Annotated in this window: 41 protein-coding genes, 2 tRNA genes and 1 other annotated feature (1 of these 44 running past the window's edge); of the genes, 23 read left to right on the top strand and 20 right to left on the bottom strand. The window is 62.9% G+C overall.

The window, feature by feature from the left end:
- Window positions 1-794, bottom strand: partial view of a complex I NDUFA9 subunit family protein gene (locus JI743_RS06975; RefSeq protein ID WP_201927423.1) — the 5' portion only. Its footprint begins 142 nt before the window's first position; 794 of the gene's 936 nt are visible here — the first part of the coding sequence; its start codon is at window positions 792-794; its stop codon lies off the left edge, out of view.
- A gap of 197 nt (window positions 795-991) precedes the next feature.
- Here JI743_RS06975 and JI743_RS06970 point away from each other — a divergent pair.
- Window positions 992-1,078 (top strand) — tRNA-Leu (locus tag JI743_RS06970).
- A gap of 103 nt (window positions 1,079-1,181) precedes the next feature.
- Here JI743_RS06970 and JI743_RS06965 read toward each other — a convergent pair.
- The 4 genes from JI743_RS06965 to JI743_RS06950 form a co-directional block, all read right to left on the bottom strand.
- Window positions 1,182-1,257, bottom strand: a tRNA-Thr gene (locus tag JI743_RS06965).
- A 90-nt stretch (window positions 1,258-1,347) separates the two neighbouring features.
- Complete coding sequence (locus JI743_RS06960; RefSeq protein WP_201927420.1) at window positions 1,348-2,937, bottom strand: acyl-CoA dehydrogenase family protein; 1,590 nt, start codon at window positions 2,935-2,937, stop codon at window positions 1,348-1,350.
- A gap of 2 nt (window positions 2,938-2,939) precedes the next feature.
- Window positions 2,940-4,154 (bottom strand): acetyl-CoA C-acetyltransferase, encoded by a 1,215-nt coding sequence (locus JI743_RS06955; protein WP_201927419.1) that lies wholly within the window; start codon window positions 4,152-4,154, stop codon window positions 2,940-2,942.
- Between the two features lie 29 nt (window positions 4,155-4,183).
- Window positions 4,184-5,338 carry an acyl-CoA dehydrogenase family protein gene (locus JI743_RS06950; protein ID WP_438870688.1) on the bottom strand — a complete coding sequence of 385 codons (1,155 nt, stop codon included), beginning with the start codon at window positions 5,336-5,338 and terminating at the stop codon, window positions 4,184-4,186.
- 112 nt (window positions 5,339-5,450) lie between these two features.
- Between JI743_RS06950 and JI743_RS06945 the strand changes: the two genes are divergently transcribed.
- Window positions 5,451-6,179 (top strand): helix-turn-helix domain-containing protein, encoded by a 729-nt coding sequence (locus JI743_RS06945; protein WP_201927415.1) that lies wholly within the window; start codon window positions 5,451-5,453, stop codon window positions 6,177-6,179.
- 15 nt (window positions 6,180-6,194) lie between these two features.
- On the opposite strand, the gene JI743_RS06940 is transcribed toward JI743_RS06945, so the two are convergent.
- Together JI743_RS06940 and JI743_RS06935 are read right to left on the bottom strand one after the other, a co-directional pair.
- Window positions 6,195-7,562: a class I SAM-dependent methyltransferase gene (locus JI743_RS06940; protein WP_201927413.1), complete on the bottom strand. Its 1,368-nt coding sequence runs from the start codon at window positions 7,560-7,562 to the stop codon at window positions 6,195-6,197.
- A gap of 21 nt (window positions 7,563-7,583) precedes the next feature.
- A complete protein-coding gene (locus JI743_RS06935) occupies window positions 7,584-7,790 on the bottom strand; it encodes a hypothetical protein (RefSeq protein ID WP_201927411.1) in 207 nt (68 codons plus the stop codon).
- Between the two features lie 221 nt (window positions 7,791-8,011).
- On the opposite strand from JI743_RS06935, the gene JI743_RS06930 reads away from it, so the two are divergent.
- The 4 genes from JI743_RS06930 to JI743_RS06915 are packed head-to-tail and all read left to right on the top strand — an operon-like array spanning window position 8,012 to window position 14,279.
- Window positions 8,012-9,250 carry an NHLP bacteriocin system secretion protein gene (locus JI743_RS06930; protein ID WP_201927409.1) on the top strand — a complete coding sequence of 413 codons (1,239 nt, stop codon included), beginning with the start codon at window positions 8,012-8,014 and terminating at the stop codon, window positions 9,248-9,250.
- A gap of 4 nt (window positions 9,251-9,254) precedes the next feature.
- A complete protein-coding gene (locus JI743_RS06925; protein WP_201927407.1) occupies window positions 9,255-11,393 on the top strand; it encodes an NHLP family bacteriocin export ABC transporter peptidase/permease/ATPase subunit in 2,139 nt (712 codons plus the stop codon).
- A complete protein-coding gene (locus JI743_RS06920; RefSeq protein ID WP_201927404.1) occupies window positions 11,390-13,771 on the top strand; it encodes an ATP-binding cassette domain-containing protein in 2,382 nt (793 codons plus the stop codon). The genes JI743_RS06925 and JI743_RS06920 overlap by 4 nt, the downstream gene beginning before the upstream one ends.
- 1 nt (window position 13,772) lies before the next feature.
- Window positions 13,773-14,279 (top strand): cyclic nucleotide-binding domain-containing protein, encoded by a 507-nt coding sequence (locus JI743_RS06915; RefSeq protein WP_201927402.1) that lies wholly within the window; start codon window positions 13,773-13,775, stop codon window positions 14,277-14,279.
- Window positions 14,280-14,296: 17 nt separating this feature from the next.
- Here the strand turns inward: JI743_RS06915 and JI743_RS06910 are convergent, their stop codons facing one another.
- On the bottom strand, window positions 14,297-15,148 hold the full coding sequence (locus tag JI743_RS06910; RefSeq protein ID WP_201927400.1) for a universal stress protein: 852 nt from the start codon (window positions 15,146-15,148) through the stop codon (window positions 14,297-14,299).
- 13 nt (window positions 15,149-15,161) lie between these two features.
- Window positions 15,162-16,646: a SulP family inorganic anion transporter gene (locus JI743_RS06905; RefSeq protein ID WP_201927398.1), complete on the bottom strand. Its 1,485-nt coding sequence runs from the start codon at window positions 16,644-16,646 to the stop codon at window positions 15,162-15,164.
- Between the two features lie 84 nt (window positions 16,647-16,730).
- Window positions 16,731-16,783 (bottom strand) — a sequence feature (sul1 is cis-regulatory element that is thought to sense ions involved in sulfur or methionine metabolism; They are found in Alphaproteobacteria).
- Window positions 16,784-16,939: 156 nt separating this feature from the next.
- On the opposite strand from JI743_RS06905, the gene JI743_RS06900 reads away from it, so the two are divergent.
- A complete protein-coding gene (locus tag JI743_RS06900) occupies window positions 16,940-18,091 on the top strand; it encodes an acyl-CoA dehydrogenase family protein (protein WP_201927396.1) in 1,152 nt (383 codons plus the stop codon).
- Window positions 18,092-18,109: 18 nt separating this feature from the next.
- Here the strand turns inward: JI743_RS06900 and JI743_RS06895 are convergent, their stop codons facing one another.
- The 4 genes from JI743_RS06895 to JI743_RS06880 all read right to left on the bottom strand — a co-directional run bounded on the left by JI743_RS06895 (window position 18,110) and on the right by JI743_RS06880 (window position 23,512).
- Window positions 18,110-18,967, bottom strand: a complete 858-nt coding sequence (locus tag JI743_RS06895; RefSeq protein ID WP_201927394.1) for an HTD2 family dehydratase — start codon at window positions 18,965-18,967, stop codon at window positions 18,110-18,112.
- Complete coding sequence (locus JI743_RS06890) at window positions 18,964-20,178, bottom strand: CoA transferase (protein WP_201927392.1); 1,215 nt, start codon at window positions 20,176-20,178, stop codon at window positions 18,964-18,966. Before JI743_RS06890 ends, JI743_RS06895 begins: the two co-directional genes overlap by 4 nt.
- 191 nt (window positions 20,179-20,369) lie before the next feature.
- The gene (locus JI743_RS06885) at window positions 20,370-21,707 is read right to left on the bottom strand and encodes a sigma-54-dependent transcriptional regulator (RefSeq protein ID WP_201927390.1); all 1,338 of its coding nucleotides are present in this window, start codon (window positions 21,705-21,707) and stop codon (window positions 20,370-20,372) included.
- Window positions 21,704-23,512 (bottom strand): sensor histidine kinase, encoded by a 1,809-nt coding sequence (locus tag JI743_RS06880; RefSeq protein ID WP_201927388.1) that lies wholly within the window; start codon window positions 23,510-23,512, stop codon window positions 21,704-21,706. The genes JI743_RS06885 and JI743_RS06880 overlap by 4 nt, the downstream gene beginning before the upstream one ends.
- Before the next feature lie 220 nt (window positions 23,513-23,732).
- Here JI743_RS06880 and JI743_RS06875 point away from each other — a divergent pair, with 220 nt between their 5' ends.
- From JI743_RS06875 to JI743_RS06865, 3 genes are read left to right on the top strand one after another with little or no spacing between them, the layout of a single operon-like run.
- Window positions 23,733-25,091, top strand: coding sequence for a dicarboxylate/amino acid:cation symporter (locus tag JI743_RS06875; protein ID WP_438870680.1), 1,359 nt, complete (start codon window positions 23,733-23,735; stop codon window positions 25,089-25,091).
- Between the two features lie 37 nt (window positions 25,092-25,128).
- The gene (locus JI743_RS06870; protein WP_201927386.1) at window positions 25,129-28,257 is read left to right on the top strand and encodes a TonB-dependent receptor domain-containing protein; all 3,129 of its coding nucleotides are present in this window, start codon (window positions 25,129-25,131) and stop codon (window positions 28,255-28,257) included.
- The gene (locus tag JI743_RS06865) at window positions 28,257-29,249 is read left to right on the top strand and encodes an alpha/beta hydrolase family protein (protein WP_201927384.1); all 993 of its coding nucleotides are present in this window, start codon (window positions 28,257-28,259) and stop codon (window positions 29,247-29,249) included. Before JI743_RS06870 ends, JI743_RS06865 begins: the two co-directional genes overlap by 1 nt.
- Before the next feature lie 707 nt (window positions 29,250-29,956).
- Here the strand turns inward: JI743_RS06865 and JI743_RS06860 are convergent.
- From JI743_RS06860 to JI743_RS06850, 3 genes are read right to left on the bottom strand one after another with little or no spacing between them, the layout of a single operon-like run.
- Window positions 29,957-30,751, bottom strand: coding sequence for a DeoR/GlpR family DNA-binding transcription regulator (locus JI743_RS06860; RefSeq protein WP_201927382.1), 795 nt, complete (start codon window positions 30,749-30,751; stop codon window positions 29,957-29,959).
- A gap of 45 nt (window positions 30,752-30,796) precedes the next feature.
- Window positions 30,797-32,140: a sugar isomerase gene (locus JI743_RS06855; RefSeq protein ID WP_227340447.1), complete on the bottom strand. Its 1,344-nt coding sequence runs from the start codon at window positions 32,138-32,140 to the stop codon at window positions 30,797-30,799.
- Window positions 32,109-34,220 (bottom strand): bifunctional rhamnulose-1-phosphate aldolase/short-chain dehydrogenase, encoded by a 2,112-nt coding sequence (locus tag JI743_RS06850; RefSeq protein WP_201927380.1) that lies wholly within the window; start codon window positions 34,218-34,220, stop codon window positions 32,109-32,111. Before JI743_RS06850 ends, JI743_RS06855 begins: the two co-directional genes overlap by 32 nt.
- 134 nt (window positions 34,221-34,354) lie before the next feature.
- On the opposite strand from JI743_RS06850, the gene JI743_RS06845 reads away from it, so the two are divergent.
- The 3 genes from JI743_RS06845 to rhaT are packed head-to-tail and all read left to right on the top strand — an operon-like array spanning window position 34,355 to window position 38,006.
- Window positions 34,355-35,773 (top strand): FGGY-family carbohydrate kinase, encoded by a 1,419-nt coding sequence (locus JI743_RS06845; RefSeq protein WP_201927378.1) that lies wholly within the window; start codon window positions 34,355-34,357, stop codon window positions 35,771-35,773.
- Window positions 35,773-36,936: an L-lactate dehydrogenase gene (locus tag JI743_RS06840; RefSeq protein WP_390881121.1), complete on the top strand. Its 1,164-nt coding sequence runs from the start codon at window positions 35,773-35,775 to the stop codon at window positions 36,934-36,936. Before JI743_RS06845 ends, JI743_RS06840 begins: the two co-directional genes overlap by 1 nt.
- Window positions 36,933-38,006, top strand: coding sequence for an L-rhamnose/proton symporter RhaT (rhaT, locus tag JI743_RS06835; protein WP_201927375.1), 1,074 nt, complete (start codon window positions 36,933-36,935; stop codon window positions 38,004-38,006). Before JI743_RS06840 ends, rhaT begins: the two co-directional genes overlap by 4 nt.
- A 7-nt stretch (window positions 38,007-38,013) precedes the next feature.
- Here rhaT and JI743_RS06830 read toward each other — a convergent pair whose 3' ends face one another.
- Window positions 38,014-38,889 carry a LysR family transcriptional regulator gene (locus tag JI743_RS06830; protein WP_201927374.1) on the bottom strand — a complete coding sequence of 292 codons (876 nt, stop codon included), beginning with the start codon at window positions 38,887-38,889 and terminating at the stop codon, window positions 38,014-38,016.
- A gap of 48 nt (window positions 38,890-38,937) precedes the next feature.
- Here JI743_RS06830 and JI743_RS06825 point away from each other — a divergent pair, with 48 nt between their 5' ends.
- The 3 genes from JI743_RS06825 to JI743_RS06815 all read left to right on the top strand — a co-directional run bounded on the left by JI743_RS06825 (window position 38,938) and on the right by JI743_RS06815 (window position 45,569).
- Complete coding sequence (locus JI743_RS06825) at window positions 38,938-39,921, top strand: MBL fold metallo-hydrolase (RefSeq protein WP_201927373.1); 984 nt, start codon at window positions 38,938-38,940, stop codon at window positions 39,919-39,921.
- 191 nt (window positions 39,922-40,112) lie between these two features.
- Complete coding sequence (locus tag JI743_RS06820) at window positions 40,113-42,245, top strand: TonB-dependent receptor (RefSeq protein WP_201927372.1); 2,133 nt, start codon at window positions 40,113-40,115, stop codon at window positions 42,243-42,245.
- Window positions 42,246-42,248: 3 nt separating this feature from the next.
- The gene (locus JI743_RS06815; protein ID WP_227340450.1) at window positions 42,249-45,569 is read left to right on the top strand and encodes a glycosyl hydrolase; all 3,321 of its coding nucleotides are present in this window, start codon (window positions 42,249-42,251) and stop codon (window positions 45,567-45,569) included.
- Between the two features lie 8 nt (window positions 45,570-45,577).
- Here JI743_RS06815 and JI743_RS06810 read toward each other — a convergent pair whose 3' ends face one another.
- Together JI743_RS06810 and JI743_RS06805 are read right to left on the bottom strand one after the other, a co-directional pair.
- Window positions 45,578-46,582 carry a GntR family transcriptional regulator gene (locus tag JI743_RS06810; RefSeq protein ID WP_201927370.1) on the bottom strand — a complete coding sequence of 335 codons (1,005 nt, stop codon included), beginning with the start codon at window positions 46,580-46,582 and terminating at the stop codon, window positions 45,578-45,580.
- The gene (locus JI743_RS06805; RefSeq protein ID WP_201927368.1) at window positions 46,566-47,735 is read right to left on the bottom strand and encodes an enolase C-terminal domain-like protein; all 1,170 of its coding nucleotides are present in this window, start codon (window positions 47,733-47,735) and stop codon (window positions 46,566-46,568) included. The genes JI743_RS06810 and JI743_RS06805 overlap by 17 nt, the downstream gene beginning before the upstream one ends.
- A gap of 205 nt (window positions 47,736-47,940) precedes the next feature.
- On the opposite strand from JI743_RS06805, the gene JI743_RS06800 reads away from it, so the two are divergent.
- Genes JI743_RS06800 through JI743_RS06770 form a run of 7 tightly spaced genes read left to right on the top strand, consistent with a single transcriptional unit; the run spans window position 47,941 to window position 54,915 of the window.
- Window positions 47,941-48,894 carry a substrate-binding domain-containing protein gene (locus JI743_RS06800; RefSeq protein WP_201927366.1) on the top strand — a complete coding sequence of 318 codons (954 nt, stop codon included), beginning with the start codon at window positions 47,941-47,943 and terminating at the stop codon, window positions 48,892-48,894.
- 29 nt (window positions 48,895-48,923) lie between these two features.
- Complete coding sequence (locus tag JI743_RS06795; RefSeq protein WP_201927365.1) at window positions 48,924-49,898, top strand: ABC transporter permease; 975 nt, start codon at window positions 48,924-48,926, stop codon at window positions 49,896-49,898.
- A 2-nt stretch (window positions 49,899-49,900) separates the two neighbouring features.
- The gene (locus JI743_RS06790; RefSeq protein ID WP_201927364.1) at window positions 49,901-50,662 is read left to right on the top strand and encodes an ATP-binding cassette domain-containing protein; all 762 of its coding nucleotides are present in this window, start codon (window positions 49,901-49,903) and stop codon (window positions 50,660-50,662) included.
- A gap of 17 nt (window positions 50,663-50,679) precedes the next feature.
- Window positions 50,680-51,519, top strand: coding sequence for an amidohydrolase family protein (locus JI743_RS06785; RefSeq protein WP_201927363.1), 840 nt, complete (start codon window positions 50,680-50,682; stop codon window positions 51,517-51,519).
- Entirely contained in the window at window positions 51,516-52,502 is a 987-nt protein-coding gene (locus tag JI743_RS06780; RefSeq protein WP_201927362.1) for a Gfo/Idh/MocA family protein, read from the top strand. The genes JI743_RS06785 and JI743_RS06780 overlap by 4 nt, the downstream gene beginning before the upstream one ends.
- A gap of 16 nt (window positions 52,503-52,518) precedes the next feature.
- Complete coding sequence (locus JI743_RS06775; RefSeq protein ID WP_201927361.1) at window positions 52,519-53,451, top strand: dihydrodipicolinate synthase family protein; 933 nt, start codon at window positions 52,519-52,521, stop codon at window positions 53,449-53,451.
- A gap of 21 nt (window positions 53,452-53,472) precedes the next feature.
- Window positions 53,473-54,915 carry an aldehyde dehydrogenase family protein gene (locus JI743_RS06770; protein ID WP_201927360.1) on the top strand — a complete coding sequence of 481 codons (1,443 nt, stop codon included), beginning with the start codon at window positions 53,473-53,475 and terminating at the stop codon, window positions 54,913-54,915.
- 57 nt (window positions 54,916-54,972) lie between these two features.
- On the opposite strand, the gene JI743_RS06765 is transcribed toward JI743_RS06770, so the two are convergent.
- Window positions 54,973-57,084: a DUF2961 domain-containing protein gene (locus JI743_RS06765; RefSeq protein ID WP_201927359.1), complete on the bottom strand. Its 2,112-nt coding sequence runs from the start codon at window positions 57,082-57,084 to the stop codon at window positions 54,973-54,975.
- Window positions 57,085-57,671 lie beyond the last annotated feature (587 nt).

The following is a 57,671-nucleotide window of genomic DNA, read 5'->3' as shown; positions in this document are numbered from 1 at the left end:
ATCAGCCACTGGTCCTTGGTGATCGGCGCGCCCGGCAGCCAGCCGACCGTCGATGCGAGCGCCGAGGCGACGGCATCGGGCACCTCTACGAAGAGCCGCTGGCGCCCCGTCGCGTCGGCAATCCAGCGCAAGAGTTCTATCATCGACATCTGTTGCGGCCCGCCGAGCTCGAAAATCTTGCCCGCAGCGCCAGCGCCGAGCGCCGCGACCACGGCGTCGGCGACGTCACCGACATAGACCGGCTGGAATTTCGTGTTCGGCGCGATCACGGGGACGACCGGGGCAAAGCGGATCATGGTCGCGAAGCGGTTGATGAACTGATCCTCGCGGCCGAAGATGATCGACGGACGCAGGATCGCGGCAGCGCGAAATTCGTTCCGTACCGCCTTTTCGCCTTCGCCCTTGCTGCGGCCATAGGCAGAAGCGCTGTCGGGATCGGCGCCGATTGCCGAGACATGGACGAGTGCGCGGACGCCAGCGGCCTTGGCTGCCGCTGCGACATGCCCCGCGCCGCTGGCCTGTACCGCCTGCATATCGTCGAACGCGCCGACGAGGTTTATCACCGCGTCGCAGCCCGAGACCGCGCGCGCAATGCTCGCCGCATCGCGCACGTCGGCGGCGACGAACTGCGTCTGGCCGAGCCCGCCGAGCGGCTTCAGGAAGGTCGCGCGGCGCGGTTCGCGTTCGGCAATGCGGACGCGCGCGCCACGCGCGAGCAGCCGTTGCACGACATAGCGGCCCAGAAAGCCGCTCCCGCCCAGCACCGTGATCAATTGCCCATCCAGATTGTGCATCGCTTCAGCCTGTCGTTGATTCTCGCGCCCGCGGGCGCCACGCTCGCGCCCCCCATGCCGCGAAGCGGCGGTCCGGGCAAGGGGGAGCGGGCGGTGGCCAACGCAAATCCGCGCGCTCCCAATTAATTTCGCCGCATCGGCGCGGTCGCGGTTGACAAGCGCCGCGCCCCGCCGCTAAGCGCCCGCTCCTACCCCGTGCCCAGATGGCGGAATTGGTAGACGCACCAGCTTCAGGTGCTGGCGATCGCAAGGTCGTGGAGGTTCGAGTCCTCTTCTGGGCACCATTTTCCCCATTTTAAAGGATCACTCGCGCGCCGGGTGCAATGCGCTCGGTCGTCGCACGATTCGCATGCGGTCGGACTGTTTACAGCTGTCGTATAGGGGAAATGGTGCCGCTTACAGGACTCGAACCTGTGGCCCCATCATTACGAATGATGTGCTCTACCAACTGAGCTAAAGCGGCAACGAGGGGCGCCACTAGCAGCGCGGTGGCGCGATGACAAGCGCCCATGCGCATTTGGTGATGGGGCAACGCGAGGCAGCCTCTCGCCCGTCAATTGCGCCTTTCAACCAGCCCGCGCGCGATAACCTGCGCCTGGATTTCGGCGGCCCCCTCGAAGATGTTCAGGATGCGCGCGTCGCAGAGGATGCGGCTGATCTCATACTCGAGCGCATAGCCGTTGCCGCCGTGAATTTGCAGCGCGGCGTCGGCGTTCGCCCAGGCAGCGCGCGCGGCGAAAAGCTTTGCCATCCCCGCTTCGATATCGCAGCGCTTGCCGCCGTCCTTGGCGCGCGCCGCCGCATAGCTGAGTTCGCGCGCCATGACGAAATCGATGAGGCTCATCGCGATCTTGTCCGACACGCGCGGGAAAGCCATTATCGGACGGCCGAACTGTCTGCGGCCCAACGCATAATCCAGCCCCAGTTCGATCGCGCGCCGCGCGACGCCGACTGCGCGCGCTGCGGTCTGGATGCGCGCGCCCTCGAAAGTGCGCATCAACTGTTTGAAGCCTTGCCCTTCCACGCCGCCGAGGAGCGCGTCGGCGGGGGCCGCCATCGCGTCGAATTGGAGCGCATATTCGCGCATCCCGCGATAGCCGAGGACCTCGATCTCGCTTCCGCTCATGCCCGCGGCGGGAAAGGGGGTGGCTTCGGCCCCGCGCGGCTTGGGGACGAGCAACATCGACAGGCCCGCATAGCCCTTTGCATCGGGCAATGTCCGCGCAAGCAAGGTCATCAGGTCCGATCGCGCGGCGTGGGTGATCCATGTCTTGGCACCATCGATGATCCAGCCGTCGTCCGTGCGCCGCGCGCGCGTCTGAAGCGCGCCGAGGTCGGACCCGACATCGGGCTCGGTGAACACCGCGGTCGGCAGGATGTCGCCGCTTGCGATCTTTGGCAGCCACGCGGCCTTTTGTGCGTCGGTGCCGCCCATCGCGATCAGCTCGCCTGCGATCTCGGAGCGCGTGCCGAGCGATCCCGCGCCTATCCAGCCGCGCGACAATTCCTCGGTGACGACGCACATGACGAGCTTGCCGAGGCCGAGCCCGCCATATTCGTCGGGAATGCACACGCCAAAGGTGCCGAGTTCGGCCATCGCTTCGACCGTCGCGTCGGGAATCAGGGCGTTGGCGAGATGCCAGCGATGCGCGTGCGGGATGATCTCGGCTTCGGTGAAGCGGCGGAACTGTCCACGGATTGCGTCGAGGTCGCTGGCATGAAGCGTCTCGCTCGGCCACTGGCCATCGGCGAGTGCGGCGGCAATCTCGGCGCGCGTCGTGGTGTGATCGGCGACGAGCAGGTCTGCGCAGGCATCGCCGAGCGCGCGCGCGGCTGTACTGATCCCCAGATCGGCGGGGCGGACGATTTCGTTCTGCCCCATCGGCAGGCCGCCGACGAGCTGTGCGACGCTTTCGGCAAAGGCGAGCGAGGCGAGCTTGGTGTCGAGCGGATTCGTGTCATTGCCAGCGTCGAGCCAGTCGAGCACCGCTTCGAGCGCCGCCACCGTCGTTGCAATCCACGCGAATCCGTGCGCGGCGCGCTGGTCTTCATCGATGGGGCGATGCGCGAGACGTTCGACGAGCGCGGCCTTGGCCGCGTCGCTATAGGTCGTCGCGGCGGCGAGGGCGTGGCGCAGCGCCATTGTCACACGGCGCGCTCGAAGATCGCGGCGATGCCCTGTCCGCCGCCGATGCACATGGTTTCGAGGCCAAAGCGCCCCTCGCGCCGCACCAGCTCGCGCGTCAGATTGGCAAGGATGCGCCCGCCGGTCGCGCCGATCGGATGGCCGAGCGAGATGCCCGATCCGTTGACATTGAGCATGTCGAGGCGGCTGTCGTCGTCGGACCAGCCCCATCCCTTGAGCACCGCGAGTACCTGCGGCGCAAAGGCTTCGTTGAGTTCGACGAGGTCGATGTCGTCCCAACCGAGGCCATTCTTTGCGAACAGCCGTTCGACAGCGGGCACCGGGCCGATCCCCATGCGCGCGGGATCGCAGCCCGCCGCCGCGGCGCTGTGATACCAGGCGATGGGTTCGAGGCCGAGTTCGTCGAGCTTGTCCTCGGCAACGACGAGGCACGCGGCAGCGGCGTCATTCTGCTGGCTCGCATTGCCGGCGGTGACGACGCCGCCCTCCAGCGGCTTGAGCCTGCCAAGCGATTCCAAGCTCGCGTCGGCGCGATAGCCTTCGTCATGGTCGAAGATAATGGGGTCGCCCTTGCGCTGCGGGACGCTGACGGGCACCAGTTCGTCGTCGAACAGCCCCTTCTTCCACGCCGCCGCGGCGCGCTGGTGGCTGCGTACCGCATAAGCATCGGCCGCCTCGCGCGTGATGCCATAATCCTTTGCCAGATTCTCGGCGGTCTCGATCATCCCCGAAATGACCCCGAAGCGTTCGATCGGCTGCGACATCAACCGCCCGCGCGTCAGCCGGTCGTGAAGCGTCAGATTGCCCGCGCGCACGCCCCCCCGAATATCGGTGCTGTAATGTTCGACGTTCGACATCGATTCGACCCCGCCCGCGACGACGACGTCGGACATGCCCGTCTGCACCATCATCGCGGCGTTGACGACCGCCTGCAGCCCCGATCCGCAGCGGCGGTCGAGCTGGTATCCGGGCACTTCGAGCGGCAGCCCGGCGGCGAGCCACGACCAATGGCCGATCGCCGGCGCCTCGCCATTGCCATAGCCCTGGCTGAACACCACGTCGTCGACGCGCGCAGGGTCGATCTTCGTCCGCTCGACGAGCGCCTTCAGGATCACCGCGCCAAGCTCGCCCGCGGTCAGCGGCGACAAGGTGCCGCCGAATTTGCCGACGGCGGTGCGGATCGGGGCGACAATGGCGGCGCGGCGCAGGGACATGGGAATACTCCGGTCGGGAAAAGGGGACGTCAGCCCTGCGCGTGAAACTCGCGCAGCATATGTTTGGCGATCTGGAGCTGCAGAATCTGCGTCGTGCCTTCGTAGATGCGATAGATGCGCGCATCGCGGAAGAAGCGTTCGGCGTCATATTCGGCGAGGTAGCCGGCGCCGCCATAGACCTGCACGCAGGCATCGACGACGCGGCCGCACATCTCGGAGGCGAAAACCTTGAATGCAGCAGCCTTGCGCAAGACATTCTCGCCTGCATCGGCGCGGCGGGTGACATCTTCCATCATGCACTCGGCGGCATAGATGTCGATCTCGCTCTGCGCGAGCATCTGCTGGATGAGCTGAAAATTGGCGATCGGTTCGCCGAACGCCTTGCGCTCGGTCGCATAGCGCGTCGCCGAATCGAGCGCGCGGCGGGCATAGGCGGTCGCCGCGGCGCCGACCGACATGCGGCCATTGTCGAGGCTCATCATCGCATAAGCGAAACCCTTGCCGAGTTCGCCGCCGAGCAGCGCCTCGCCGCCGACGCGAACATCCTCCATGATGATATCGGAGATATGCGCGCCCGACTGGCCCATCTTCTTGTCCGATTTTCCCGTCGAAACGCCGGGAGCGTCCATCGGCACGATGAACGCCGACACATGGGCATTCTTGGGCAGATTCTCCTTGCTCGTCCGCGCCATGATCAGCGCAACCTTCGCCTGCGGCGCATTGGTGATGTAGCGTTTGGTACCATTGAGCACCCAGCCGTTGTCGGTCTGGACCGCGCTCGTCTGGAGCCCCGCCGAATCCGATCCCGACCCCGGCTCGGTCAGCCCGAAGCAGGCGATTTCGCCCGCCGCGACGCGCGGTAGCCATTCGGCCTTTTGCGTGTCGGTGCCGCCGTTTTTAAGCGCCGAGGCGAACATGCCGATGTTGATCGAGATGATCGAGCGGAAGGCCGGCATGGCATAAGAGAGCGTGTGGATCGTTCGGATATATTGGCTGACGTTCATCCCTGCGCCGCCGAACTCTTCGGGGATGGTCAGTCCGAACAAACCCATGTCGCGCAGTTCCGACAATATGTCGTCGGGAATCCGGTCGTTTTCGATGATATGCTTTTCGGCAGGGAGAAGGCGCTCGCGGACATAGCGCTCCAGCTGTTCGATGAACTGGTCGAATATGTCCGCGTCCATCCCTGCCATGTCACCTCTCCCAACCTTGTCGTTGAATAGCGCGATAGCGCCACGCCTGCACTATTTCAACATTAGGAATTGTTTTTCACATATATGAAATTATGATGTTCGCATGAGTGTCGTTCGCTCTGTCACGCAATCATTCGCGGTGATGCGCCTGTTGGCAGGTTCGTCGCCGCTGTCGTTGTCGGCGATCGGCAGGGCGCTGGGCCTCAGTCCGTCGAGCGCGTTCAACCTTTTGAAAACCTTGGAGCGCGAGGGGGCGGTCGAGCGCGACGGCGCAACCAAGGCCTATCGGATTGCCCCGGCATGGGCGGCTATCGAGGCGCTCGGCGAGCCGCGCGCGCAGGCGGTGATTGCCGCCGCACGCCCGCGTGTCGCACGCCTCGCGCAAGAGGCTGACGCTGCCGTTGCCTTGTGGAGGATCATCCCGCGCGACCGCCTCCAGCTTGTCGTGCGCGCCGAAAGCGATGCCGGTATGCGGATCGGCATCGCCGATGGCCAGCGACAACCGCTCGGCGGTGGCGCTGCCGGGCGGGCAATGGCGGCTGCGCAAAGGATCGACCGGGCCGAACTGGCGCGGCGTTATTCGGCCGTCCATTGGCAGATCGACCTGAGCTTCGACGCCTATGCGCGGCAGGTCGAGCTGGCTGCGCGCAAGGGCTTTGCCGTTGACGACGGCTTCGCGCATCGCGGCATTTGTTCGGTCGGCGTGGCTATCGCCGATATCGGCCCGGGATTTTGTCTGTCGGCGTCGGTCTTTGCGGGGTCGCGAACGGCGGAGGAGATCGATGCGCTCGGAGCAAAACTCATCGCGTTGCGGACGGCCCTGACCGGATAGCGCTGCGCGAACGTTTCAGAACCCAAGGCGGCGTGATTGCTCGTCGGTGAGGGGGCTCGGCGAACCGCGCACAATCTCGATGGCGCCGTGACGCGTGACGGCGCCGTTGATCGCCGCGCCGACGCCTGCGGCCTGAATGGCAGCGTTCACGGCGCTGGCGTGCGGCACCGATGCGGGCGGGTCGACCGCTATGACTTCGCCCGCCATGAACAGCGCGTCGATCGCATTGAGCAGGTCGGCGCTTCCCAATCCCTGCACGGTCGAAAGCGGTTGCGGCCCGTCCGCCAGCGTGGCGAGGATTGCATGGGCGGCCGCATTGTCGAAGCCCATGGTCCCCGCTGCCGTGCGCGCCTCGAAGCGGGCCTCGCCTGCAGGCTTCGTCGCTGCCCACCATCCCGACATTCGTGCCTCATCGCGGGTCTTGGCAGTCAATCGCCGCACCGCGCCCTTCACATAGAGGTCGGTGCGGAACCAGTTGCCGGTGAACAGGTCGGTCGCCGTTTCGCGCGCCGCCGCGCTCTCGATCGCGTCCAATGACCGGCGCCATGCCGCTTTGAGCGCCAGGTCGGGGCGCAGCCGGTACGGGCGCGCTTGACCGGCGCAGGCAAGCGCGCGCGCCGCCGTTGCGGTTACGACATCGCCCGCCCACAACGGACACCAATTTTCGTTGAGATATTCATGCGCGAAATAATCGGCGGGGTAACGCGCGCGGAGTCCGTCGATCCACTCCCAATGCTCACGTCCGAACACATCCGCCGCGCGAAGCGCCGCGAGCGCGCCCTCGAACCGTTCGACCGGCGTTCCCCTTCGATCGGCGGCCAACGCCCGCACCATCTGTTGGAAGGCCATTATCGGCGTCCAGCCGGGCAGGCAATTATAGCCGATGGCGAGAACGCCGCCCGGCTTCAGCAAGTGACCGGCAAGGTCGAGGACATGGCCGCGGTTGGCCTCGCTGACCCACGCCAGCACGCCCTGGCACTGCACATAGTCGGCGGTCGCAGCGGGCAATGCCCCGCGCGCCGCGTCGAAATAGGCATGCTCGAACCTGATGTTCGGCAGGCCGCCGGCTGCGGCAATCGATGCGCCCAATTCTATATGCGCCGGATTGCCGTCGATCCCGATGAAATGGCCCTCGGGATGCGCTGCCGCGTTAAGGATCAGGCCGATTCCGTCGCCGCACCCGATGTCGACCATCGTAAACGGCCCGCGCGGCGCGGCTCCACGCGGCGATGCGATGCCGCCATGCGTCAGAATCGCATCGATGTTGGGCGGAGCAAAGGCTGCGTGAAAACTGCTGGGATAGAGCGAATCCGCGACATAGCCGTCGAGCGCATCGCGGTAGCCCGGGCCAGCCGTTGTCGTGCCGCCCCGGGCCTTGGCCATCGCCATATGCCGGCGAGCCGGTCAGGGTTTGAGCTTGTATGCGTCGGTCTGAAGATTGGGGTCGATCGTCCCCAGCTTGATGGCGCTGTCCTCGATCTTGAGGCTCGTCGAGCCGATCTTATAGGCCTGGTTGAGCCCGATCAGAATGCCGCCCGAAGCCTGATCGAGCGCGTCTTCGTTGAGTTCCACCGCGCCCGCTTTGGTGACGTCCGATTTCTTCTTGGTCATCGCAATTCTCCGTTCCTTGCCGCGAATAGCGGCCGATCGACAATTTGCGGCCCGACTCGGAAGTTCGCGCTTCCTCGTTACGGCAGTCATAGCAGAACGAGGGCGCTTTGCAGTGTGCCGCGTCACAGGGTGCGGCGCGCTTGCCATGATAGTGAAAATCGGGTCATGATGTGCTCGGAACCATAAGGGCGCGCGCATACCAACTGGGGGGTGGCCCACGGATGAGCGAAACCATCTATCGTCAGTCTGCGCTGGATCGCATGGCCAGCCCGGAGCGCCTCGACGCCCCGTTGACGCTCGTTTCGCGCCCGTCGTGGATATTGCTCGGCGCTTTTGCGGTAGCGCTCGTGGCGGCGCTGGTCTGGGCCAGCGTCACGCGCGCGCCGGTGACGGTCGGCGCGAGCGGCATTTTGATCAACCGGGCCGGTCTCGCCGAAATTGCAGCCGCGCAGGACGGCCGGATACAGTCGCTGCTGGTGATTCCCGGCGATACCGTGCGTGTCGGACAGCCGGTGGCGACGATTGCCCGCACCGAACTCGCCCGCGAACTCGCCGACGCGCGCAGCAATTTGCGCGATGCCGAGGCGCGGCTGCAACGGCTGCGCCTGTTTTTTAGCGAGCAGGGCGCGCGTGAGAGCGGTGCCGACGGCGCGCGACTGCGCACGATCGCCCAAACGCGGCGCGCGCTCGAAAGCCGTGCTGCCTATCTTGAAAAGCGCGCGGGTCGCATGGAGGCCCTGATCGAGCGCGGCTTCATCACGCAGGACCAGCTCGTCGACGTCCAGATCGAATTGGCGGCGGTGCGCGAGCAACTGTCGAACCTCGGCGAGGCTGCGCTGCGCGTGCGCATCGACGCCAATGCCCGGTCGGGGACGAGCGGCCTTGCCCTGCTCGACGAACAGCGTGAGGTCGACTCCCAGCTTCGCCTGATCCGCCGGCTCGAGGCGCGCCTCGGCGACGAAGAGGTCGTGCGCGCGACGGTCGCGGGGCGCGTGACCGAGGTAAAGGTCGGGACAGGCGATGTCATCGCGCCTGGCACCGCGCTGGCGACGGTCGCACCCGATCAGGGCGGGCTCGTCGCGCTGCTTTACGTTCCGGCGGGGGAGGGCAAGCGGATTACAGTAGGGATGGCAGCAGAGATTACGCCGACCGCCGTCGAGCGCGCGATTTATGGCCACATCCCCGGCCGCGTCACGTCGGTCGCGCCGCTTCCGGCGACGCCCGAAGGTATGCGGCGGGTGCTGCGCAACGATCAACTGGTCGCACAGCTCACGGCGGCGGGCGCGCCCATAGAGGTGCGCGTCGCGCTCGAAGGCAACGCCGCCAACCCGAGCGGCTTTGCCTGGTCGGCCTCGAAGGGGCCGCCGGGCCAGATCGGAGCGGGGTCGATCGTCGGCGGCCGCGTCATTGTCGCCGATCGCCGCATAATCGGCTTGCTGGTGCCGGGCGCAGGCGAATAATCCCGTGGCGCGGCGCCGACCGACCCCGACCGTTCTCCAACTCGAAGCCGCCGAATGCGGCGCCGCGTCGCTCGCAATGATATTGGCGACCTATGGGCGTCACATGGGGCTCGACGAGCTGCGCGCCTTATGCGGTGTGTCGCGCGACGGGACCAAGGCGTCGAGCCTGTTGCGCGCGGCGCGCGCGCTGGGGCTCGAAGCCAAAGGGCTGAAGGCCGAGCCCGAACATATCGCCGACTTGCCGCTCCCGCTGATCGCTTTCGTCAACTTCAATCATTTTCTCGTCGTCGAACGCATCGACGCGCATCATGTGTGGCTGAACGATCCCGCATCGGGTCGGCGGCGCGAGCCGATCGAGACATTCTCCGAAGGGTTCACGGGCGTCGTGCTCACCTTCACGCCGGGCGCCGATTTTCGGCCGGGCGACAGTCGGCCAAGCCTCGCCCAATCGCTCCGGCACCGCTTCGACGGAGTGAAAACAGCGCTGTGGTTCGTGGTATTGACCGCGCTGGCCCTGGTCATTCCAGGAATCATCCTCCCGGTCTTCAGCCGGATATTCGTCGACTATGTGCTCGTGCGTGGGCTCGACGACTGGCTGGTGCCGCTGCTCGTGGGCATGGCCCTGACCGCTGCTGTCCGCTTCGTGCTCCTCGAATTGCAGGAACGCGCGTTGCTGCGCGCCCGCACCGCGATGAGCCTCGGCACCGGCAACGTGCTGATGCGCAAGCTCCTGACGCTGCCGGTTGCCTTTTTCGACCAGCGTTTCGCGGGCGAGATTGCCGACCGGGTGCGGTTGAACGAAAGCCTTGCGACGCTGCTCACCGGGCAACTCGCGCAGGCCGCGGTCAACCTCGTCAGCGCGCTCTTTTTCCTGATCGTCCTGCTTTTCTATCATTGGGCGCTGACGCTCGCGGTGGCGGCTCTCGCGCTGCTCAATGCGGCGGTGCTGCTGCTGTCGAACCGCCTGCTTTCCGACCGGTATCGCAAGATTTCGATCGATCGCGGCAAGCTGGCAGGTGCGCGGGTCGCGGGGATCAAGGATATGGAGACGTTCAAGGCGTCGGGCGGCGAGGATATCGTCTTTGCGCGTTGGACCGGGCTGGCAGTTGCGGTGCAGAATGGCGAACAGCAGGTCGCCCGGATCGCCGCATTGGTGCGGCCGATGCCGACGCTGATCAGCGCGCTGATCGCGGCGACTATCCTCGTATGGGGCGGCTTTGCGGTCATGGGCGGCGCGATGACGCTCGGTGAACTAGTCGGCTATCAAACGCTCGCGGCGAGCTTTATCGCGCCGGTCGCCGCACTCGCGGGCTTTGGTGCGGAGCTGCACCAGATCCGGTCCTACACCGGACGGCTCGACGATGTGCTCGCGCAGCGGGGCGATCCGCGCTTCGACCGCGACGAGCCGGCGCTGGGCGATCGATTGCCGCAAGGCGGCTTGCAGGTCCGCGACCTCAGCTTCGGTTACGCCCCGCTCGATCCGCCGCTGATCGACGGGCTGAACTTTGAGATCAGGCCCGGCGAACGCATCGCGCTTGTCGGCCCGTCGGGGTCGGGAAAATCGACGGTCGGGAAGCTGGTCGCGGGACTCGAACAGCCGCGCAGCGGCGCCTTGCTGCTCGACGGGCGGACGCTGCTCGACTGGCCGCGCGCGGTGCTTGCCAACCGGCTCGCCTATGTGCGGCAGGATGTCGTGCTGTTCGAAGGGACGGTGCGCGACAATCTGACATTGTGGAACGATGCGCTCCCCGAACCCGATATGCTGCGCGCGGCGCGCGACGCGATGATCCATGACGTGATCGCATCGCGGCCAGGCGGCTATGACGCGCGCGTTGCGCAGGGCGGCGGCAATTTCTCGGGCGGCGAACGCCAACGTATCGAGATTGCGCGCGCGCTGGCGAGCGACCCCAGCCTGATCGTCCTCGACGAAGCGACGAGCGCGCTCGATCCGGTTACCGAGCACGCGGTGATGGAGGCGATCCGGCGGCGCGGCATCGGCTGCATCATCATCGCACACCGGCTGTCGGCTATCCGCGATTGCGACCGCATCTTTGTGCTCGAAGCGGGACGTGTCGTAGAGGCAGGTGACCACGCGAGCTTGATGGCCGGGCGCGGCCCCTATGCACAGTTGGTCGAGGCGTGACCGGTTCGATCGCCTTGTCCGCGGGCGAGGCGCAGCGCCTGCCGCACGGTGGGACCGGATGGCGCGTCGCCACGGGACGGCTCGAACTTTATCTTGTTAGCGACGACCGGCGGCGCTTTGTCGAGCTGCTCGATGTCGATGGCAGTATCGCGCCATTGCCCGAAGGCGCGCGTCATTTCCTCGTCGTCGCGCTTGAAGAATGCGATCTGGCCGCGCTCCCCGCCGGGACGTTCGACGATAGCGATCATGGCGCGGCGCTCGATGCGGCTTTTGCCGTCGAAGCCGCGGAGCGCGATGCCTCGCTTGTCGAACGGATTACGCGCGCGCGAGCGAGCGGCGTGGCGGCGGGGGATGCCTGGGCGGTTTGGCAGGCGCTCGGCGCGGCGCTCGGTATTTCGGTCGACACGCAGCGCCTACGCGGCGCAGCAACCGATTTCATGCAGACGCCCGTACTCGCGCGGCTGGCGGGTCTACGCGCGGCACGGACAATTCTGGCCCCCGGCTGGTGGCGCGACGATGCCGGCCCGATGCTGCTCCGGCGCGGCGACGACAGTGTCGGCGCGGCGATATGGATACGCGGCGCCTATCGGGACGAAGAGGACAATGCTGTCGAACCGGCCGACATCCACTCGCTTTGTTGGCGCATCTATGCGCCGATCACGCGCGATATCTCGACGTTCGGCAACATGGCCCGCAACGTTGCCGGCGGGATCTGGCGCGAATTTCCCCTGATTGCCGGTGCAGGACTTGGTGCGGCGTTGTTGGGACTGCTCGTGCCGGTCGCAAGCGCGTGGATATTCGACGAGATCGTGCCCAGCGGTGCCGGCGGCTTGCTCATCGGCGTCGGCATGGCGTTGGCCATCGCGGCACTTGTCGGAGCCGCCTTTTCGGTCACGCGCATATTGGCGACCGCCCGTGTAGCAGCGCGCGGTCAGGTGGCGATGGCGGCGGGCGTGTCCGACCGCGTGCTGCGATTGCCCGCGCGCTTCTTTCGCACCTTGTCGCCGGGGGACTTCAACCAGCGGATCGAGGCGCTCGAATCGATTCGTGCGCTTGTCACCTCGGTGCTGCTCAACGCCGGATTGACTGCCTTTTTCGCGCTATTCTATCTGGGCCTGCTCTTCGTTTACGAACCACGCATGGCGCTCGCCGCGCTGGCCGTGACGTTCGTCTATGTCGTCGCGGTGGTCGTCAGCCGCGTGGCGCAGGCCGCGCCGCTGCGCGAAGCGGCGGAACGCGACGGAAAGCTGGCCGGGCTGACCTTCGAGATATTGGAGGGGCTGCCCAAATTGCGCTCGGCTGCGGCCGAGGAGCGCGTGCTACACCGTTGGCAGGACGCCTATCGATTGGAGCGCGAGGCCGATGCACGCGGCCGCCGGATCGGCATCCATTTCGGGGCCTTCGCCGATGCGTGGGGGGTAATAAGTTTGCTCGCGCTGTTCGCCACGGCGGCCTTGCTCGCTACGCGCGACGTTCCGCCGGGGCAGTTCATCGGCTTCCTGGCGGCGTTCGCGGTCTTTCAGGGGAGTTTCACCGGCCTCTGCGAATCGCTGCTTGCCCTCTACATGGCGCGGCCATTGGCCGAGCGCGCACGGCCGATCCTGACGGCCGAGGTCGAGGCGACCGAAGCGCGCGCCGACCCCGGCACGCTGACTGGCGATATTCAGGTGAGCGGGCTGAGCTTTGGCTACGACAATATGATGGCGCCGCTGCTTCATAATCTGTCGCTGGCTGTCGCGCCGGGCGAGCATATGGCAATCGTGGGCGGATCGGGCTCGGGCAAATCGACGCTCTTGCGGCTGCTTTTAGGGTTCGAGGCGCCGACGACGGGATCGATCGCTTATGACGGGCAGGAACTTGCGAGCCTCGATCCCGCGCGGCTGCGCAGCCAGATCGGCGTCGTCCTGCAATCGAGCCAGCTTTTCGCGGGAACGATCATGGAGAATATCCGCGGCGCGAGCGATGCGGGCATCGAACAATGCCAGCTGGCCGCTGAGGCGGCGGGGCTTCGCAGCGACCTCGCGCTGATGCCGATGGGGATGCACACGATGGTGACCGAGGGTGCGGGGACGCTGTCGGGCGGGCAGCGGCAGCGGATTCTGATCGCCCGCGCGCTCGCCGGACGCCCGCGCATCCTCTTTTTCGACGAGGCGACGAGCGCGCTCGACAATGCGACCCAGGCGATCGTGGCGCGAACGCTCGACGGCATCGACGCGAGCCGCATCACCATCGCGCACCGGCTGTCGACGGTGCGCAACGCCGATCGCATCTGCGTGCTCGAACGCGGGCGCTTTGTCGAAAGCGGAACGTTCGCCGACCTTATGGCGCGGGATGGCGCCTTTGCGGCGCTCGCTCGCCGTCAATTGCTGGAGGACTGACATGCGCAAGGCGCTCTATATACTGGGTGATCTCGACGATGCCGACATCCTCTGGCTCGCCCGCCACGGCAACGTCCGCAGCCTGACCCCCGGGAGTCAGCTGATTCGGGCGGGACAACCGATCGGGGAGCTGTTTTTCGTGACTGACGGCATCTTCGACGTCACCAATGCCGCCGGAACCGCGATTGCCGAGCTGTCGCTAGGGGATGTCGTCGGCGAAATGTCCTTCGTCGAAAAGGCGCTGCCCTCGGCGACCGTGACCGCGCGTGGCGCTGCGCGCGTTCTCGCCGTGCCGCGCGCAGCGATTCTCGCCGCGTTTGCCGAGGACAGCGGGTTTGCAGCGCGCTTTTATCGGGCGCTCGCGGTTTTTCTCTCCGATCGCCTTCGTACCCTGTCGGCGCCAGCAGGGAGCCAGGCCGAACTGGACGAGGGGTTGCTCGACACGATCAGCGAAGCGGGCGACCGCTTCGTCCGGCTGATTGCGATCCTCGAAGGTCGCATCAGCTAGGGCAACGCCTCCTGCCGTCAGCGAAACAGGAGCACGGGTATCGTGCAGGAGCGCACCATTTCTGTCGTCGTGCTTCCGACAAGCATGGTGCGGAGCGGGCTGTGGCCGTAGGCGCCCATGACGAGCATGTTCGCGCCATTGCGCGTGACGTCGAGCATGATGACTTCGTCGGCCTTGCCGTCGATCAGGCTGACGCGGGCATCGCGGTGCATCGTCAATATTTCGCGTGCCCAATTGAGGTGCGCCTGGTTCGTCGTATCTTCGCGACCGGCCATGACGATGTGGAGTGACGCGTCCGAGAATAGAGGCGAGGTCGCAGCATAGACCAGCGCCTTGCGCGAACTGGGGCCGCCGTCGAAAGCGATCGTCACGATATCGGGTTTGGTGAAGGCGCGCGCCGCGACGAGCACGGGCTTTTCGCTCTGGCGCACGACGCGTTCGACCTTGCTGCCGAGATGGCCTTTGGCAAAGTCGGCCGACGCACCGCGCTTGCCGATCACGACGATGTCGGCATCGGTTTCGCGCTCGACGATCGTTTCGACGATGCCCCCGTGGCGGTGGGTCAGCGTGATCCGTTCGTGACCCAGTTCGGCCAGATGCGACCGCGCGGCCGCCAGCAAGGTGCGGCCCTGCTCCTGCGCCAGCTTGCCTTCGCTTTCGTCGATGCGGACGAGTTCCTCGAGCAACGCCGATTTGGCGCCCAGCCCGACCGCGCCTGACAGGTCGCGCCGCGCCGCGACAGCGTCTTTGCGCTGGATCACGTGGAGGATTTCAATCTCGGCATCGAGCAGGCCAGCCGCCCACGCCGCATGGTCGATCACGCTCGTCGCATAGAGCGAGGCGTCAATACAGGCGAGAATTCGGGTCATGACTTTCTTTCCCTCAATGCGCAGCCAACCGCGCGTCGGCGTCGGGCTTGTCCGAGATTCCGAAGCGGTCGATCATCGTGGCGCTCGCTTCGTTAAGGCCGAGCACGTCGACCTCGGTGCCTTCGCGGCGCAGCTTGATAACCGCCTTGTCGAGCGCTGCTACTGCCGAAATATCCCAGAAATGAGCGTTGCGGACGTCGATGACGACCCGTTCGATAACTTCACGGAAATCGAACGCAGCAAGAAAGCGTTCGACCGAGGCGAAAAACACCTGTCCGGTAAAGCGATAGGTGCGCGTGCTGCCGTCCGCCGAAAGCGCGGTTTCGACCGCGAACAGATTGCGCACCTTGCTGGCGAAGAAGACGCCCGATAGCAGCACCCCCACCAGCACGCCCTTCGCAAGATCGTGCGTCCACACGACGGTAACGACCGTCGCGACCATCACTACCGAGCTGTGCCACGGGTGGCTGCGCAAATCCTTGACCGACTGCCAGCTGAAGGTGCCGATCGACACCATGATCATTACGGCAACCAGCGCGGGCATCGGGATCTGCGCGACAAGCGGGCCGAGCACGACGATCAGGAATAGCAATACGCTGCCCGCAACGAAGGCCGACAAACGCCCGTCGCCGCCCGATTTCACGTTGATGACCGACTGGCCGATCATCGCGCAGCCACCCATCCCGCCGAAAAATCCGGTGACGAAATTGGCGATTCCCTGGCCGTGCACCTCGCGCTTCTTGTCGCTCGGCGTGTCGGTCAGGTCGTCGACGATCTGTGCCGTAAGCAGGCTTTCGAGCAGCCCGACCGCCGCCATGGCGACCGAATAGGGGAGTATGATCGCCAACGTATCAATTGTGAGCGGAACCTGTGGCAGCGCGAAAAAGGGAAGGGTGGAGGGCAAATCGCCCATGTCTCCCACGCGGTTGACGTCGAGATCGGCGTAAATGGCGAGGGCGGTGAGTACCACAATTGCCACGAGCGGCGACGGGATCACCTTGGTCAAGCGCGGCAGCAGGTAAATGATCGCGAGCGCCGCGGCGACAATTGGATAGGTCATCCAGCCGACACCGATGAGCTGCGGCAACTGGGCCATGAATATCAGGATTGCCAGCGCGTTCACAAATCCGGTGATGACCGACTTCGACACGAACTGCATTAATAGGTCGAGCCGCAGAAATCCGCCGACAAATTGTAGAATGCCCATCAGGATCGTTGCAGCGAACAGATACTCCACACCATGATCGCGGACGAGCGGGACGATCAGGACGGCAATCGCCGCCGTCGCGGCAGAGATCATTCCGGGGCGCCCGCCGACAAGCGCGATGATGACCGCGATCGAGAAGGAGGCGTACAGGCCGACTTTGGGATCGACCCCGGCGATGATCGAAAATCCGATGGCTTCGGGGATCAGCGCGAGGGCGACGACGATCCCGGCCAATATGTCGCCGCGCGGATTTGAAAGCCATTCGCGACGGATCGAGGCGAGTTGGGTCATATGTCTTTTGTCTTGCAGCGGCATCGCCGGCGGGGCCGGCACATCAGCATGTCGTTGCCCCGCAATAGGAGCGGCGTTGCCATGGGTTGTCCCGGGGATAGGCGCCGGGCCGAGCCACCCGGCGGGCCGGGTCCAGTGAATGCGGGAAAGCCGTTAGCGGCGCAGCTTCGCCACGGCAACTCATTTTGAAACAAATTTGGTGTCGGTCCGTACAATGCTCGTTCGGCCTTGAACTGAACGTCGCGCTCGCTGAAAGGGGGGCATTACCGCTTGCGCCGACGGGGGAACGATCTGTGGAGCAATATGAGTCCGTTCGCGAGGAGGTCGCCAAGCTGTGCGCAGATTTCCCCGGACCCTATTGGCAGGCGAAGGATAAGGCGCGCGCCTATCCGTCCGAATTTGTCGCGGCGCTTGGCGAAGCGGGCTATCTCGCGGCCTTGATCCCCGAAACCTATGGCGGAGCCGGTTTGCCCTTGTCGGGGGCGGCGGCGATCCTCGAGGAAATCCAGCGGCAGGGGTGCAATGGCGGCGCGGTGCATGCGCAAATGTATGTAATGGGGACGCTGCTGCGCCACGGCTCCGACGAGCAGAAAGCGCGTTACCTCCCCAGAATAGCCACTGGTGAGTTGCGTCTCCAGGCGTTCGGCGTCACCGAGCCGACGAGCGGCACCGACACGCTGAGCCTCAAGACCACCGCGCGCCGCGATGGCGACGATTATGTCGTCAGCGGCCAAAAGCTCTGGACGAGCCGCGCCGAGCATAGCGACCTGATGATCCTGCTCGCGCGCACGACCCCGCGCGAAGAGGCCGCGAGCCGCACCGAAGGCCTGTCGGTCTTCCTCGTCGACATGAAGGAAGCGCTTGCTGCGGGAACGCTGTCGATCCGGCCGATCGACACGATGATGAACCATGCGACGACAGAGATTTTCTATGACGAGATGCGCGTTCCCGCCGCGAACCTGATCGGCGACGAGGGCAAGGGGTTCCGCTATATATTGTCGGGGATGAATGCCGAGCGGCTGCTGATCGCCGCCGAGTGCATCGGCGATGCGAAATGGTTCATCGACAAAGCCTCAAGCTACGCGAAGGAGCGCGTCCTGTTCGGACGCCCGATCGGCCAGAACCAGGGCGTGCAATTCCCGATTGCCCGCGCCTATGCGCAGATGCGCGCGGCCGAACTGCTTGTGCGCGATGGCATCGCAAAGTATGAGGCGGGGGAAAATGCGGGTGCCGAGGCAAACATGGCGAAGATGCTCGCGGCCGAGGCAAGTTGGGCAGCCGGCGAGGCGTGCATCCAGACGTTCGGCGGGTTCGGCTTCGCCGCCGAATATGACATCGAGCGCAAGTTCCGCGAAACACGGCTGTACCAAGTCGCGCCGATCAGCACGAACATGATCCTGTCCTATATCGCCGAACATGTGTTGGGGATGCCCCGCAGCTATTGAGCACCCTCGCGCTGTCGCTCAGGCCGTCCGCCGCGCCGATGCTGCCATAATTTGGCGCCCGTCCCTTGCGAAGGCGCCGAGTTCCATCCCTTCCGAGGTCTCGCGCAGGACGAGGTGCAGGTCTTCACCGACGATGGCGGGCGATGTGCCGCGAAAGTCGAAATGCGAAAGGGCGTTGTCGCCAAACTCCGCCTGCGCGAGGCCGAGCAGCAGGGTCGCCGCAAGCGGGCCGTGAACGACGAGGCCGCGATAGCCTTCTTCCTCGGTCGCGTAAGAACGATCGTAATGGATACGGTGGCTGTTGAAGGTCAGCGCCGAATAGCGAAAGAGCAACGCTTCGGTGGGCACGACCCTGCGGTGCGCGTGCCACGCTGCCGGGTCGAACCGTCCTTCGCCGGGCGGCGGCGGTGCTGGCGGCGCGTCCTTCGAGGCCACGTCGCGAAAGACGATCGATTGCGTCTCGCGGATCGCAAGCTCGCCATCGGCATGCGTTGCATGGTCGACTTCGACAAACACGAGCGTTCCCGAGCCGCCCTGTTTCGCCTTGATCGACGCGACGCGCGAATTGCGGACTATTGACTGGCCAGAACGCAGCGGTTGCACAAAGCTTACCCGACTTGCCGCCCACATTCGGCGGGGAAGGGGGATCGGCGGCAGGAAACTCTGGGCGCTTTCTTCGCGGAGCGGGTGACCGTCGATGCCCAAGGCCGCGGTCGGCGCACCGGGCAGGCAGAGGCACCAATGATAGCCCTGCGGCACCGTGCCGTCGCTCGCCGCGCTCCGGTCAAAGGTCGCCAGCCACCGCGCCGCGGCGCCTTCGTCGATATAGTCGCTGCGCGTTTCCTTGCGGCCGATCCAATCCTCCCACGCGCTCATGCCGTCGGCACCTTGTCGGCGACGCCGACGATGCCGGCGTCGATCAACCGGGCGATCTCACCCGAAGAGAGCGCAAGGCGAGCCGCGAGAATCTCTTCGCTATGTTCGCCGTTGCGCGGGGCCGGGCGCGGCGCCCCGCGCGCGGCACCGGCTATGGTCGCGAATGCCCCGGCGGCGGGATAATCGAAACCGCTGGGGTTCGGCGCGGTGCCAAAGATCGGATTGTCGGCGACGAGGCTGCGGTCATGCACCGCGTCGAGCATCGTGCGATAGGGCGAGTGAACGATGCCGCCCGCATCGAAGGCTGCCGCAAGGTCGGCGTGGTCACGATCCGCGATCGCTCGTTCGAACAAGGGGTATAATGCGTCGCGATGTTCGAAGCGGAGGCCGTCGTCCTTCGCGAACGAGACGCCGCGGGCCTGCTCGACCGCTGCGACCGCCTCGTCGAGGCCCAGCGCCGCCACCAGATTTGCCCACTGGCGCGGGGTCACCACGACGATCATCGTCCGCTGCCCGTCCCGCGTGACGAAATCGCGCCCGAACAGGCCATAGACGGCGTTGCCGAGCCGCGGGCGGTTCTCGCCCGAATAAAGGACTTCGGCAATTCCGCCGAGGTTGGCGACCGTCCCGATGGCGACGTCCGACAAGGGAATACGGACTTCGCCACCTTCGCCGGTCGCGCCCCGTCGCTGAACCGCGGCGAGCAGCGCGAAGGCGGCATAGGCGCCGGTGAGGAGATCCCACGCGGGCAGGACGTGGTTCACCGGCTCGGGCCCCGTGCCTGTCAGCATCGGATAGCCGACGCTGTTGTTGACCGTATAATCGAGCGCCGGCGATCCGTCGGCCCAGCCCATCACGCGCACCGTAATCAGCTTCGAACAGCCTTCGGCCAATTTGGCATGCGACAGGAAGCCGTCGGCAGGGAAATTGGTGACGAATTGCCCTGTCGCCCGCACCAGTTCCTGCAAAAGCTCGCGGCCTTCGGGCCGAGCCAAATCAAGCGCGACCGACCTTTTTGCCCGGTTCAGATTTTCCCAGTAGAGCGAATCATTATCCGCCGTGACCGGCCAGCGCCGATAATCGGGTCCCCCGCCGATCTGGTCGATGCGAACGACGTCGGCGCCGAATTGCGCAAGATAGAGTCCCGCCGTCGGCGAGGCGACGAACGACGATGCCTCGATAATCGAGAGACCGGCGAGAAGATTATACAATGGGCGACTCCAGCTAAGACAGTTCTACCTCGATAAGCTTTGACCAGGATGAATCCAGTCTTCGCACCAACGCCAGAAGCCGCCTTGCCCTGTCGCAGTGGCCAATGGTTGCTCGCGTGCGCCGCAATCAATGATGCCGGCGTGCCATCGGCGACGCGTACGACGCAGCCTCCCGGGAGCGGCTGAGGCCGTCACGTTCGATAGGCTTTCGGATCGATGCCGTGGCGGTTCAATTTGTCGTATAGCGTTTTTCGCGGAATTTTGAGGCGAACGACCGTCGCAGCGATATCTCCGTGCGTCTCGCACAGCGTGTCGCGAATGATTGCGGCCTCGAAATTCCGGATGCGCTCGCCGAGTGGCGCGGTGTCGGACATACCCGCCAGCGGCGCGTCGGTTGGAAGATCCAGCACCACGCTATACGCAAAATTCTTGAGCTCGCGGACGTTGCCCGGCCAATCATGCTCGACGAGATGGCGGCGCACCGCGTCGCCGATCTGAAACCCTGTGCGCCCCATTTTTTCCGCTGCTTCGCCGAGGAAATAGGCGAAGGTCTGCGGAATGTCGCCGCGGCGTTCGCGCAGCGCGGGAATCCGCAACTTGACGACGTGCAGCCGGTAATAAAGGTCTTCGCGGAACGCGCCTCCACGCACCGCATCCATCAGGTCGATCTTGGTCGCCGCGACGATGCGCAGATCGACCGGTTCGGGTTCGCTGGCCCCGATCGGCTGGACTTCGCGTTCTTCGATGACTCGCAGCAGCTTGGCCTGAACCCCAGCATGCATGGTGTCGATTTCGTCGAGAAACAGGGTTCCGCGATGCGCGCTGCGGATACGGCCCGCCTGTCCGCGCTTGCCGGTCGCGCGATCGACGAGATCGCTTCCGAACAATTCTGCCTCTGCCAGATCGTGCGGAAGCGCGGCGCAGTTGACCGCGACCAGCGATGCGGCGCTTCGCCGGCTCTGGCGGTGAAGCATGTGCGCGACCAGTTCCTTGCCGGTTCCCGTCTCGCCTTCGATCAGCACGTCGATGTCGGCCTGCGCCAGTTGCGCGATTGTCTCGCGCAGCCGCTGCATCGCCGGACTCTCACCGATCAGCGGGCTATCGATCGCGGCCACCGTGGCGGTCAGGCGGCGATTATCGAGGATCAACCCCCGATGCGCGAGCGCGCGGCGCACAGCGCCGAGCAGATGGTCCGAAGCAAAGGGCTTGGCGAGGAAATCGAAGGCCCCGTCGTGAAGCGCGCGGACGGCCATCGCGACATCGGCATGGCCGGTTATCAGGATGACGGGAATGTCGGGATCGATCGCATGGATAGCGGCGCGTAACTCGAGGCCGTCCATGCCGGGCATACGGATGTCGGTGACGACGACGCCCGAAAAGTCGGTCGCGATGCGCGGCAACATCGCCGAAGCGTCGGCAAAAGCCTCGACCTTCAGGCCGCCGAGTTCGAGCGTCTGGACATTGGCCGCGCGGAGCGCCGCGTCGTCATCGACGAAAAATACGGTCTGTTCGGTCGAATAAAGGCTCATGCAGTCCTCAACGTCAGTCGAAACCCGGCGCCGCCGAGCGGTGATGCGATGAGCGTCAGCGAACCGCCGAACTCGGTCATGATGTCGCTGGCGATGGCAAGTCCCAGCCCGAGCCCGTCGGGGCGTCCGGTGACGAACGGGGTGAAGAGCTGCGGCAATAGGTCGGCCGGTACGCCCGGGCCGTTGTCGCAGATATCGATGATCTGGGGATCGGTGCCCTGCGCGCGCAACTCGACCCGGGGCTCCGGCGTCGCGTGCAACGCATCGGCGGCATTTTGCAGCAGATTCACGAGCACCTGTTCGAGCCGGACTCGATCCGCATATACGCACGCCGCAGGGTTGTTGATCTGAATGTCGAGCGCGATGCCCTGCGCGCGCAGCCTGTCGCCGACCAGCAGCAAGGTCCCGTCGATCGCCGATTGCAGCGGAACTGGGCCGAGCGATGCCGGCGCGCGGCGGGCGAAGTTGCGCAGTTCGCCGGTAATTGCGCCGATACGCTCGGTCAGTTCGACGATTGCCGCCAGATTGTCGCCGGCCTTTGCCGTCTGATCGCGCTCCAGATAGCGGAGGCTGTTTTCCGCAAAGCTGCGGATTGCGGCGATCGGCTGGTTGATCTCGTGCGCGACCCCGGCGGTGATCTGTCCGATCGAACCGAGTCTGCTTGCCTGCGCGAGTTCTTCGCGCGCGGCGCGATAGCGGCGGTCGGCTTCGGCCTGACGTTCGGCGGCCTGCTTGAGCTCGGAATTGGCGTTGCGCAGGTCGCGCGTGCGCGCTGCCACTTCGCCTTCCAGCGCTGCGTGCGCCGCCTGCCGCAGCGCCTGTCGTTCAACGAGCCGCAGCAGCGTCACGATGGCGGCGCCAACGAGGATGAGCAGGACCAGGAAGATCACGCGCGCGGTGGCGTTCGCACTGTCGCGCGCGGGCTGGGCGGGCTGCAAAAGCCGCAGCTGGCTGCCGGGTAGCGACACAGGTTCGGCAAATGCGCGGTAGATGGTGGCGCCGTCCCGCTGCTCGATCCGCAGATCGCCGCCCGAACGCCGTATCGCGAGCGGATCAAGCGCCGCCTCGCCATAGCTGCGGGTTGCCTTCAACCGCGCGCGCGTCGCGGGCGGCAGCGCATCATAGGATCGAAACCGCCACGCAGGCGCGCTTGTCATGATGACGATTCCCGCCGCATCGGTGACGAGCGTGGTCGCGCCTGAATCAGCCCATTTGGCCTCCAGCTTGTCGAACTCGACCTTGACCACGATCACGCCGAGCGGGCGATCGCCGTCGTCGACACGCCGTGCGAGGAACAGGCCGGGACGTCCGCTCACCGTTCCCAGCGCAAACAACTCGGCCTCGCCCTTTGCCATCGCGCCGCGGAAATAGGGACGGAAGCGATAATTCTGACCGATGAAGCTCGTCGCCTTGTCCCAGTTGCTCGCCGCAATCGTCGTGCCGCCGGTGTCGATCACATAGATGACCGCCGCGTCGGTCCGCTCGGCCAGTTGCGCAAGTTCGCGGTCGAGCCGCTCGACGGCCGGATTGCCGCGCCGCGACAGGGCGAGCCGTACGTCGGGAAATTCGGAAAGCACGCGGGGGAGCAGCCGGAACTTCTGCAACTCGCTTTCGAGCAGGCTGGCGTGCGCGCGCGCATTCTGCCGCGCCTCGACATCGGCCTGCGCCCGGCCATGCTGCGTGGCCCATTGGGCGAGCCCGAGTGCGGCGATGAGCAAGATCGCTGCGCCGACGATCGTCGCGACGAGTAGTCGGCGCCGATGCCTTGATGGCGGAGAGATGGGCGAATCGCCTGTTGCTGACATGTGCGAATATTCGCACAAAAAGATAAAAGTCTATGCGAAAAATCACACATGGCGATGGGTGCAGGTGCATGTTGGAAAGGAAAAAATACGTAAAATCAATAAGATGTAATTCTTCCTCGCTCGTTTGACCCGCGAGGCCATGGCTCCCTATTTTTTGCGCAGCAGGCCGGTCAACGGCCAGGTGATGCGCGCCGGAACAGGTGCAAGAGGGGAGAGGCCGGTGGCCGTAGTGCTCGATTTGACTGCTCCATGCGAGGCTGCGCCGCGTCGGCGTTGGTATGCCCAGCTTTATGTGCAGGTGCTGGCGGCAATCGTGGCGGGGGTGCTGATCGGCCATTTTGCGCCCGCAACCGGCGAGGCGCTTCGTCCGCTCGGCGACGGTTTCATCAAGCTTGTGAAAATGATTATCGCCCCGGTGATTTTCCTCACCGTGGTCACAGGCATCGCATCGGTGGGTGAGGCGAAAACGCTCGGGCGCGTCGCAGCCAAGACCTTTGCCTATTTCCTCTTCTTCTCGACGCTCGCGCTGATCGTTGGGCTGGTCGTCGCCAATGTGGTGCAGCCGGGGGCAGGGATGAACATCGACCCTGCAACGCTCGATGCGGGCGCAATTGCCGACTATCAGGCCAAGGCGCATGACGCGACGCTGACCGCCTTTCTGTTGGAGATCATTCCGACGACCTTTGTGTCGGCGCTCACTTCCGGATCGATCCTTCAGGCACTTTTCGTTGCGATCCTCTTCGGGCTGGCGCTGATGCATGCGGGCGAACCCGGGGCGCAGATACTTGGCATGTTCGAGAAGCTGTCGGTGGTCTTTTTCCGCCTCGTCGGCATGCTGATGCGCTTTGCGCCGATCGGCGCATTCGGCGCGATGGCCTTCACCATCGGCAAATATGGTGTCGGAAGCCTTGCCAACCTCGGTACGCTGATCGCGACCTTTTATCTCACCTCGATTTTCTTCGTAGTCGTCATTCTCGGCGCGGTCGCGCGACTGTGCGGCTTCTCCATTTTTCGCCTGATTGCCTATCTGAAGGCCGAGTTGCTGCTCGTCCTAGGCACTTCCTCGTCGGAAGCGGCGCTGCCGAGCCTCATCGAAAAACTCGAGCGCGCGGGCTGCGCGAAGCCCGTCGTCGGCATGGTCGTGCCGACCGGTTACAGCTTCAACCTCGACGGCACGAACATCTACATGACGCTTGCGGCGCTGTTCATCGCGCAGGCGACTGGCGTCGACCTGTCGCTCGGTGATCAGCTCGCGCTGCTGCTTGTCGCGATGGTGAGTTCGAAGGGCGCGGCGGGCGTGACCGGCGCGGGCTTCATTACGCTCGCCGCGACGCTCTCCATCGTCCCGTCGGTGCCCGTCGCAGGGCTCGCGCTGATCCTCGGCATCGACCGTTTCATGAGCGAGTGTCGCGCGCTCACCAACTTTATCGGCAATGCGCTGGCGGCGATCGTCGTCGCGGGGTGGGAAGGGGCGCTCAATCGCGAAGCGCTCCACCTCGCGTTGCGCACCCACCAGTCACCGCTGGCCGAAAGCCTGCCGCTGCGGGGCGACCTCGCCGCGGATGCACCGTCCGATTGAATCAAAGCCTGAAACAAGAACCGCTATGGGGGAAGATATGACACAGACACCGAAAGCTCGCTGGGTGCGCCAAAGCAGCCGCATCGCCTTGATTCTCGCCGCCGGCGGTTGGGCCGCCGCAGCCCAGGCGCAGAATGCCCCCGACGACGTCGCCGACGAAACGGCGGCGAGCGATCAGGAAATCGTCGTTACCGGATCGAACATCAAGGGCGCATCGGACAGCGGCGCAATCGCAGTGACGACGCTCAGCAAGGAAGACATCGACAGCTTCGGCGCGAGCTCGACCGGCGAGATCATGGAATATATCGCGCAGGCAGGGTCGGCCGAGATCAACGGCGCTGCCGACGGACCGAATGACGCGCGCGGTGACGTCGCGACGGTGAACCTGCGCGGGCTCGGTACCGGCAATACGCTGATCCTGCTCAACGGCCGCCGCATCGCGGCGCACGCTGCGAACCAGGACATCGGCTCGACCCCGCGCCAGATCGTCAACGTCAACGCCTTTCCCGCGACGGGAATCGACCGCGTCGAGGTGCTGCGCGACGGCGCATCGGCGCTCTATGGATCGGACGCGACGGCCGGCGTCGTCAACACGATCCTCGATGCCAATTTCCGCCGCAACATCCTCAACTTCGAATACAGCACGCTCGAAGGAACCAATTCGGACGAGATAACCGTCGACGGCGGCTTTGGGATCGAGTTCAATCAGGGGCGCACGCGCGTCATGTTCTCGGGCAGCTATTATGACCGCAACGGTCTGTTTTCGAGCGAGCTTGGCGGCCAGTTCAACACCGTCGACAAGCGCGCTTTCCTGGGCGATTCGCCCTTCGCGACCGAAACGACCGATTTCCGCAACACATCGACCTCCTCGCCCTTCGGCCAGTTCCAGGTCGGGTCGGTCAATTCGGAAGGCGTCTTCGTCGGCCAGCGCGTCCGTCAGGGCACGACGGCGCTCACCAGCACGACCGGGGTGTTCCACATCCAGCCGTGCGATTTCGCGGGCACCCGCGCGGTGCTGGGGACGGGGAGCGAGGGTTGCATGGGCCTCGACGACGGTTCGCTCGACGCGGCGCTTCGCTATGACTTTGGCGCCAACCAGCCAAACAATTCGCTGAACGAAGGCGTCAATGTCACCAATGACCCGATAACGGCGAAGGGGCGGCAGCTTATCTCCTCGGCGAAGCGCTACAATGCATATGCCAATCTGGAGCATGAGTTCGGCAGCGGGGTCGAACTATTTTCCGAGGCGCTCTACTATCGTGCGACGACCAGTTCGAACCGCGCCGCGCAGCCGGTTGACAGCGGACTCGCTTTCCTGATCGTTCCGGCGAGCAACTACTGGAATCCATTTGGCGCGGTCGGCAGTCCCAACCGCCTTCCGGGGCTGAACGCCACCGACGTTCCCGCAGAAGGGCGCGACGTGCTTCTCGTCAACTGGCGCCCCACCGACCTCGGCCCGCGCTTCATCGATACCAAGACCGAAACCTATCGCCTCCTCGCCGGGCTGCGCGGCCAGTTCGGCCAGTGGGACTGGGAAGGCGCGATCGCGACAAGCGGCAACCGCACCGCCGACACCGAAAGCAATCGCCTGTCGAAGACGTTGCTCGCCGCCGAGCTGGCCAAATCGACGCCCGATGCGATCAACCCGTTCGGTGGTCCCAATGCGAACACGCAAGAGCAATGGGGTCGCGTTCGCATCTCCAATACCAATGTCGGCAAGACGACGCTGACGACGGCTGATTTCCGCATTTCGAACAGCGCTGCCTTCGACCTTATCGACGGTCCGGTCGGCCTCGCCTTCGGGGCAGAATGGCGGCACGACTATTATGAAGAGGATCGCGATCCCCGTCTCGACGGGACGATCATCTTCTCGGACGAGAATGTGTCGGGAATTTCCGATGTCGTCGGTGTCAGCCCGACGCGCGATTCGAGCGCGGGACGCGATGTCTTTTCCGCCTTCGGCGAAGCGCTTGTTCCGCTCCACCGCGGCGAAGGGACGTTCATCAACGATCTGACGCTCCAACTCGCGGTGCGCGGCGAATATTTCAACGACATCAACGACGGCGCGGTGAAGCCAAAGGTCGCGCTGTCCTGGTTCCCGGTCGAAGCATTCAACCTGCGCGCGGCTTATTCGCAGGGCTTCCGCGTCCCGAACCTTGTCCAGCTCAACCGCGGCGACGTATCGCGCCTCAACCTCGGCAACGAGGATTACTACCGGCGCGACGTCACCGGCGACCCGGTTTCGACCGGGGACGCCTATCTTGCCTCGGTGCGCCAGTCGAACCCGAACCTCGAAAATGAGGATACCGAGACGATCGTCGTTGGCGCGACGCTCGACCTCAAAAAAGCCTTTTCGAGCTCGGCGATCCGGCGCTTTGCCATCAATGTCGACTATTGGCGCTTCGAGCAGAAGGGCGTGATCGGGGCATTCGGCGACCAGGAGGCGCTCGCGCTCGACTTCCTGCTGCGCCAGCAGGGATCGAGCAACCCCAACGTCGTCCGCGCGCCGGTGACGGCGGCGGACCAGGCGGCGTTCGATGCCTATAATGCCGCGAACCCCGACTCGCCGCGCCAGGCGGCGGGGCAGGTGCTCTATGTGATCGACCCCTATATCAACCTCGATCGGCAGATCGCCGACGGCTTCGACTTCGGTCTTGCAACGAGCTTCGATGCCGGATCGGCGGGCATTTTCCGTTTCGGGATCGAGGCGACCTATCTCAACAGGCTCGACGTCGTACGAAACGAACTGCTTGCCGCGCTGGCGGACAACCCGGCCTTTGCCGGCGACTTCGCCGCGCTGCAGGTCGACCGGATCAAGCTCGACGGCAATCCGCGCTGGCGCGGTACCGCGACCTTTGGATGGCGGCTCAAGGATTTCAGCATGGGCGGCTCGGTCCGTTATGTCTCCGACATGCTCGACACCAGCGCCGACATCACCGTCGATGGCGAAACCGTCTATTGGAAGGTCAAGGAGGATTGGCGCGTCAACCTCTATGGCGAGTATCGTTTTCGCCTTGGCGACCGCCGCGACATTCGCCTGCGGCTGGGGGTGAACAATGTCTTCGACGGCAAACCGCCGCTCGTCGACGAAAGCTATGGCTATTACCCCGAATATCACTCGGTGAAGCCGCGTGAATTTTACGTCCAGCTTCGGGGCAGCTTTTGATGGCCGCCCCGACGGCTCCGGCTTCGCGCGCTTGGTCCACTGGGCGCGTGAAGGCCATGGCGGGCGCGGTGCTGTTGGCGCTGGCAGGATGCGCGTCCGGCCCGGCGTCGGCGGTTGCCGCCCCGCCTGGCGAAACCGCGCTGCAGAAATCCCTGTTCGCCGCCGGAGTCCAACGGTTCACCTTTGACGGCTGGGCGGGCCCCGCCTTTCCAGTCTGGATTTTCCGCCCGGCGGGCGCTGGCGCCGACGCACCGGTCCTGTTCGTTTTCCATGGAGTTCAGCGCGACGCCGACAATTATATGAACCAGTGGATCGACCTGGCACGCCGGAACAACATCGTCCTGATCGTTCCCGAATATAGCCGAAGTGCCTTTCCGGGGGTTGAGTCCTACAGCCATGGCTGGTTCGCGGAAAAAGACGGCGCGCCGAGGCCGCGTGCCCAATGGTCCTTTGCGACCGTCGAGCCGATTTTCGTTGCGATCAAGCGCCGCGAAGGACTGAGCGCCGAAACCTATTCGGTTTATGGTCATTCGGGCGGCGCGCAGTTCGTGCATCGTTATGTGCTATCGGGCGGCGGGCCGCATCTGGCGCGCGCGGTGTCGGCGAACGCCGGTTCCTATGCCGCGATCGATCCGGCGGTCCGCTGGCCTTTCGGGCTTGCGGGGCTGCCCGCCGGCATGTGGGATCCCCAAAAGGCGTTCGCAGTTCCGATGCTGGTGCTGCTCGGCACCGAAGACAATGATCCCGATCATAAAAGTCTGCCGCGTCAGCCCGAGGCGATGGCACAAGGTGCCCACCGCCTTGCGCGCGGGAAAAATTTCTATTCCCGCGCCAGCGCTTATGCCGCCGCTGGCTCACATGCCTTCGGCTGGAGCTGCGGTCTGGTCCCTGGCGTCGCACACGACAATGCCGGAATGGCGGGCGACGCCATCGCCTTTTTGTTCGGCGATGCCCGCATCGAGCCAGGGCGAGCCTGCCAGCGCGTGCGATAATAGTTCGCCGCGGCGCGCGGTCAGTTGTCCGCAACTCAGCCGGGGATTCGACGATCGTTTCTGTCGGATGCGGCGTCCGGTCGGCTGTCGTCCATTCTTCAACACCCGATGCGGTTTCGTTTTGCTGCCCTTCGTCGAAATCGTGAATTCCGACGGTGGCAAGGTCGGGCGGCCACACTCCCAACCGCTCCATCTTTCGGCGCTGCATTGCCTATGCCACCCCATCCCAGCGGTTCGAGAGGGCGGTCGAGGCGCAAGGTCGAAGCTCCTTGGCGTTGGCGGTCAGATGTCTCCAGTTCGTGGATCGGATTCGAGCTGCATTCATACAAGAATCTCCACAGATCAGGCGCTGCTTGAAATTTATCGAATGATTTCAGAGGGGATTGCATGCGGCTGGACGGCCGGAATGAGACAGTGTGTGCAACTTCGCGTTTCTTGGCCGTCGGGCGGACCGCCAGCGACGCCAAAAAAATATCGCGACGAAGTATTGTTGTCGGACTTTCCATCTCAGATCCGCCTGTCGCGCCGAAATGATAATATATGTGCTCAGATTATAAATCTGATTGCTCCAAATTTAAATTTTTAAAAATATAAAATACAGAAATCCTACTATTCTGGCAATACGAGCCAAGGGTTCCGTCACGCATTTGTCCCAAACACCTACTGCATGGTGTTCCGTACATTGAAAGCGTCGGGTCTGATCGTCTTCACGGCGCTATGACAATTCTTACGCCCTCATCCTCGATCATCTTGGCGTGTTTGTCGACCAGTCGGTCGTCGGTCACCACCATGTCAATCTCTGCAAGCGGGCACACGATATGACCCGACGGAGCGTCGAATTTGGAGGCGTCTGCCAGCAGGATGATCTCGTCCGCGCGTTCGATGAGTTGCCGCTCGGCTGCGACCAGGACCGGATCGACCTGCATCATCCCGCCGCCTCCGATCGCTGCGGCACCAATAAAGAGCTTTGGCGCGTGGAATTGCGGCATGCCGGCATCTTCGAAGACCGAGAGAATAATCGATTGTTCCGGAAAGACGGCGCCCGATGGCACCAGAACACGCGTTCCAGACTGATTTATAAGTGCGGACACGATATGGAGCGAATTTGTGAGAACGGAAAGATTGAGCCCTTGCAAATGGGGACACATTTGCAGCGTTGTTGACCCGCCGTCGATCATCACGGCTTCGCCTGGCCGACAAAGGCGTGCCGCTGCCGCGCCGATCGCCTCCTTTTGCTTGCGATTGAGTGCGATATTCTCGTGAAAGGGCACGCCTTGAAGATGGAACTCCTTCTCTCGAGGCGCGCCGTCGTCTTCGGTTTCGGGTGGAAGTCGGGCGCCGCCGCGAACCCTGACCAGTCGGCCGTTGCTGGCCAATCGTTCAAGGTCGCGACGGATCGTTGCGGCCGACCCGTCGACCTTTTCTTCAAGTTCTCGAAATGAAACAAATCCTCTGGTCTCGAGGAGGGAGAGGATAAATTGTTCGCGTTCGGTGGCGTGCATCGCATGACAATGCGCCACGATTCGCCTGTTTTCAATCAGTTTCGATCAAACGATTCCCGCCCCAAGCCCGACACGCTGGCGTTCCTGCGCCTTGCGCTGTCGCCATCCGCTGTCGCGGTAGGTTGCAATCATATCGATAGCGCCTCCGGCCTCGGCGCGGGCTTTTGCGACGATGGGCGTCACATCGATATTATAGGCGCGGCGAAGTGCTTGAAAGGCCGCCATCGCGTCGTTGCGCTCCTGGGCGTCGTGCAACGCCGCCCGATCGACGAGCAGAGCCTTGGCGTAGGAGGCGGCGATGCAATCTGCCGACATCATCATGCTTTCGATCGGATCGGTGACATTGTGCGACTGGTCGATCATATAGCTCGGCCTGAACGAGCTCCCCGAATTTCGTTCGGCTTCGACCAGTTCATTGAATATCAGGAAAAGCTGGTGCGGATTGATCGATCCTGAATCGAGATCGTCGTCCCCATATTTGCTGTCGTTGAAATGGAAACCTCCGAGTTTGCCAAATCGGTTCAGCCTCGCAACGATCTGTTCGATATTCACATTGGGGGCATGATGCCCAAGATCAACGAGACATTGGGCCTTCGGTCCGAGTTCCTGCGCGGCAAGGATCGACGATCCCCAATCAGAGATGACCGAAGAATAGAATGCGGGCTCGAACATCTTATGCTCGATCAAGAGACGCCAGTCGCCAGGAAGAGCGGCATAAATCAAACCCACGGCTTCAAGATATCGATCGAATGAGCGAGTGAGATCCTGTTGACCCGGGAAGTTGCTGCCGTCTCCGACCCAAACGGTCAGATCGGAAGCTCCAAGCTGACGCCCGATATCGATGCATTCGATGTTGTGCTCGACCGCTTGCTGGCGCACCGCGTCGCTGGTCGACGAGAGCGAACCGGACGCATAGCTTTGAGATTGCCCCGGTTGATCCTGGAATGTGTTCGAATTGATCGCGTCGAACCCTAGGCCAACCGCTGCGGCCTCTTCGCGCAGCGCTTGGTAATCGGCGACCTTGTCCCACGGAAAATGGGGTGAAACGCGGGGCGTCATTCGGCACAGCTGATTGATGACGCCGCAATCTTCCAGCTTTTCGTGGATCGTCGTCGGTTCTCCCGGAATCGGGAATTTCGCGAAGCGCGTCCCACCGCGTCCCGCGCCCCAGGTCGGCACGGCGACCGAAAAGGACGAAATGCTCTGTGTGATCGAATCAATTGCGATGTCCGCTCGATCGAGCTGCTTGCCGAGTGCGGCATAATCTTCATCGAGCGCGGCGCGCGCGCGCGCGTTTCTTTCGGCAATCAACTCGTCGGAAATAAGACCGTGTGTCATTGTAATTCTCTCTGCTCGCTCAGCGCGTGAACGCTTGCGCGTTGCCGGCATCGACGTTGATCATGTTGCCGGTCGATTTTGCAGACATTTCGGATGCGAGGAAATAGACAGCCTCCGCAATGTCTTCCGGTAGCACGTCCCGCCTGAGCATCGATCGTTCGCGGTAATGCTGCTCGAGCGCTTCGCCCGCGTCAATTCCATGGGCGCCCGCGCGTTCCTTGCGCCACTCGCCGCTCCAGATGCGTGACCCTTTGATGACGGCATCGGGATTTACGACATTGACCCGAATTCCGTCTGCCGCGCCCTCGAGAGCCAGGCACCGCGCGAGATGATTTGCGGCGGCCTTCGCCGAAGCATAGGCGCTCGCATTTGTTGCGGCCACCAGCGCATTTTTCGATCCGATGAAAACGATCGAACTGCCGCCCTGGCCGCGCATCGTCCTTAGCAGGGGGAAAGCAGCGCGTGCGGTGAGGAAATAGCCATCCGCGAGCACCGCATAATTTTTGCGCCAAAGCTCGATACTCGTGCCCTCGATCGGCGCGGAGGAGGCGATCCCTGCATTGGCCACAAGTATGTCGAGGCCGCCAAATTCGCGCGCGCACATGTCGACTGCTGCCTTGATCGCTTCGGGGTCGGTCACGTCGCAGATTGCCTTGCGTATCGGGTCGTGGCCGAAACGGCGGCCAAAGGAGTCGCAAACCTCTGCAAGGGCATCGGCGTCACGATCGGCGAGTAGTACACAGGCGCCGTCCGCGAGGAGGCGGGCTGCGGTAGCGGCGCCAATCCCTCCGGCGCCTCCCGTAACCAGGGCGATCTTTCCGACGAGGGGTTTGGGAGCCGGCATGCGCTGCAATTTGGCTTCCTCGAGAAGCCAATATTCGATGTCGAACGCCTCTTGTTCGTCGAGTGCGACATATTCGCCGATCGCTTCCGCGCCGCGCATGACATTGATCGCGTTGCCGTAAAATTCGCCCGCCAGGCGTGCCGTCACCTTGTCGGCGGCAAATGTGATGCGTCCAATGCCGGGAACCAGGATGACGACCGGATTCGCGTCGCGCATGGCGGGCGAATTGTGTCTTTTGCAGCGCGCATAATAGGACGCATATCGCTCGCGATACGCCTCGATGCTGGCGGCGAGATATTGGGTGTCGGCGAGGCGTGCCGGGTCGAGCGTCAATGGAGCGATCTTGGTGCGCAGGAAATGATCGGGGCAGGATGTGCCGAGCGCTGCGAGCCGTTCGAAATCGACCGATCCGACAAATTCCAAGGTTTCGGTGTCGTCGGAAAAATGGCCGACCTTGGTACGGGCTCCGATCAGCAGACCGCGAAGTCGCGGCATCAATTCCGATGCTATGGCCGCACGATCTGGGTCGGGCGCGTGCTCGACGCCGCCGAATGCGGGGCGGCCGGCAATCCGGTGGTTTAGATATTGCGCGGCATCGGAAATCAGGGCGATCGTGTGTTCATAGCATTGCTTCGCGCTGTCCGCCCAGCAGATGATCCCGTGACCGGCGAGCATCACGCCCTCGATCCCCGGGTTGGCGCTCACGTAATCGCGCAATTCGACGGCAAGAGTGTAGCCAGGGCGCTTCCATGGAAGCCAGCCGATCCGGCCGCCCCAGATTTCGCGCGTCGCCGTTTCGCCGGTCGACGAGGCCGCGAGCGCTATGATCGCGTCGGGGTGGACATGGTCGACATGCGCAAAGGGCAGCAACGCATGCAGCGGCGTGTCGATCGAGGCCGCACGGTTGTTGAGATTGAAAGTGCAGTGCGGCAGATAGCCGACCATCTTGTCGTCATCGTCCGGACCTGCGTAAAATTTTTCAAGGCCCAAGAGCCTTTCAAGATAAAGTGTCGCGAAACCGTCCAGCGCCATCGACCCAAGGTCGCCGCCCGAACCCTTGACCCACAGGACGTCGACCTTGTCGCCCGTGAGCGGGTCGACGTCAGTGAGCTTCGCCGAGGTGTTCCCGCCGCCGAAATTGGTGACCGTCAGGTCGGACCCCAAGAGGTTGGAGCGATAGAGAAGAAGCTCCTCGGCGCTCATGGTTGCCGCAGCCGATTCGTCCCAACGGGACGAGGGTACGGCAAATGCCGTTCCAGGGGCGTTTTCGGTAAGGAACTCGTTCATGGCCTGCCTTTTCCTGTTTGGCGCTTTCGCGCGCGAATTTTGCATCAGTCGAAACGGCTGCTAGCATTTTTAGTGGAAATGAGCAATAATGATTGATAATGAGCATTTCAGATCAGGAATATGGGAGAAGATGATTGGGTGAAGGGCGCTACATCGTCGTCGATTTGGGCAAGACCCTCAGCAAGGTCAGCCTGTGGACGGGTGATGGCCGCATACTGAACCGGCAGGTGCGTCCTAACGCGGCGGTGGAGGAGGGCGGCCTGCGGCGACTCGACGTGCATGCAATCGGCCACTGGTTGATCGGTGCCCTTGCGGAATATGCAGACCATCCGGTCGAGGCGATCATTCCGGTCGGCCATGGCGCAGCGGTCGTCGCCCTCGTCGACGATCATATGGCGTTCCTGCCGCTCGACTATGAGCAAGATCTGTCGGCGCATCATCTTGCCGAATACCGAGCCGAGCGCGACGCATTTGCTCTCACAGGATCTCCCGCTCTTCCCGGCGGGCTCAACCTCGGTGCGCAACTATATCTTCTCGAGCAGGTCTATCCTGCCGCGATGGCGCGCGCCACGCTTGTACCCTGGGCGCAATATTGGGCGTGGTTTCTGTGCGGTGAAGCGCGCAGCGAGATCACGACATTGGGCTGTCATTCCGACCTTTGGCATCCGGAGGCCAAATCCTTCTCCCCGCTCGCCGACCGCAAGGGCTGGGGAGAAAGATTTGCCCCGTTTGCGCACGCGGGCGAGCAAATCGGTTTTCTACGGCGCGCGATCGCCGATCAAAGCGGCCTTTCCGCGCGCGTTGCCGTTCATGCAGGCATGCACGACAGTAACGCAGCGCTGCTTGCTGCGCGAAGCTGCCGCGAACTGTCGTCTGGCGATGCTACGATCTTGTCGACGGGCACCTGGTTCGTCGCAATGCGCTCGCCAGAGCAGGGGGAGGCGACTCCCTCTCTGCCCGAGGGGCGCGACTGCCTCGTCAACGTCGATGTCGATGGCCGGCCGGTGCCGTCGGCGCGCTTCATGGGCGGGCGCGAAATAGAAACGGTTGCCGGACCGGAAGCCGTGCGCGTCGATCATGGCCCCGACCAGTCGCGCCTGCTCGCGGCGGCGGAAAATTTCGCCGGTCTCGGGACGATGATATTGCCGACGTTCGCGCCAGGCAATGGCCCGTTCGCCCATGCAAAGGGCGAGTGGCTCGGCGCTCAGCCGAGCAGGCTCGAGCGCAGCGCAGGCGCTTGTATCTATGCTGCGCTCGTCGCCGATGCATCGCTCGATTTGATCGGCGCGAAGGAGCGCATCCTCGTCGAAGGACGGTTCGCGGCCGCCGCGGTGTTCGTAAGGAGCCTCGCGCGGCTACGGCCCGACCTCGCCGTTTGTACCAGTCCGGCGCACATTGACGCTTCTTTCGGGGCATTGTGTGCAATCGACCGGCGCATCGCGCCCGGCGCGCCATTGCACGCCGTCGCCCCCCTCGACGTCGACCTCGAAACCTATCGAACGAAATGGCGGGCCGCGATTGCAGATCGGATCGGGAGCGGCGTGGCACGATGATGGCGAGCATCGCGGATATGCAGGTGAGGGCGCGGCGCCGTCTGCCGCGCTTCCTGTATGAATATATCGTCGGCGGGTCCTTCGCCGAGGCAACGCTGAACCGCAATGTCGATGACTTGCAACGCGTGGCGCTTCGCCAGCGTGTCCTCCGCGACGTGTCGTCCGTCGACCTCTCGGCATCGCTGTTTGGCGAGACGTTCAAACTTCCGCTCGCGCTAGCACCAATCGGCCTCGCTGGCCTTAACGCAAGGCGGGGCGAGTGCCAGGCGGTTCGTGCTGCGCGCAAGGCAGGGGTTCCGTTCACCCTCTCGACGGTGTCGGCCTGTCCGATCGGCGAGGTCGCGGCTGCAGGCGGGGGAACATTCTGGTTCCAGCTCTACATGATCCGCGACCGCGGCTTCATGCGCGACCTACTGGCGCAGGCGCGCGAGGCAGGGTGCCCGGCACTGGTCTTTACCGTGGATATGCCTGTGCCGGGCACCCGTTATCGCGACTATCGGACGGGGCTTGCCGGCGCGCCAGGATGGCGTGGAGCTGCGCGACGGGCCATGCAGGCCGCGATGCGCCCCGGCTGGGCAATTGATGTCGGACTGCGCGGAAAACCTCATCATCTCGGCAATGTTGCGCCGGTGCTCGATGGCCGGACGGGGATCGAGGATTTCTTTGCCTGGATGCGGAACAATTTTGATCCATCGACGACCTGGCGCGATCTCGATTTCATCCGGGCCGAATGGGGCGACCTGCTCATCGTCAAGGGCGTGCTCGATGTCGATGATGCGCGCGAGGCCGCGCGTCTCGGCGCCGACGGTGTCGTCGTGTCAAACCATGGCGGCAGGCAGCTCGACGGCGTTCCTTCGACAGCGAGCGTATTGCCGGCGATTGCCGATGCGGTCGGCAGCGAGCTGACGGTTCTTGCTGACGGCGGCGTCCGGTCGGGACTCGATGTCGTTCGCTTACTCGCGCTCGGAGCACGCGGCGTGATGCTCGGTCGTGCCTGGGCCTGGGCTTTGGCGGCGGGGGGCGAGGCGGGCGTCACTCGGATGCTTGAAATCATTGAGGCCGAAATGCGCGTGGCGATGGCCCTGACCGGTGTGACGAGAATCGACGAAATCGACGCTTCGGTTTTAGTGCAGGATCATAATGTGGAAGGGACGATGCGATGAACGGCAACCCCGTGCTGGGCGTATTTTTTCATTGGCTTGGCGGGTTCGCATCGGCGAGCTTTTACGTGCCGTACAAGCGCATTCGCTTGTGGTCATGGGAAATCTTCTGGCTGACCGGTGGCATTTTTTCATGGGCGATCGCTCCATGGCTGTTCGCGGCGTTGCAAACCGAAAGTCTGTTGCAGGTCCTCGCCGAAACCCCCGCCGCGACGTTGTTCTGGTGCTGGTTCTGGGGGGCGATGTGGGGCTTCGGGGGACTGACGTTCGGACTGACGCTTCGTTATCTTGGTCTTTCGCTCGGGATGGCCGTGGCACTTGGGCTGACGACAGTCATCGGGACATTGGGGCCGCCCATCTTCCACGGAACGCTCTGGGCAATCGCCGCGACGCGGAGCGGCGCGCTGACGCTCGCAGGTATCGTGGTGACGCTCGTCGGGATTGTCGTCGTCGCGCGCGCCGGTCACGCCAAGGACGTCGAGCTCGGCGATGCGGCGTCGGTCGGCGTCGCCGAATTCAATCTTCGAAAGGGGCTGCTGATCGCAATCTTTTCTGGCGTCATGTCGGGATGCTTTGCATGGGGACTCGATGCGGGCGCGCCGATCCGCGAACTCAGCCTCGCGGCTGGAACGCCAACCTTGAGCCAGGGCCTTCCGGTGCTTTGCATCGTGCTTCTGGGCGGCCTGACGACGAACAGCATCTGGTGTGGCTATCTGATCTGGAAGAACCGCAGCGCGGGGGAGTGGATCGGGAACCAAAAGGGCGAAGCCGTCGGGCGTGTGCCGCTTTTGGCCAACTATCTGTTGGCCGCTCTCGGCGGGACGCTCTGGTACGGCCAGTTCTTCTTTTACACGATGGGCGAAAGCCAGATGGGGGAATATGGATTCTCGTCCTGGACGCTTCACATGGCGAGCATCATTCTGTTCTCTACGCTCTGGGGATTTGCGCTGAAGGAATGGATGGGAGCGAGCAGAAGGACGCGCACGATGGTATGGAGCGGCATCGCGCTACTGGTCGGGTCGACCGTCATCATTGGAGCGGGAAATATGCTTGGCGCGCCGGCGGCGCATTGACCCTAAGCTAATTGCTCCTGGCCAAAAGCGCCGTGAGATGCGCAGCGAACGCTTTGACGCGTGCCGACATATCGCGGCGTGTAGGATAAACGAGGTAAAGATTGGCTGACGGCGGTTCCCACCCGGCCTCTATCCTTTCCAGCAACCCCGTTTCCAGGCCGCGGGCGGCAATCGGGGAAGGGAGGCACGCAATTCCCATGCCTTCGGTCGCAAGCGCGGCGAGCTGCGCGTAGCTGTCCGAAATGATGCGCGCCTCGCCTCCTCCGGGAACTGCGAGCCGTGCCGTTGCGCCGCGACTTGGTCCAGGATCAAAGTGCAGCATATCGTGGCCGCAAAGATCACCGATGCTGCGGGGGCGAATGCGGCCGTCGAAATATGCGGGACTTGCGAAAAGGCCGAAGTCGATCCTCCCGACCTTGCGCACGACCATGTCGCGGCCCGCAGGCTCGCCGCCGCGAAGCGCAAGGTCGATATTATGCGTGACCATATCGACCGGATCGTTCGTCAAACGAATGTCAAATCGGATATGCGGATGGTCGCGGCAAAAATCGCAAATGGCCGAATTAAGGAGCTCAACGGGGAAGTCGAGTGGAGCCGTGAAACGAATGACGCCCGACAGAACGCCCCGATCACCCACGATCGCGGCTTCGGCGTTGCTGAGCATATCGACCGCAGCGGCAACCGCGTGGAAATACGCTTCTCCCTCGAACGTGAGGACAACATTGCGTGTGGTCCGCTTCAGCAACTGGGCGCCCAACCGCTCCTCAAGCGCCTTTACGCGCGCACTGACGGTGGATTTGGGGATGCGCAGGCGGTGAGCTGCCGCGGTAAAGGTGCCTGTGCGGACAACCTCGACAAAGATTTTGGCGTGATCGAGATTCAAGGATAGGCTTCCTGTTCATTGTCCAGAATTATGGACAGTTTGTTCTGAATGTCCGGTATAATCGCTAAAGTCGCATTCGGCTATGTTGACGACATGCAGATAGATCATCCTTTGGCCGCCACGGTGCGGCGTATCGCCCATGGGTCGTTGGCGGCCCTCGTTTCCGCTTCCATGGTTGCGGCAGCGCCGCTCGCATGGGCCCGCGAAAGCGCGTCGCCGGGTGGGGAGGCGAGTGTACAGTCGGCGTCGGCACGCCAATTGCGGCTAAGCTGGATCGGCGGACCGACCCTCCGGCTGAGCTTTGGTCCGATCTCGATCATCACCGATCCGGTGGCAGGGGCGTCGTTTCGGATGTTTGATCCAAATAGCGGCCAGGATGAAGTCGTGCATCAAAGGCTTGGAACCGCAATCGACCCTGCTACGATCGATGCCGATTACGTGCTGCTCAGCCATGATCACCCTGACCACCTCGATGAGGAGGCGATCGGCCGATTGCGCGACGCGGCCCATTTCCTCGTGCCGGCCGGTCAAGCAGACGCTCTCAGGGGGCGCGGCGTTGCGAACATCGATGCGCTGGCTTGGGACGCGACGCATGTGATTGAGCGCGAGGGGTATCAGGTGCGAATTACGGCTGTGCCCGCACAACACAGCGAGAGTTCCGAGGTGGCCGCGGCGCTCGGTCGCGTCAACGGTTATTGGATCGAGTTCATGGCCGAAGGTTATGAGCGTTCGCTCTACTGGACTGGCGACAGCTTTTATGTGGAAGGATTGTCGCGATGGCCCCGTTCACCGGACATATTTGTACCGCATCTCGGAGCAGTCGGCGGCGGCGGTCCCTTCGGCCAAGTCAGCATGAACGCACAACAGGCCGTCAAATTTGCGGAAAAGGTCGCCCCCAAAATGGTGCTCCCGATCCATCACTCGACGTTCAGCCTGTATCGCGAGCCGATATCGAACTTCGTCGAAGCTGCATTGGAACAGCCATGGCAACTGTACCTGCTACGCGAAGGGGAGGTGGCGGCCATCGAGTGATTCGCCGTGGCCGCCGACGTGCCGCAAAGAAGAGCTTATTGCGCGCAGAAAGCATAGTATTTTTGGCACTGTTATAGATATATAGACATTTGATGGTGAAAATGATCGAAAATGATTGACTTTTGCACTCAAAAGTGCGTAAACGCTCCCCACAGACGCAAAGCCTTGCGAATCTGCTTTGGGAGGTAGGGATGATCGACTGGAAGACGAGGCTGTTTCTTGGTGGTGCCATGGCCGCACTGAGCCCGGTTGCGGCATATGCAGAAGAGGCGGACGAGTCCGGCAACGGCGGTATCGCCGAAATTGTCGTGACCGCCGAAAAGCGTGCGAGCACGGTTCAAAAAACGGCTGCCTCAATCACGGCATTCGACGCTGATGCGCTCGAGGCGCGCAACCTGAATGGCGCCGCAGATCTCGGCGGTATTGTTCCCAACGTGCAGATCGGTTCGCTGACGCGTGAAATGACGGTGAGTGTCCGCGGCATCAGTTCGGCGAATGTCCCGCCGGCGCAGGATTCCTCGGTGGGGATCCATTATGACGGCGTTTATCTGCCGCGGCCTTCGGGCGCAAATGGCGCTTTCTTTGACCTTGAGCGCGTCGAGGTTCTGCGCGGCCCGCAGGGCACGCTCTACGGCCGCAACACGACGGGCGGTGCAATCAACCTCATCTCCAAAAAGCCGGTTTATGAGGATGAGGGCGCGGCCGAAATATCCTTTGGTTCCTACAAGGCGATGAGTACGCGCGGCATGGCCAATGTCGTGCTCGCCGACGGGGTCGCCGCGGTTCGCGCGGCCTTCGCGACCAATCGCCATGACGGTTATCAAAAGAACAGCATCGACGGTCCTGATCTTGCCGACCAGGAAGAGGTCGCTGGCCGGATCCATTTGCTCATTGAGCCAAGCGACCGTCTGCGGATGCTTTTTTCGGCCAACTATTATCACCGTGGTGGTGCAGGCGGCAGCCACGTCAACATCGGCCAAGCCGGATTTGATCCCTATCGGACGACGAGCGACGCACCCTACCGGCTCGACAATACAAGCTATGGTTTCGTTGCTGACTTGACTTATTCGTTCGACGATTTCGACATCGTTTCGCTGACGTCGTACCGGCGCGATACGGTCGACGTTACATTCGCACGGATCGCGGGCGTGCCGGGAAGCGGTAGCGTCCGGTTGTGGAATCCCAATCGCAACGTCAGTCAAGAGCTCAGGGTCGCAACCACCTGGGACAAGCCGCTCAACTTGGTGCTCGGCGGCTATTTCCAGCACGAGCGCAACGGCGACCATGTCGATTTTTATATCAGTAATGCGCGGACCGCTGGCTTCAATCAGCGACGCCCGAATGTCGCCGCGCGTTCGCTTGCGGCGTTCGGTCAGGCGGATCTGCGCCTGACCGACACGCTGAAGGTGACGGGCGGTATTCGCTATTCGAGCGACAAGAAGCACGACCTCGATGGCATCTTCACACCGATCGGCGTTCCAGGCTTCGCAACGCCAAACCTTCGCGGAAAATGGGACGAGGTGACGTGGAAAGCGGGTGTTGACTGGCAAGTCACGCCGAACAACCTTCTCTATGCCAACGTCGGTACGGGGTTCAAGGCGGGCGGTGTCGGGCCGATCGCCAATTTCGATCCTGAAACGGTGACGGCTTATGAGGTTGGGTCAAAGAACCGCTTCGCCGGTGGCAGAGTCATCCTCAACCTGGCAGGCTTCTACTATAAATATGACGACCTGCAGGTCACGTCGGTCATCCTCAACAACAATATTGCGACCGGTGTGACAACCAACGCGGCCGAGGCCGAGATTTACGGAGCAGAGATCGAGGGATCGTTCCAATTGACGCCGGCGTTTCGCGTCGACAGTTCGCTGTCCTATCTTCACAGCGAGTTCACGAGTTACCCGCAGGCGTTCGACCCGATCACCGGTACAACCGTCGATCTGACCGGAAACCGTTTGCCCCGCGCTCCCCGATGGCAGTTTAATCTTGGCGCGCAATATGAAGCGCCGGTCGGTGCGGGCATTCTCACCGCGCGTGTCGACTTCCGCTACTCGTCGAGCGTGTACTTCTCGCAGTTCAATGACACGGTCTTTCCGGTCAACGGCGTTCCCAGTGCTCCTTATGCATTGGCTTACGAGGGCGGGTACACGCGAACCAATGCGAGCCTGCGCTACGAACCGGACGACGGCCCGTGGTACGCCGAAGTGTTTGTGCAGAATATCGAGGACAAGGCGGTCATTGAATATGCCAACGCAACAGCGACGTCGACCGTCGCCGGGTTCAGTGCGCCGCGTACCTTCGGAGCGAAACTTGGAATCAGGTTCTGACACATGACATCCGGCCAACCGCGGCATCGGTGGTCGAAAGCAGTGGGTCGTGGCAGGCTGGCAGCCATATTTTTCGCTTGCCTGCCACTCGGGTCCGGTTCGGCATGGTCCGCCGAAACCGGACCCGTTCCTTCGATCAATGCGCTCGAGGAAGAATTTAAGACTCCGCCGCCCGACGCACGCCCCCGCGTCTGGTGGCACTGGATGGGGGGTAATGTTACCGAGTCCGGCATTAGCCGCGATCTCGAATGGATGAGCCGCATCGGGCTGGGCGGCGCCCAGATATTCAATGTCGAGCTTCAGACCCCCCAGATTGTCCCCCCAACGCGCTTCGGCGAAGCGCGTTGGGGGGACATGATACGCCACGCGGTCGCGACCGCTCAAGAATATGGGCTCGAACTCGCGGTTGCTGCATCGCCAGGCTGGAGCGAAACCGGTGGTCCCTGGGTCACACCGGCGCAGGCGATGAAAAAGCTGGTATGGAGCGAGGTGGAAGTCGAGGGGGGACGGACGCTTTCGATCGAGCTGCCGAGCCTCCCTGACGTAGCTGGCCCTTTTCAGAACATGGACGCAGAGCGCGGTGCATTCGTCCATCGCGATGCGGCGCCAGCGCCACGATACGCCCGAGACGTGCGGGTGATCGCATTTCCCGCGCCGCCTGACGCCGCCATTATCGCGCCTTCTTGCGTGCGGACGAGCGAAGGAATTGTTAGTGCGCCGCTCCTGTGGGACGGCGATCATTCGGCTGCGATGATTGTCGATACGCAGGCCGACCGGTCAGCATCGCTTGTCTATTGCTTCGACGCGCCGGTCACGGCTCGTTCCGCGACCCTGTCAATCCGATTGCCGGCCGACTATCCCGGTGCTCCGCCGCCGCCATCGCCCGAGCTGCAGGTCAGCGATGATGGCAAGGATTATCGTTCGATCGGACGTTTCGACCTCGTCGCGCCGCAGAACAGCATCACGTTCGATCAGGCGTCGGGTCGATATTTTCGCCTGCAATGGCCGGATCTGCGTGGCGTCGTCGACGCGCGCGGCCGGCCGATGGCTACGCGCATCCCCGTTGTCGAATTTTCGCTCTCTGCTTCGCCGCGCATCCACCGCTTCGAAGAAAAGGCCGGATTCGCGGTCGGGGTCGATCTCGTCGACGCTCCGACACCCGCCGTTGCGATGCGCGACGTTGTTGCGCTGTCCTCCGTCGTCGACATCAGCGACAAGTTGACGGCTGGGGGGCGGATCGAATGGCACGCCCCGCCCGGACGCTGGATCATCCAGCGGTTCGGCTGGTCGCTGACCGGCTCGATGAATGGGCCGGCCCCGGCCGCGGCGACGGGCTTGGAAGTTGACAAACTCGATCCCCGCCATGTGCGATCTTACCTGGATCAATACGCCGGCCATTTTCCGGTTCCGATGGGCGGGAAAGGTATCGGCGCTTTGATGCTCGACAGCTACGAGGCGGGCGCGCAGAACTGGACTGACAATATGTTGGCCGAATTTGTTCGGCGAAACGGATATCCGCTCGAAAACTGGCTGCCCGCCCTTACTGGACGGATCGTAGCCAGCGCATCGCAAAGCGACCGCGTCCTTTGGGATTTTCGCCGGACGCTCGGCGCCCTGATGTCGGAGGCCCATTATGGCGCGATCGCGGCATACGCGCGCGAAAACGGCATCAAACTCTACAGCGAGGCGCATGAATCGCACCGGGCGTTCATTGGTGACGGAATCGATGCCAAACGCCACGCCGACGTGCCGATGAGCGCGATATGGGTCGAGCGTCCCGCGGCGCCATTCAAAGCGGATATCCGGGAATCGGCATCGGTCGCGCACGTCTATGGACAGGCACTTGTGGCCGCCGAAAGTTTTACGGCGGCCGGAAACGCCTATGGATTTGATCCTGCCTCGCTCAAGGCGACGGCGGATATCGCGCTGGCAAGCGGGCTGAACCAGTTCGTCATTCACACGTCGGTCCACCAGCCCGCCGAAGAGAAGCCGGGGCTTGGGTTGGGGCCATTTGGCCAATGGTTTACCCGGCATGAGACTTGGGCGGACAACGCCAAGCCCTGGATCGACTATCTCGCGCGCAGCTCGCATCTCCTCCAGCAGGGTGTGTTCCAAGCCGACATCGCCTATTTCTATGGCGAAGACAGCAATGTAACGACGAAATTCGGCAAGCGCCTCCCGGATATTCCTGCCGGATACGCATATGATTTCGTCAATGCGCACGGCCTGAACAACGCTCTTCGCATGGCAGACGGGAAGCTTGTTTCCGATGGCGGCACCGCTTACCGGCTGCTCGTTATCGACCCCGATGTCCAATGGATGTCGCTCGAAACGCTGCGCAGGATTGCGACACTGGTCGAGCAAGGTCTTGTGCTCGTGGGTGACCGGCCGAACGGCACGCCGTCGGCGGCCGATGATTCTGAAGAGTTTCAGCGCCTCGCCGACCGCCTCTGGCCGGCCGATCGCCGCGCGTCGCACGCATCGACGCGGAACATATTCTGTGGGCGCTGCCTCGAACAGGCACTCGGCGAATTGGCGCTCGGACCCGATGTCCTAGCCGTGTCGGGAGAGGTGGACTTTGTCCACCGCAAGCTTCGTGACGGGGACATTTATTTCGTGCGCGAGACGCGCGGCGAAGATGCGGGACATGCAATCAGCTTCAGGCGGTCTGGCATGGTTCCGGAGGTATGGGACGCCGTTTCCGGGCGCATCTACCGCGCAGAGTTCCGCGATGATGGCAAGATAACCACCGTCTCGCTTCCGCTGGGCCCGTCAGAATCAGCGTTCGTCCTTTTTCGTCCGTTTCCGGGAGATCGACAACGTCCCCGCCTGCCGAGCGGCGAACTCAGAAACGTCGTCTCGATCGACGGCGAATGGACGCTTCGATGGGGTGACCGGGAGATACGTCTCGATCAGGGCCTGTTCGACTGGACCGCGTCCGAGGATATCGACTTGCGCCACTATTCGGGTAAGGCAACGTACAATATCTCGTTCACCTTGCCCGACGACTGGCCGGGCAAAGGCGGTCGCGCAGTGATCGATCTTGGGAAATTGGGCAATCTTGCGAGGGTCCGCCTGAATGGCGAGGATCTCGGCGGGGCATGGAATCCGCCATACCGGATCGATACGTCGGGAGCGCTTCGCAAGGGCGAGAACGTCCTCGAGGTCGACATCACAAACCTGTGGCGCAACCGGATGATAGCCGACGCCGGCGTCGATTCCGATCGGCGCCGGACATGGGCGAGCCATGCGCCCTTTGCCGCCGACATGCCCCTGCAATCATCGGGCCTCTTGGGCCCCGTTCGGCTCGGCCTCGAAGAGTAGCGCGCCTGTCAGACCGCAGGTTGCAGGTAGGGCGGCGCTTCGGGCCTCTTGATATGCGAGAGAAATTCGAGCCGTTTTAGCCCCTTGCCGAGCGCCGAGGCGAGATGCGCATCGAGAGCCGCTGCGGCGGGCTGCGGCGTACCTTGCGCGAGAAGCTCGAGTACGAGCCGGTGCTCGACCAGGAACGGCTCGTCCTCCGGTATGCCGAGGTAGAGCTGAAAGAGATAGGCGGTCGCCACAAGCGGTACCTGGCTCTGTTGGAGCGCCGACAGAATGCGCTTGTTGCGGCAGCTTCCAACGACCTTGACGTGAAGATCGTCCTCAAAGGCGGCGAGTTCTTCCAGATCGACATCGGGATAGCGTGCTTCGGCGTCGCGCAGGCGATCGACCATGGCAGCGACTGAATCGCGATCCACAACCTCAGCTGCATCGAGGAGCGCTGCAGGCTCGAGCAAGCGGCGCATCTGATAAAGATCCTTCATCAGCCGCGCGTCGAGGCGCGGAACGGCCCAGTGGCTCCGCTGCGACTTTTCGAGCAGGCCAGCCGTTTCCAGTCGGCTGAGTACGTCGCGGGTGACAGTGCGGCTGACGCCATAATATTCGGCGAGCGCCAACTCGTTGATGTTATGGCGACCAAAAGCCATCATCCCGACGATGTCACGCTCGACATGTGGATAGATTTTTTCCCACCCGGCGCGCGCGAGGAGGGCGCTGCGCGCCTCCGCGGGAATGGGAATGTCTGCCCACGGCTTGGCTGAATCGGCTCGGTCGCCAGCGCTGCCGACAAAATAGCCCTTGCCGTCAACCTTTTCGACGATCTTGTCGCGCTCGAGCCGTTTCAGCGCTTGCTGAACCGGAGCCCTGCTCAGGTCGAAAAAATCGGCGAGGCGCGCCTCGGCCAAAAGGGCGCCTTGAGGAATGCTGTGATCGGCGATCGCCGCCCGCAATATCTGTTCGACAACTTCGTTCAGGCGGGCGTCGCCGTAATTGAAGTCCTCACTCACAATACTCATGCAGATTGGTCCTGTGTCGGGCGATAAAGTCCCAGTCATATTCGACGCCGAGACCGTCTCCGGTCGGCACCGGGAAGCAGCCGTCCTCGCCGACCCCTTCGAGATTGTCGGTGTAACCACAAACGTAAACGGGCGGAAGGGGGTTCGCCATCTTGGGGCCGACCAGTGCGACCTCATAGAAATTGGTATTGCGAATGGCCGACATGCAATGACGATGCGCGGGTCCCGACCCGTGTATTTCTACGTCCAGGCCCATCGCCTCTGCCGCGTGCGCAATCTTCATCATCCCGGTTATTCCCAGGTCATATTCGGGGTCGGCACGCAGAAAATCGGTGGCATTGGCGACCGCGAAATCCAGCTTGGGTTCGATGCCCCGAACATGTTCGGTGATCAGCAGCGGGGTACGGATGAGTTCCCTGAGCTTGCGATGCGCGATCGCCGATACGCCTGTGTCGCGGAACGGATCCTCGTACCAGAAGAAGCCGGCATCGTCACAGGCCCGCCCTACCGCGAGCGCGTCGGCAAAGGTCCGAAGATGACAAGCCGGATCGAGCATCAGCTCCATGCGCCCGCCCATATGCCGGCCCAGCGCCCGCACCGTTTCAGCCTCTTCCGCGACATTGCCTTCATACCATCCGTGCATTTTGAAGCCGCGGTAACCCAGCGAATAGCAATGTTCGGCGAAGTTCACATAGTCCGATGGCGAACTCAGCCCCCCCGCACGGTCGCCGTGCGCCGTACTCGCATAGGCTTTGAGGCGGCTTCGCCAGCCGCCAAGCAGCGTCGAGACCGACGCGCCGAGCATTTTCCCGGCAAGATCCCACAGTGCAATATCGATTATCCCGTGGCCCATATGATCATATTGACGAAGCGCACGTTTGAACTCGTCGAAGATCAATTCGCGCTGCATCGGATCGCGGCCCGGCAGTCGCGAGGCGAGAAGCAGGGTCTGCCCCAGCGCCATGCCGGTCGCGCCCCACAGGCCGACGTATTCGCCGCGGGCTCCGCACCGCGTTTCGATCACAACAGCATATTTGGATACGGGCTGCCTGCCCCCGGGAGCATAGACAAAATCGAACCCGCCGGCATCAAAGCCAACGTCCGCGGCCTCATATGTGAATTCATGCACTTCGACTCGCGCGATCGTGGCCACCCTTGCCTCCAGAGATTGTTGCACTCAAAAAACTCATATATCGCGGGAACGGCCGACGCAATAACAAAGTAATCCGGGCAAAGATAATGCATATTGACGTCAAAAGACGCAAATGGCATGGTTGATGTAACGATGGGAGGATGAGGTGACGCTGCAGGATTCCAAAAAGGCAAGGAGGCGCATCTTCGCGTTACCTATCCGGCGCTTGGCGGCCGGCTGGGTCGCTTTGGCTGCGCTCGGCGCATGTTCGAATGGCGCAGATCACGAAAATGGACGCTCCGCATCGACGGTCGGCGACGTCACTCTCGTCATTTACGGGAGTGTCGGTAATCCGTTCTGGTCAAAGGTGGTTGCTGGGGCCAAGGAGGCTGGTGACCGGCTGGGCGTCGGCGTCAACGTCCAGTTTGCCGAGAATGACCCCCTCCAGCAGAATGCAATTCTGGAAACGGCGCTGGTCAATCGGACGGCTGGTCTGGGCATCGTGATCGACCAGGATGGCGCCTATGATGCAAATATAGCGCGCGCGCGATCGCGGAATATTCCCGTTATTGCCTTCAACATCGACTCTCCTCGCGGCGAGGCGAGTGGGCGCCAGGCGTTTGTCGGGCAGGACTTCGGGGTCGCCGGTTTCGCGCTCGGAAAGCGTATGGCCTCGGTCGCGAAACTCGGGCAGGGCGATGTCGCTGCCTGCCCGGTGGAGCATCCCGAGGCCAGCTATGCAGCGCAGCGTCTTGCGGGCGTCAACAGGGCGCTGGCAGAGGTCGGCGCACGATGCGAGGTTGTCAACACGGGCAGCATCGGCCCCGAAGACACGCTGACCAAGCTCACCCAATATCTGATCGGCCACCCACGAACGGCTGCGGTTATCAGTCTCGGCAGCCTTCCCACGGAAGTCGCACCCCAGGCGCTCGACGAAGCCGGTGTCGATATTCCCAATGGGGGGTTCGATCTCAGCAAGGCGATCGTCAATAATGTAATGTCGGGGCGGACGGCCGCTGTGGTCGACCAGCAGCCTTTCTATCAGGGATTTATGACCGTGGCGCAGCTCTATTACGCCCGGCGCTACGGTCTCGCGCCGATGTCGGTCAACACCGGCGCAGCGATCATTGACCGGAAGAACGCAGGAAGCGCCCTTGCCCATTCGGACAGGGTGCGATGATGACTGAAGTTCAGGAAGTATCAACGAGCATGTCCAGTGTTGCCCGCTCTTTCGCGCGTTTTCGTCGCAACCCGGCGCTGAGCGCCCTTATCGTTTTCATCGCGCTCCAACTGTCGTGCATCGTCGCCGGGCTCTTGTACCCGGATGATTTCCGGTACCTGTCGGAAGACAATGTTGCGGTCATCCTGCGGTCGATTCCGGTGCTGGGCATCGTTTCGCTGGGCGTCGGGATCCTCATGATCTCCGGGGAATATGACCTTTCGGTCGGGGCGACCTTCACCCTTACGTCGCTGCTTCTTGCCGAGACCTATTTGGCCGGCATGCCGCTCGGCCTGTCGATCGTCCTGGCGCTTACAGGAGGGGTGGCCGTGGGGTTGGTCAACGCCCTCATAGTCCTTCGCTTTCGCATCACGTCATTTATCGCGACCTTGGGGACGATGATGATGATCCGGGGGCTCATCCTCTTTGCGTCGGGCGCGGAATCAAAGCCTTTCGATCCTCCGGCAGCGGTCCAGGCCGTTCTGAGCGGAGAAATCGGGGTGCTGCAGCTTCAATTCCTATGGCTCCTCCTGCTCGCCGCCGTCGCATACGCAATTTTGGAGCGGCACAAGCTTGGCAACCATATCTACGCGACGGGCGGGAGCGCCGAGGCCGCGAACGCGATCGGTGTCAATGTCGGCAAAGTCAAGCTGATCGCCTTCTGCCTGTCGTCGCTGGCGGCCTCGATCGCGGGCATATTGGCGACAACGCGCGTCAACTCGGTTTCACCGGTTCAGGGACAGGGACTGGAACTGCAGGCAATCGCGGCCTGCGTCATCGGCGGCGTCGCGCTCTCGGGCGGGCGAGGGTCCATCTTGGGGATTTTCCTTGGCGCGGCGATGATTTTCACAGTTCAGGACATCCTCCTCCTGACCTCCGTCCCCGGCTATTATCTGCAAGCCTTCGTCGGCCTGTTTATCGTTTGCGCTGCGGTGCTCAACCGCCTTGTCTATCGCGAGGATTGAAGATGACCGCTGTTTCAAAATCCGAGCCGTCCCGTCTTCCGATCCTTGAGATGCGCGGCATCACCAAGACCTACGGTAGCCACCGGGCCCTCGACGATGTTGCCTTTCATGTCATGTCGGGAGAGGTGGTTGGCCTGCTCGGCGACAATGGCGCGGGAAAATCGACGTTGGTCAAGACGCTGTCGGGCGTTGTGCGCCCCGACGACGGCGAAGTGTATCAGGATGGCGTGAGGGTGCGCCTTGCAAATCACGCCGACGCCGAGGCGCTCGGGATCGAGACCATTTATCAGGACTGTGCGCTCGTCGGCGCGATGTCCATCTATAGAAACATGTTCCTCGGCCGCGAGGAGACGAATCGCTTCGGTTTCCTTGACCGCGATGCGATGCGGCGGAAGGCTCAGACCATTTTGGAGTCGGCTGTCGAAATTTCCGGACTCGACGATCCGGAAAAAGTGGTGGCGGCGCTTTCTGGTGGTCAAAAGCAGGCGGTCGCCATTGCGCGGGCGGTGCATTTCCGCAAGCGGATGGTCGTGTTTGACGAGCCGACGAGCGCGCTTTCGGTGCGCGAAACCGAAAATGTGCTGGCCTCGATCGTCAGGCTTCGCGGCGAGGGGATTTCCTCGGTTTTCGTCACCCACAACCTGTATCATGCGAAGCAGGTTTGCGATCGTTTCGTTGTCATGGCGCGCGGCCGAAAGATCCTCGATACTCCCAGCGACGAGGTCTCGCTCGACGAGCTGACGCGGATCATCGTCAGCCGGTGAACCGAGGGGGAGAAGCCATGATCATCGACGCCCACCATCACCTTTGGAAAGCCGATCGCGGAGATTATCACTGGATGTCGCCCGACCTGCCGGTGCTGGCGCGGGATTATCTGGTCGACGACATCGCACCGCTGCTTCGAAAGGCCGGTGTCGACCGGACGATATTGGTGCAGGCAGCGCAAACCGAAGCAGAAACCGACTTTCTTCTCCAAATCGCAGAGGAGACCGATTTCATCGCCGGGGTAACGGGCTGGCTTGATCTGTCGGCGGATGATTTCGAGGCGCGTTTCGCCCACTATCGTCGACATCCCAAGTTCGTTGCGATACGACCGATGCTGCAGGATATCGACGACGACGCGTGGATCCTCCAGCCGTGCGTGGTCCGCAACCTCGAACATGTTGCAGAGAGCGGCTTTCCCTTCGAGTTCCTGACCTATCCGCGTCACCTTCCGCATGTCGTGGCGGTGATGCGCCGGGTGCCTGCCCTCCACGCGGTTATCGACCATCTGTCCAAACCGCCGATCGCGTCGGGGGTGATCGATCCGTGGGCGGCCGCAATGGCAGAGGTTGCCGCATTTCCTAATTTGTATTGTAAACTGTCGGGGATGGTCACCGAAGACGATCACGGCCAGTGGTCGCCCGCGAGACTTCTACCCTGGATTGCGGAAACCGTTCGGCTGTTCGGTCCGAGCCGGATCATGTTCGGCAGCGACTGGCCCGTCTGTCGGCTCGCGGCCGAATATGGCGAAGTCATCCACGCCTTGCGCTGCAATCTCGAGACGCTCCTTGAACCGGCGGACATGGAACGGGCATTCGGCAGCAACGCGATCGAATTTTATCGGCTGAACCTGTCATGACGGGCGTTGCTTTCATCGGCGCCGGAACCGTCGCCAGCCTTTATGGCCAAGCCTTTGAGGCTGGCGTCAACGCCCGTTTCTGTGGAGCTTTCGATCGCGATCCAGGCGCGGCTGCCCTGATGGCCGAGCACCTAGGCGGGCGAGCTTATGCCGGCGTGGAGGAACTGCTCGCGGATCCGGCGGTCGACGCCGTGATCGTGATGACCCCGACCGAAACGCATTATGCAATTGCAATGCAGGCATTGTCCGCGGGCAAGCATGTCCTTCTCGAAAAGCCTGTTGCAACGACCGTTTCCGAAATCGACGCGCTCGACCAGGCGGCGCGGTCGCGCGGGCTGGTCTGCATGCCTGCGCATAATTACATCTACAATTCCACGCTCCAGCGCGCTCACCGACTGGCCCGCGACGGGAAGCTCGGCAATATCGCAAGCTTCTGGATGCTCTACAATATCGCGCATTCTCCCGATGTCGCGCGCCGCTATGGCGGCGTGCTCCGCGCTGTGGGAATTCACCCCATCTACACGATGCTTTATCTGGTTGGTCGCCCGGTGCGCGTCAAAGCCGCGGCCTCGCGGCTCGCCTCGCGCGGGTTGCCGTTCGAGGATCAGGCGATGATCACCTGCGAGTTGCCGGGCGGAGCGCTCGCCAACCTGTGGGTCAGCTTTGCCGCCTCCGATGTGGCGCGCGATCCCTGGACAATGACGTGCAAGTTGATCGGCGACGGCGGCGCGGCCAGTTTCAGTTGGAATGATACGCTTTGTTCCGACGAGGGCGGACCGGCATGGGGAATTCCCGAATATGTCGAGAGCTTTGCGGCAGAGCTCGAGCATTTTGTCGGCGTCTGCATCGCGCGCGGGGCGCCGCCGCTCTCGACGCTCGCCGACGCGCGAACCGCCCAGCGCATAATCGAGGCAGCCGAAAGGTCGATCGCAAACGATGGACGCTTCGAGTTCGTCGACGCCGACGGCGACGACCCAAGCTAATATCAGGAGACAGACATTGGGCATTGGTATTTCGGCCCCCTATCTGACGGGGGTGTTCCCGGTCGCGCCGACGATTTTCAGCGAGAGCGGCGAACTCGACATCGAAGGTCAAAAGCGCGTCCTCGATTGCATGATCGATCAGGGCGCCGACGGCATTTGCATCCTCGCCAATTATTCCGAGCAGTTCGTTCTGTCGGACGGCGAACGCACGCGCCTTGTCGATCTCTGTCTCGACCATGTGGCCGGGCGCGTGCCGGTGATTGTGACCTGCAGTCATTATTGCACGGCGATCGCCGCCGAGCGCGCTGGCATGGCAGCTGCAGGCGGAGCGGCCATGGTGATGTTGATGCCTCCCTATCATGGCACCGGCCTCAAGGTTGCCTCTTCTGAGATCGTCGAGCATTTCGCTGCAGTGGCGAAGGCGGCGCAGATTCCGCTGATGATACAGGACGCCCCCCTCAGCGGCGTTGAACTCGACGTGTCCCTGTTGGTGCGACTTGCTTCCGAGATTCCGCAGGTGCGCTATTTCAAGATCGAAGTGCCCTTCGCTGCCGCGAAGTTGCGCAGCCTGATCGCCCAGGGCGGCGACATCATCGGCGGGCCGTTTGATGGCGAGGAGTCGATCACCCTCATGGCCGATCTCGACGCGGGCGCGACCGGCACGATGTGCAGCGCATTGCTCCCCGACCTGATCCGCCCTGTCGTCATTGCCCATCGTGAGGGCAGACGGTCCGAGGCGGCGGCACTCTATGCGCGCATCTTGCCGCTGATCAATTACGAGAACCGGCAGTGCGGACTCCGCGCGGCGAAGGCCGTGCTGAAGGAAGGGGGCGTTATCCGGACCGACAAGGTGCGCCACCCGCAGGTGCCGCTCCATCCGGGCACGCGCGGCGGACTCCTTGAATTGGCTCGGGAAGCCGACGTCCTCGCGCTTCGCTGGGCGAACTGACACTTATTGGAAGGATTGAGCGTGTCGCAATACAGAAACTATATCGCCGGCGAGTGGAGTTCGAGCGACCGGCAGACGGTCAATGTGAATCCCTCGGACACCAACGACATTATCGGCGAATATGCACGCGCCTCGCGCGACGACGCCGAGCGCGCGATCGCGGCCGCCCATGCAGCCTTTCCCCGCTGGTCGCGACAAAGCCCGCAGGTTCGCAGCGCCGCGCTGAAACATGTCGGCGACCAAATTCTCGCGCGAAAGGAAGAGATTGGCGATCTGTTGGCGCGCGAGGAAGGAAAGACGCTGCGCGAGGCAGTGGGCGAAACGGTGCGCGCGGCGCAGATATTCCATTTCTTTGCGGGCGAGGCGGTGCGGCTCGTCGGCGATCATCAGCCGTCGATCCGTGCCGACATCGATGTCGAGGTGCGCCGCGAGCCACTTGGCGTTGTCGGGCTGATTACGCCATGGAATTTCCCGATAGCGATTCCCGCGTGGAAAATTGCCCCTGCGCTGGCATTCGGTAACTGCGTCGTCTTCAAGCCGGCCGAACTCGTCCCCGGCTGTGCCCATATGCTCGCGGAAATCATCGCCCAGACCGGGATCGATCCGGGCGTCTTCAATCTGGTCATGGGAAGCGGCGCCGAGGTGGGCGCGGCCTTTGCAGAAAGTCCGCTGGTTCGTGGCCTTTCCTTTACCGGTTCGGTCGGGGTTGGACGCGCGATCGCGGCCAATTGCGTCACCGGCGAGCCGATGAAAAGGTTCCAGCTCGAAATGGGCGGAAAGAACGCCTTGATCGTCACCGACGACGCCATGCTCGACACGGCCGTCGACTGCGCCATTGACGGCGCCTTCTATTCGACCGGTCAGCGTTGCACCGCCTCCTCTCGGATCATCGTGACGCGCAAGATCCACGCGGCCTTTGTCGATGCGATGAAGGCGCGCATGGAACGGCTTGCCGTTGACGATGCGCGCAAGGAGGGCACCGATATCGGGCCCGTCGTCGACGAACGGCAGCTCGGACAGAATCGCTCCTACATCGATATCGGCGTCAACGAAGGCGCGACGCTGCTCGGCGGCGGCGAGTTGCTCGAACGCGGTGCGCCCGGCCACTATATGGCACCCGCGCTCTTTGTTGGCGTCGACCCAAAAATGCGTATCGCGCGCGAAGAAATATTCGGTCCGGTCGCATCGGTCATCGAGGTTGCCGATTATGACGAGGCACTTTCGGTCGCCAACGATAGCGAATTTGGCCTTTCGGCCGGCATTTGCACGACGAGCCTGTCGACTGCGCGTCATTTCCTGCGCAATATCGAGGCGGGAATGGCGATGGTGAACCTTGCAACCGCGGGAGTCGATTATCACGTCCCCTTCGGCGGCACGAAGGCCTCCTCGTTCGGCGCGCGCGAGCAGGGGCGATACGCCGCCGAATTCTACACGACGGTCAAGACGGCTTACGTTGCTGGGTGACGAGGCGCGGCCCGGAGGCATGTGTCTCCGGGCCGTTCAACCTCTTTCACGGCTCGGTCAGAAGGTGCGCGGCGGCACGTGCGAGAATATCCAATAGCGAAACTCGTTAATCTCGCCCTTTGCCGAGCCACGATATTTCACTTTGATACGCAGCCGGTTCTTGCCTTTCGTGAGCGCGGCGGGAATCTCGAACTCGGTGTCGACCCACGCTTGATCAGCCGTTGCAGCCGCGCTTTGAACGACGTGCCACGGACGTTCGACTTGTACGCCATCGACATGGACCTCGGCGGTCTGTACGCCGTTTCCAAGGCGGGAGATCAGCCGGCGCAGCTTGACGCCGACATTGGCTGGATGAACGGCGACGGTGAACTCGCTTGCGCCATTGAAGGCGCGACCTTCGTCGAGGAACGTGTTCGCCGCGACATTTTTCTCATAGCCGTCATAGCTGCTGCGAACTTGCCCGGCCCATGTTTGCCCTTCGATGCGGTAATCATGCGCGCGTTCGGACGCTTCGAGCCCGACATCGACCATGTCGGTCTGCTGGATCCCGCGCGGCGACAGGCCGGCCTTGTAATAATAGAATACCGTCTCAACGGCGCCGTTCGAACTGCGAAACAGCTTCGAATACTCATAGTTCGTGCGAATTTCGTCCTCGAACACATAAGGGTCGCTGATATGGAGCCGGTAGGCGCCTTGATACCCGTTGACGACGCCGCCCCAAAGCGGCTGCCGATAGGCGGCTCCGGCCCAGCCCTGATTATGATCGTCTTCGGTCCCGTCGCCGTGAATCTGCGGGCTGCGATTGCCGTCGATATAGGTGAACTCGTCGCCATCCATCGCATAGCCTTCGGAATAGAGCGTGCGCCCTACCACATGGCCCAACCCCTGCTCGCGAAAGGCTCTGGCATAGAGGCCGTCGCCCTCGTCACGATCGCGCGTCAGCCGGGCGGAAAAATAGCCTGCTTCGCCTTCGACATATTTTACCTGATTGCTTTCGTAGATCGATCCGCTCGCCGTGATGACGATTGGCTGACCGCTGTCATTGACGATCTCGATCTTGGCAGAACGCCAGAAGGGCATGGGCCAATAACTGTAAAAAGTTCCGTTTTCGCCGTCGAAGCCGAAGAGCAGATTCCGCATCGTTCGCGACGGGACCGACGCGCCGGTCGCAAAATCGGCTCCGCCCCCCCCAAAGAATGATGCCAGCGGCATATCGACGGCTGGACGGTTGCCATCCCAGCTCATCCGGATCCGCGTTTTGAAGAATGTATCGCGATCATAGGGAGCGAGCTTCAGTTTCAGCGACGCTATCGCGGCAGCACCTGAATGTTCGAAAATGGTGGTCGCCTTGCCAGGCTCGATTGCGACCTCGCGTTCGGCGATTGCGCTGTTCTTCGGGGCCTTCGGCTCTTCTCCCAATTGCAACCATTGGCGCTCGATCCGGCCGGTCACACCGCGTTCGGGCGACCAGCTCGCGACTGTCGTACCAACCGGATAGAGCAGATAGGTGAACTGGTACCAGCTGCTGGAATCGATCCCGAGATTGGCGCGATATTCGTCGCTGGGGATGAAGGTTATCTTCAGCCGCCTGGCAAAAGGCAGCGACCGATACTGGACGCCGAAGAGCGGGCCGTCATCCGGGGTCGGGATCGGTAGTCCGATATCGGCGTCGGCCCAGTTTCCGGTGAATGACAGCGGGCCGCCAAAACGGCCGGACTTGCCCTGGAACATCTCGGCCACCGACACATCGATGCGCGGGTTTTCCTCGTCGTCGAAATAGTAGCGCAGGCGCGACGAAGCCGCGCCCGGCTTGAGGACGAAGGCATGTCCGGCGAATGCCGACCAGATATTGAACTGCTGGCGCTGAAGCGCGCCGGGGCCGTAGGCGTCGAAAATTACGTCCTCGCCATTCTCATCGACATATTTGACGAAGGACTTGCGATACTCGCCATCGCGGTTCCCCCCTGTTGGATCATAGGATGAAAATTGGAGGCTTTGCGTGCCTGCGGGATAGAAATAGGGAAGCAACTCGATCTCGGCGAGCCGCTGATCTCCTGTCGAGGGGACAAGCTGGTTCTCGGTCCCGGATTTCGCCGGCGAGGGAATAGGCGCGGCAAGCGACGGTACCAAAAGCCAGGCTGCCAGTCCGCGACGAATTGCAGGATTCATTGATCGACACCTTTACGAATGCGCCCCATCTGGCGAGGCGGGTGCAATGAGACGGCGGAGTTGCATCCGACTCCAGCGCCAAAGTCCAACAAATTTGGCTTTCCATCGTCTTTTGAACGCAAAAAACCACTTGGCCCTATTCGATGCTCATGCTTTATAGCCGAAAACGGACGGCGCATGCAATTCATCTTTGAATGTTGGGTGCAAAAATCTAGCTGAGTTCATGGCCGGCTTAGGTCTCAGGTGACAGAGCGCCACAGCCGTCCGATACTCGTTTCCAGCTGGCGGCAAAACGGGGGGCAAGTTAGCCGTGGCCTGCCGCATCAGATATTGTGCAAGCGCCTTCACCGCGTCGGCGGACCCACTGTTGCGTACTTCAAAAAACTGCGCGCCGGATGTCCGCGTAAGCCGATGGCGCGGGAGAAGGAAACGTCCTCCACTACTCACTACCGAACTGTTCCCACTAGGGTCAGGACCCATTGATTTGCGGTGAAGGCTGTGATTCAGGCTTGGGGTGAGGAGCCTGAATGATGAGTGATTTGTATTGGCTGACGGACGAGCAGATGGCGCGTCTTCAGCCATATTTC

The organism is Sphingopyxis jiangsuensis (genome assembly GCF_016734905.1).
In the GTDB taxonomy this organism is placed as follows: domain Bacteria; phylum Pseudomonadota; class Alphaproteobacteria; order Sphingomonadales; family Sphingomonadaceae; genus Sphingopyxis; species Sphingopyxis jiangsuensis.
Note: the sequence above shows the minus strand (reverse complement) of the source record. Positions and strands in the feature narration are given on the sequence as shown.

Excerpts from the sequence above, each read along its gene's own strand:
- JI743_RS06960 (WP_201927420.1), bottom strand. The coding sequence starts at position 2,937 with ATGGCGCTGCGCCACGCCCTCGCCGCCGCGACGACCTATAGCGACGCG.
- JI743_RS06955 (WP_201927419.1), bottom strand. The coding sequence starts at position 4,154 with ATGTCCCTGCGCCGCGCCGCCATTGTCGCCCCGATCCGCACCGCCGTC.
- JI743_RS06950 (WP_438870688.1), bottom strand. The coding sequence starts at position 5,338 with ATGGACGCGGACATATTCGACCAGTTCATCGAACAGCTGGAGCGCTAT.
- JI743_RS06945 (WP_201927415.1), top strand. The coding sequence starts at position 5,451 with ATGAGTGTCGTTCGCTCTGTCACGCAATCATTCGCGGTGATGCGCCTG.
- JI743_RS06940 (WP_201927413.1), bottom strand. The coding sequence starts at position 7,562 with ATGGCCAAGGCCCGGGGCGGCACGACAACGGCTGGCCCGGGCTACCGC.
- JI743_RS06935 (WP_201927411.1), bottom strand. The coding sequence starts at position 7,790 with ATGACCAAGAAGAAATCGGACGTCACCAAAGCGGGCGCGGTGGAACTC.
- JI743_RS06930 (WP_201927409.1), top strand. The coding sequence starts at position 8,012 with ATGAGCGAAACCATCTATCGTCAGTCTGCGCTGGATCGCATGGCCAGC.
- JI743_RS06915 (WP_201927402.1), top strand. The coding sequence starts at position 13,773 with ATGCGCAAGGCGCTCTATATACTGGGTGATCTCGACGATGCCGACATC.
- JI743_RS06910 (WP_201927400.1), bottom strand. The coding sequence starts at position 15,148 with ATGACCCGAATTCTCGCCTGTATTGACGCCTCGCTCTATGCGACGAGC.
- JI743_RS06905 (WP_201927398.1), bottom strand. The coding sequence starts at position 16,646 with ATGACCCAACTCGCCTCGATCCGTCGCGAATGGCTTTCAAATCCGCGC.
- JI743_RS06895 (WP_201927394.1), bottom strand. The coding sequence starts at position 18,967 with ATGAGCGCGTGGGAGGATTGGATCGGCCGCAAGGAAACGCGCAGCGAC.
- JI743_RS06885 (WP_201927390.1), bottom strand. The coding sequence starts at position 21,707 with ATGAGCCTTTATTCGACCGAACAGACCGTATTTTTCGTCGATGACGAC.
- JI743_RS06880 (WP_201927388.1), bottom strand. The coding sequence starts at position 23,512 with ATGTCAGCAACAGGCGATTCGCCCATCTCTCCGCCATCAAGGCATCGG.
- JI743_RS06870 (WP_201927386.1), top strand. The coding sequence starts at position 25,129 with ATGACACAGACACCGAAAGCTCGCTGGGTGCGCCAAAGCAGCCGCATC.
- JI743_RS06865 (WP_201927384.1), top strand. The coding sequence starts at position 28,257 with ATGGCCGCCCCGACGGCTCCGGCTTCGCGCGCTTGGTCCACTGGGCGC.
- JI743_RS06860 (WP_201927382.1), bottom strand. The coding sequence starts at position 30,751 with ATGCACGCCACCGAACGCGAACAATTTATCCTCTCCCTCCTCGAGACC.
- JI743_RS06855 (WP_227340447.1), bottom strand. The coding sequence starts at position 32,140 with ATGCCGGCAACGCGCAAGCGTTCACGCGCTGAGCGAGCAGAGAGAATT.
- JI743_RS06850 (WP_201927380.1), bottom strand. The coding sequence starts at position 34,220 with ATGAACGAGTTCCTTACCGAAAACGCCCCTGGAACGGCATTTGCCGTA.
- JI743_RS06840 (WP_390881121.1), top strand. The coding sequence starts at position 35,773 with ATGGCGAGCATCGCGGATATGCAGGTGAGGGCGCGGCGCCGTCTGCCG.
- rhaT (WP_201927375.1), top strand. The coding sequence starts at position 36,933 with ATGAACGGCAACCCCGTGCTGGGCGTATTTTTTCATTGGCTTGGCGGG.
- JI743_RS06825 (WP_201927373.1), top strand. The coding sequence starts at position 38,938 with ATGTCCGGTATAATCGCTAAAGTCGCATTCGGCTATGTTGACGACATG.
- JI743_RS06820 (WP_201927372.1), top strand. The coding sequence starts at position 40,113 with ATGATCGACTGGAAGACGAGGCTGTTTCTTGGTGGTGCCATGGCCGCA.
- JI743_RS06815 (WP_227340450.1), top strand. The coding sequence starts at position 42,249 with ATGACATCCGGCCAACCGCGGCATCGGTGGTCGAAAGCAGTGGGTCGT.
- JI743_RS06810 (WP_201927370.1), bottom strand. The coding sequence starts at position 46,582 with ATGAGTATTGTGAGTGAGGACTTCAATTACGGCGACGCCCGCCTGAAC.
- JI743_RS06795 (WP_201927365.1), top strand. The coding sequence starts at position 48,924 with ATGTCCAGTGTTGCCCGCTCTTTCGCGCGTTTTCGTCGCAACCCGGCG.
- JI743_RS06790 (WP_201927364.1), top strand. The coding sequence starts at position 49,901 with ATGACCGCTGTTTCAAAATCCGAGCCGTCCCGTCTTCCGATCCTTGAG.
- JI743_RS06785 (WP_201927363.1), top strand. The coding sequence starts at position 50,680 with ATGATCATCGACGCCCACCATCACCTTTGGAAAGCCGATCGCGGAGAT.
- JI743_RS06780 (WP_201927362.1), top strand. The coding sequence starts at position 51,516 with ATGACGGGCGTTGCTTTCATCGGCGCCGGAACCGTCGCCAGCCTTTAT.
- JI743_RS06765 (WP_201927359.1), bottom strand. The coding sequence starts at position 57,084 with ATGAATCCTGCAATTCGTCGCGGACTGGCAGCCTGGCTTTTGGTACCG.